Consider the following 57,671-nt stretch of genomic DNA (forward strand, 5'->3'; position numbering starts at 1 on the left):
TGCTAGTATGAAGCATGAGAGTTACCTCTTATTGTCTTTGATTACAGATTCAGCACCTTTAATCAAAGTGGGTAACTCTCTTCTTTTCAAATTGAAGTGTCAGATCTAGTCGGAACTAATACACTTAATCATAGCTAAACTCAATTTAACATAATATACATAATACGCACTTTTTATGGGTAATTTTGGCATATTAATCAGTCATTTACTGTGTTAATCCATATCGTCGATTGCATCAAGCTGCCTAGCGTGGTGACTCAAGAAGTCCTCTTTATCGACATACAACCGAGCTTCGAACGTGCAGACTCTTCTCACATGACTTTCCTCAACCTCGAACTTATATGAGATTTCGCGATAAGTTAACCCTAGTTCTGACAGCTGGCGTATCAACTCAACATCATCATTTAAGAGTTTCACTACAGGTGAAGTCTCTGCAACTTTTCTGTATGAGACGCCTAACTTACCAGCTCTAACTTTTACTGAGTCTCTGCTACGGCCAAGAACGTGACCAACTTGCTCGAACGACATTTTATCTTGGCATGCAATGATGAACGCATCTTCTTTAGCACTGTAATGAGATTTTCTCCAACGTTGGTCGTTTACGATAAGCCCATCTCGAATGAGTTTCTTGGAACGAACATATATTGAATGAGCTGAGCGCCCCAGAGTTTTTGCCATATGAGTAAATGGGATTTTTTGATAGTGCTTAATTAAGTTCGCTCGGCATCACATTCTATGCCAAACTCACTCAAATCAGTTCTCCGCTACTTAAAGAAATTCGGTGTTCGTCGCCCTATAAGCCGGCATTTCATTTATTGGTGACAGTGTCACCATCACTATAGTTCGTCTTAAGTTTAAGCACTACTAAATTCCTTTTAAACTTAATCCTGGCAACACATTGACTTAGGGTGTGTTTGGTGACTTGGGCAATTAACATCATCACAAAGTTCGCAAGCTCCATAAACACAAGAAGCTCAAAGCTGTTCCACTCAAATTACGTTACCACGTCACCGCATTATACCTAACATCCCTGCTCTACCAAAGCCTAACTCGAGCACCCTAATAGCTATCAAGAGGTTGAAAATGAAACAAAGCCGCTTTTTTTAACTAGCCCGTCCATCCTCATTTCTCAGATCCATAAACCGAGTTGCGGCAATCAACCAACCTTACTCCAAATGTGGGTTGGTGCTTACTGTTGCTAACACCGCCTTCCGGTAAAGGGAAAATGAGATTGAGCTAACGTTACGTTGTATCAAATCCAGCCATTTAGCATTTTCTGCTGCCCGAATAACGATTAGATTGCTGATGTGTAATTTAATTACATAGCATGTCATAGCAAATAAAGGTTAAGCACTTTAAACTATGGTAAATCCTTGTTTATATTGCATTTGTTCCTAAAATCAATTCAATTAACAGGAAAGCCTGCATCCGCAGCACAGGCGTAAATGTGAATTAGTAAAATTTTACTAATCACCTTGTGGGAATTTGCAGTTACATTGACGTGACACGGTCACGCAATCATGGAAGAACGGGATAGGAAATTAGGGATGTGTGGCAGGCATAAAAAAAGCAGGAGACTTCCCCTGCTCTGTTCAATTTACTGTTATTGGATTATCCAGATTGTGCTAGCGCTTTTTGGCATACTCAGCACGAATCTGGTCAGCGACTATCTTTATCGCTTCTGCGGTGCTGGTACCTTGTTCCATAAGTTGCTGAATACGCTCAACAGCTTTCTGCTGTTCTTCGTGCGACAGAGGTGGTAGATCATCAAACATAAAAAAGCTCCTCTTTTAGAGGAGCTGACTATAGCGATTCACTTAGTATGTCGCAAGGAAATTAATTGACGCTCCCATCGCGTTCTCATTGGTGTATTGAACCGCGAGATCCAGTTCAATGAGGTTAAGCGGCGATAAGCCAATACCTGCCGTGATTGTTCCTTCATCATCACTGCGTGCGATATTGGTCATATAACCTCCTCGCAAAGCCATCTGACGCAGAATATCAACTTCAAAACCAGCGCGGAGCATTTGTGTATTATCATCAAACGAAGAAAAGCGCTTCTCTTCATTTAAGTCGTAATCGACACTAAAGGTAAAGTAGTCAGCAACGATCCCCGCTCCCAACGTATACAGTGGTCGCATACTATATTCATACGACTGGATTGTGTCAGTACCAAAGGTAAATGATTTTGTTTTAACATCACGCCCAATAAGGTTTTTTGCCGTCAGACCAACCCGGAATGGACCGTAAAACCAGAGCGCGCCGGCATCCAAGTTGAATATGGTCTCTGCGGTTTCATTGTCGCGTAAATCACTGGTATCGAAGCCGTTAAAACTTGTGGCATAAGAGTAGGTATACATGCGTTGCAACTTAGGTGTTATACCCAAAGCAATGTGTTGATGCATGAATGTAGTGTATTTGGCAAGGGATATCCCGGCTTCAGCAACGCCGATGGTTACGCCTTGTACATAGCTGTTACTAAGATCAGGAGAAGTTTCGTCAATGTTTGGGCTGACAAATGACTCTGTGTAGAGCTTGCCGTAGGCAGTCGCTGATAAGAATTGGTTTGGAATACCAAAGGCAACTACACCGCCGAGGTTAAAATCCATTTTTTTATTGTTAACCGCGTTCAAAGCCTCCGCAATTTCCAGTGGATCACCCAACCCTCCAATCCGTTCGATCTCGTCGATCAACTGATCCGGATCGTTATAGCTAATCCCAAAACTGGGGACTATCATGCCAGCATCATCGTTACGACGATAGATAGCCGTGAGTGCGGGGTTAAAAAACGGAGCGGTCAGATAAGAGGCAGAAACGGTACCTACTCCACCCATCGCGTCACTGCGTGCCTCTATTGCATACGTTGCCGCAGTCGCGGAGCCAGAAATTGCCGCAGCGGTTATTGCTGCCAATAATTTAATTTGTGTCTTCATGCTACACTTATGTTTTGGTTGTTCCTAAGCTTATATCGGCCTAAATACTAAGACTTTAACTTATTCTTCCCTGGAAACATCATAAGTACGGCTAATAGTTTGAGCTTGCTCCACAATTAAGTCACCCTGCCAACGGCGGCTATTGATGCTAACAGCAAGAACATAACGATCATTTGCAATATCATCAATCTCAAGTGCGTTTGGATAATCAGACTCATACGTCTTTTCCCATACGTGTTTATACTGACCGTCGATATTGTCATATAACACTACTTTCAATAGCGGCAAAGGACAATGGGGATTGCGCAATGCACTTTTCTCTACTTTCCAGTTCTCTTTTGATGTCCAGCGAACATATTGTGAAGAATTTGAGTTCGCAAGAATAACCCAGGTCTGGTATACCTGGCCATCTTTACTGGTAACGGTGAGATGATAAAGTCCCGGCTCAAGATTACCAGTCAGGTTATAACGCTTAAGGTATTCTTGCTCATTGAGTAGTGACGTGACAGTGTCACTGACAGTTTTCCCAAATGAACTATCAGAAGATATAGAACTACCAGCCCAACGACGAAATGTAATATTGTCAATCTCGCTTGTGGCTCTGAGTTTTACCATTAAACGAAAAGTGTCACGACCAGGACTTTGAATTGTCTGGCGAATTACGTTGACACCGGTAATCCATTCAGGAAGAGTGACACCAGTCAAAGATTTCCCACAATCTCGAGAAAGTGACTGACGCAATAGATCATTTAAATGCTGGGTAAGGTTATTAGCAGATTCTGATTGCCATAGCTCAACAAGTGTGTTGAACATTCTACCCATATCATCTTCAAGTAAATACTGGTGGGCCCGGGTTAAAGGCGTATTAGATTGAAACCAGTCCATGGCCTGAACTGGTTTCAACGACATCAATGTCAAAATGAAAAGTAGTCTGATTTTCATCAATTACGCTTTCATCTTATATCCAACACCACGTAAGGTTTCTATCTCTAAACCAGGTAATTTCTGGCGAAGTTGTAGTACGTGCGTATCAACAGTACGTGTGGTTGGAAAATGATTGTAGCCCCAAACATGATCCAAAAGCTCATCACGAGTAAATACCCGGCCTAAGTTTGATGCCAAGAACAACAGCAGATCGAATTCAGTTCGAGTTAGCGTAATCATTTCCCCTTTAAAGAGAACCTCGCGTGTCGCACGGTTGATCTCTAGCTCTTCTGTTATTACTTTATCATTACTGCTTTGCTCACCAGCATCCGGCGCTCGCAATTGAGCACGAATACGGGCAAATAGCTCCGCTTCAGCAAATGGCTTGGTTAAATAATCGTTCGCACCAGAATCCAGACCTGCAACTTTATCTTTCACCGTCACCAGTGCCGTCAGCAAAATCACTGGAACATCTTTAATCTGTTTCCATTCCGGCAATACGTCCACTGAATCACCATCAGGAAGCTGTCGGTCCAGAATAACCAGATCAGCTTTTTTCCATTGCGGCGCAACGTCCGAAATACGCTCAACATGTAAACACTCGTATCCTGCTTGTTCCAGGCTCACTAACAGGCCATCAGCCAAGTTTTTATCGTCCTCAACGAGAAGCAGTGTCTGTTTCACAAGGTATCTCCAATATAAAAGTAGTGGGTGGTCCTACTAAGGACATCTTTCCGCCCATGCGACCCACCATTGATTCAACAATTGTTAATCCAAGTCCTAAACCGCTTTTACTTACAAACGGTTTTTTAAGATGTGCCCAGTCTTTCGCAGTTAAGCTGCCAGCATCTTTTACTTGGATGAGTAATCTCTCCGCGCTGGTATCAACACGAAGCTCTACCGGCGCTTGACCATATTTCAGTGCATTACGCAATAAGTTGTCGATACAGGTGCCAAGCCAGTATACATTAACTTTAGCCGCCACATCTTGATTTAAATTGAACCGTACTGCACCGTCAAATTCTTCTTCAATTTTATATTCCAGCCACTCTGAGACAGATGGAACCCAGTCGGTAGCGAGTTGCTGGTTGTCAGATTGCAAATAGTCTTTACTCGCTTCTGCTAACTGACGAAGACGCCGAGTATCTTCACACAGACGTCTGAACTCATCGTAAACACTTTCCGGTAAATTTTCGAACTCTCTTCTAAACCCTTCCACTGTCATAGACAATGATGCAATTGGTGTTCTGAGCTCATGCGTCAGGATCTGCAGAACCAGCATACGGCTCCTCATCTCCTGCCGTTTACTATTCCAACGATACACTGACCAGCCGATCACCAACATAATATTTGCTATGACCAGAACAATCATACTGATCTGTAACACTTGAGAGTGATCTTCAACGTCCCAGCAAATATTGCCACGCTTAACAAAACAGCTCTGACTTGTCGTTGCCAGACTATAGGTTAAACCCGCATTAGTTACATTTTCTTGCCAGATTTTTTTCGGGAATACGAAGTAATGATCACCCCGTCTTAACCACAGCTCGTCACCATCGATAAACATGCTGGAACCTGCAATAAGAGCACTGATTGCGTCATCATTCATCTGCTGCAGGTGGGTTAATAGCTCATCCCCCTCCTCATTGCTGCGCTCTTTGATATGCATATATTGCGCAAGCTCAGATTTAAGCTCCGGGTAAATTTCAGCGTAACGGGCCGCATAACTCCCACCTCCGGGGTGAATAAGGCCACTACGAGAAAACCATCGCCAACTTAAACGCGTTCCTTTACACACGGCTCTGGTAAACACCAGTGGTTCAGTAATCAACGGACTTAACGGCAACTTACCTCTGCATGTATTCGCTAACCGATACAATTGTTGTATATCTTTCAATGGATAATCAGCGGTTTGTGGCAACATCGACTCCGGCGAAATTAATTTCGTCGGATAGTTCGACTGTATAATGCGTATATCATACCCTTTATTGGCAAACTCGTAATCGAATAGCTCAGTAAAGGTGTCTATTCGTTCAGGTAATGAATCTGCTACTACTGGGGCTGATATCACCGAAAATACCAACGCAGAAATTTGCAAAAACTGTTTGATCAAACTGTTACCATCATTCTCAGCACTAAATCGGACTATACCTCAATTGATCGCCAAATAATATTCGCCAGCCGGAGGATTTGCATTTCTATAACATTGAGCAGACATAAAAAAGGCCAGCGAATGCTGGCCTTGATTGATTTTTGTCCGATAGAGATTACAGCGCTTTGAAAATCGCCTCTACACTCTCTTTTGCATCACCGAACAACATTGATGTGTTCTCTTTAAAGAACAATGGGTTTTGTACACCAGCGTAACCCGTATTCATTGAACGTTTGAATACAACTACATTTTTGGCGTTCCAAACTTCCAGCACTGGCATACCAGCGATTGGGCTGTTCGGATCTTCCAGTGCAGCCGGGTTAACTGTATCGTTCGCACCAATAACCAGAACAGTATCGGTATCGGAGAAGTCATCGTTGATCTCGTCCATTTCCAGAACGATATCGTACGGTACTTTTGCTTCTGCCAGCAATACGTTCATGTGACCAGGCAAGCGCCCCGCTACTGGGTGGATACCAAAGCGTACTTCAATACCTTGGGCACGAAGTGTATCTGAGATCTCATGCACTGGGTACTGAGCTTGTGCAACAGCCATGCCGTATCCCGGAGTGATGATCACAGATTTTGAGTTCTTCAGCATCTCTGCCACTTCTTCTGCCGTTGTTTCGCGGTGTTCACCGTGATCTTCATCGCCAGAAATAACCACTTCCTGGCCAAAGCCACCAGCGATAACACTGACAAACGAGCGGTTCATCGCTTTACACATAATGTAAGATAGAATCGCACCCGATGAACCAACCAACGCACCGGTCACAATCAGTAGATCGTTTGCCAGCATGAAACCTGCCGCAGCTGCAGCCCAGCCGGAGTATGAGTTCAACATTGAAACGACCACTGGCATGTCAGCACCGCCAATCGATGCAACCAGGTGGTAACCAAAGGCAAATGCAATCAATGTCATCACAATAAGTGCGAACATGCTGCCGTCAGCCTTAACAAAGTAGATCATTAGCAGCGTAGAAACTACGATCGCAGCCAGGTTCATTTTGTGTTTATGCGGAAGGTTCAGTGGTGAAGAAGAAATCACACCACGTAGCTTACCAAACGCGACGATAGAACCTGTGAAAGTTACTGCACCAATAAACACGCCAAGGAATACTTCCACCATGTGAATCACATGTTCTGCGTGAATACCAGCCAGATCAGTTGATACTGGCTCAGGTGGCGCAAGAAAACTGTTGTAGCCTACCAACACCGCTGCCATACCAACAAAGCTGTGTAGGATTGCAACCAGTTCAGGCATTTCAGTCATTTCCACTTTTTTCGCATAGTGGATACCAATACCGCCACCGATCACCATCGCGATGATGATCCAGGCAAAGCCTTCGGCACTTGGACTGAAGATCGTCGCGATCAACGCGATCGTCATACCTGCAATACCGTAATAGTTACCGTTTCTTGCCGATTCTTGTTTAGAAAGTCCCGCGAGACTTAAGATGAAAAATAGCGCAGCAACGATGTATGCCGCTTGTACTAATCCTGCAGACATTGGTTACTCCCTATTATTTATCTTTGCGGAACATTTCAAGCATACGTTTGGTGACAGTAAAACCACCAAAGATGTTGATGCTCGCAATGAGGACGGCGATGAAAGACAAGAAGGTAACCACACCGTTACCCTGACCAATTTGCAGCAACGCACCCACCACGATAATGCCAGATATAGCATTAGTAACCGACATGAGTGGTGTATGCAGCGCGTGAGTAACATTCCATACCACGTAATAACCAACCACACACGCCAACACGAATACGGTAAAGTGAGATAGGAATGCGGCAGGAGCAACAGAAGCAACCCAGGCAAATGCTCCGACACCAACTGCTAGTGCGGCAAATTTTTTCACCGGAGAAGTTGGCTCTTCTACTTTAGGCTCTGGCTTAACTGGTTGTTCGACTTTTGCCTGAGGCTGGGCAGAAACCTGAATCGGTGGCGCAGGCCAAGTGACTTCGCCTTCTTTTACAACGGTCACACCACGAAGCACTACATCTTCAAAATCGATGTTAATGTTGCCGTCTTTCTCTTTACACAACAGTTTCAGAAGGTTGACAAGGTTGGTGGCATAAAGCTGAGAAGACTGAGTCGGCAGTCGGCCAACCATATCGGTATAACCAACAACTTTCACGCCGTTGTCCGTCGTGATGACCTGATCTTTTACCGTGTACTCACAGTTACCACCGTTGGCCGCCGCCAAATCAACAATCACGCTGCCTGCTTTCATGCTGTCGACCATTTCTTTAGTGATCAGCGTTGGTGCAGGTTTACCTGGGATCAGAGCGGTAGTGATGATGATATCAACATCTTTGGCTTGTGCCGCGTAAAGCTCGGCGGCTTTTTTGTTGAATTCATCAGACATTTCTTTGGCATAGCCGTCACCGGAGCCTGAGTCTTCCTGGTAGTCAACCGTTAAGAACTCCGCCCCCATTGATTCAACTTGCTCTTTTACTTCAGGACGAACGTCAAAAGAACGAACAATCGCACCCAGGCTGCCTGCTGCACCGATTGCAGCCAAACCGGCAACACCGGCACCAGCTACCAACACCTTCGCAGGTGGCACTTTACCAGCGGCTGTAATCTGACCGGTAAAAAAGCGGCCAAACTCGTGCGCCGCCTCAACTACAGCACGGTAACCGGCAATGTTTGCCATTGAAGAAAGTGCATCCAGAGCTTGCGCACGAGAGATACGTGGTACAGAGTCCATCGCAAGTACATTGATGTTCTTACTGGAAAGCTGCTCCATCAGTTCCTGATTTTGTGCTGGCCAGATAAAGCTGATAAGTGTCGCGCCATCTTGCAAGAGTGCGATTTCATCGATGTTTTTCTCTTCATCAACAATAGGTGCATTAACCTTGAGGATAAGACCTGACTTCCACACTTCTTCGCTAGATACGATTTTTGCTCCAGCCGCTTCATACGCCGCATCATCAAAACTCGCCAGCACCCCTGCCTGAGATTCGATAGCGACATCGAAACCCAGTTTCATCAACTGCTCTACCGAGTTAGGCGAGGCAGCCACCCGCGATTCACCAGCGAGTATTTCTTTAGGTACACCGATTTGCAAAACGCATACTCCTTGTATACATAACTATAAAATGGTCCAAAAACTTGAGCGTGAGCCCGAGTTTGATTCTGTTTTATTTCTTTCTGTTTACTACTCAAATTTGTCAAATGAATGATGGTGTTGTGGTCATTCACTTAACATCCACGGTCTTGACTAACAGTCCTGTTAATATTCTGTTTGTATCGAACGTCTATCCTGACTTCAAGTGTTTTGTAACAAAAAAACAAAATTTCATTACATATAACGCTAGGTAATCGTTGATTGTCTACGTGTCAGTGAAAAATAACAACAAGTTACTACACTAGACAGAGGTCAGACCAGAATGAAATAAAAACTTACATAACAAGTACATAAACGCTAAAAAAAATAAAAAGAGCCACTAGCATATACACTAACAGCTCTTGCTATGATGATTGGAATCAAGTTGACAACAATTCTTAATCGAAGATGCTCTCACCCATTTGATCAATGAACATTTGCGATTTTTTCAGCATTAACTCGTTGGCGTCTTGCTCTGAGCCTAGCAAGTCTGAACGGATAAAGCGGTGATTTTTCACTTCACCATCGATCTCTTTAGTTATTCGCCCGGCAACCCGATACTGTCCACCCTCAGCAATACTCTCTTGATAAATCAAAAAACCTTTATACTCTATCGGTTCTACAGCCTTTGGTTGTTCAGGCTCTTTGCGGCCGCCGAACAATCGTGAAAACAGTCCCACTGTACCTCCCGGGTAATACTTTATTTAGTGCTCTCACAACTAAATGTTTTGCTCTACTTCAGGTTAATATTGAGAATAGGTTTTTCAAACCAATCCAGTTCACAGTCTTCATCATAACGGGTATGGGAGAAAATGACAGGAACATCACTTTCACGATTCTTGCGCCGATCTTCGATAACCATCTGGGCCGCATTGGTTACTGCAACCTCAACGCTCTGTTTAAACTGTTCAAGCTTATTTTCAGGGAGGGCGGAAAGGAAATCGATATCGTGTCTGATGTAGACGGGCTTAAGCTGAACCAGAGCCAAACATGCAATATCAGCCAATTGCTCATGGTTGAACTGCTCCGTGTACTGCGTTGCTGCGAGTTCCTGCCCGACTAGCGTTTCCATGTAATTGTGTACGTCTGAACTTATCTGCATACCGGACTCCTTTGATTAGACACAACTACATTATAGCAAGGTTAATATTACAACAACTCATTGATTGTGTTTAATTTAACCAACTTCTCTGTTTTTGTCGCAAACAGAGTCAAAAGGCTTGGAAATTTCATAAATACACGTATTCTTAGTTTTTTTAAAATAATTGCGCGTGTAGTTTATTCATGTGGTGTTGGGTCAATCTGTCATGCAACTCTTAAGCTATACTCAACTATTTGCAGGTAATTTATAATAGATGTCTTCATCTTTAGTGACCTCTAAAGGGGTTAGATTTCTCTTCCCTATCGTGCTATTGGCTTTTGTTAGCCAAGGTATGGACAGTATTATTCAGTTGACCAAAAACAATTGGGGAGTTGCGGAGAATTTACCCTATGTTTTGCTGAGCAGTGCACTATTGATGTGTTACTCGTTTAGGCAGGGGCGTGCGTGCAAAGTGTGTATCGCTATGTTGCTGTCGTATTTCATCATCCAGTACCGCCTGCAGGTCCCTCTTAGCTCAGGAACGACATTACTTGAACTAACACTACTAACTACTCTGTTACCGGTGTCTCTCTTCGCGGTGTTTTTGTTTGATGAGGATGGTTTCGACTCTAAAGCAATCCTAATCTACATTTTACTGCTGGCCATGTTTGTATTTTGGTCTTACATCACGTTAAGTTACTACGTAGAAGGCGGTTTTGAGGACTGGACTAACGGCATCCTGTTCATTGTACCAAGCATATCTAAACTGCCATTGGTACTTGTGCTCTACTGCGTGGGAATTATCCTTTTCCTAGCAATTCTGTTGCTCAGAAAGAATGAAATCATCCATGCAATTTTGTACTCTGCTATTGTCTTAGCGTCCGCCACATTCATATTCTTCGACGTGCAGTACATCTCCAGCACAATGTATACCTTAATGGGGTTGCTGATTATTGTTTACTCTACATCAGCCAGCTACCAACTCGCTTTTACTGACAGCCTGACCCAAGTACCCAGCCGACGAGCACTGGATCTCGACCTTAAGCATTTGGGCCGTAAATATACCATTGCCATGCTGGATATTGACCACTTTAAAAAGTTCAACGACACCTATGGCCACGACGTCGGTGATGATGTGTTAAAAATGGTCGCATCACGCTTGAGTAAAACCAGCGGCGGCGCTATCGCCTACCGCTTCGGCGGCGAAGAATTTACTTTGGTATTTAAGGGAAAGTATGCGGAACAATGTAAAACTTACATTGAAGACGCGCGAATGCAAATCGAACAGTACGGGGTGGTTGTGCGCAATGAAATGTTGCGTCCGGATGATCACGAACAAGGCATACAAAAACGTGGTAAAGGTGATGCTGAACATAAAACGGTATTTGTTACCGCAAGCTTTGGTGTCGCTGACAGCCGGGTAGAACGTGACCCGGAAGAGGTCATCAAACTCGCCGATGATGCCTTATACAAGGCGAAAAAAGCTGGTCGGAACTGCATTAAATTCTCCTAGCGTCAGCGCATTTTGGCAGTGATTATAGCGTAGTGATCATCGTATGGGTGTTTCGCCCCATAGACTTTGCCGAATACAAAGCATTATCAGCCTGGTCATATACATCTGAAATCGCTTCATGTCCGGTAGGTTGGAAGACATACGCCCCTTGTGACACCGTCACGTAACTAGCAACACTGGAAAATGCATGGGGATAAGCCAGTAATTGTACTGCTTCTTCAATCCTTGCTACCGCCTGCTCTGCCGCTTCTGCATCTGTAGTACTCAACAATACGACAAACTCCTCCCCACCATAGCGACCCACATACTCACCCGAACGGCAAAAGGTAACTTTCAACTGCTTCGCCAGAGCTTGCAGGCATCTATCTCCCTCAATATGACCGTAATTGTCATTGAATGGTTTAAAAAAATCGACATCAAGCAAGATGAGAGTCATGGCCAGTTTATGCCGACCATGCCAGCCAATCATGGTTTCAAGTGTATGGTCAATATACCTACGGTTATACAACTTAGTCAGCCCGTCTTCATTCGCTTGCTGCTGCAGTTTCTGGTTCATTTCTTCAAGCTGGGCGGTCGCTTGTTTAAGCTCACGGCGCATTTGAGCGATACGCTGCATCGCGATCAACTTAGAATTAAGTACAAGCTTATCCACTGGTTTGATTAAATAGTCGTCTCCCCCGGCGTCAATCGCACGGGCGATCATTTCAGGTTCTTCATGACTACTTAAGAAGATGATAGGAACCCAGTCAGGAAATGAATCACGGATCCGCCGAGACACCTCAAAACCATCCATGTCCGGCATCGAAATATCCAGTAATACCAGCTCAGGATCAAAGCTTTTATATACTGCCAAAGCCTCTTTTCCATTGCTTACTGCCTTTACTATGTGACCTTGCTGCTTCAAACGAATCGCCAACTGCATCCTGTCCAGTTGAACATCGTCGACCAGAACAATACGCATCGAGGTCGCTGACTGCTGCATATCCTGCTTCCAAATCGCTATTATTATTAAACGTATATCATAGTAACTGATACATTGCCCAAAAAGACGCATTTGAGCTGCTAAATTTTGTTTGCGCATCACGGATTCAAACTTCACTTATGGTAGCTATTTGACTCATTTGATATTAATATTCCGGCCTTTTGTAATGTAAGAGACGTACCATGTCAGAAGCAACGAACAGTGAAAGCAAAAAAATCGATCTAGAGAGCATTTCTCCTGAACTACGTAAAGTGATTGAGTTCGATCAGGTTCCTGAGGGAATGTTCGAAATGGTCACTTCTATCCATGAAGTGTCAGAAGAGTCTGTTCGCGAAGCCTGGGATCAACTGCCAGCCAGCGCGCAAAACATTCTGGATAACTTTGAACAGTTCCACGCTTTGGTTTCTGTTGGTCAGGCCTTTGCTGGCATCAATGTTATGGAAGAGTTCCCAACGCTCAACCTGCCTGAAGGTATGACAGAGGAAGATAAAGATCAGTATCGCGCACAAATGCTCGATTCTGTACTATATAACTGTGTTAAAGACATGGTGAAACAGCTTAAAAAAGCACGCCGTGACCCACTGCTTAAACGCGAGTTTAAAGAAGTTTTTGCCAAGTAATTTTAGGTAAGCGTTTAAAAAGGCCGCAATTGCGGCCTTTTTTATTGTAAATAAAAGACATGGCCTAGTCTGACTGGTGAGCCATGGCAACATCCCGCTGAGTCACACTCACCCCTTTAATTTGTGCATACACCTGGTCACCCGACTGAAGGTTAAGGTCATCTAACGCCCAGGGAGTGATCGTAGCCCAAAGCACACAATCCGATGCCAGTCGCAAAGAAACACTAATGCTTTGTTTGTCTTCGCCTACATGATCAGGTTCAACAGAAAGGACCGTAGCGCTTAATACATTTCGAATCGACGTCGATACCGGCTTTTCCAATGCAATTGAGACATCATTCGCACGTACCTGCAGGCGTACTGGTGCTTGAGGCTCGGCATTGATCTTCTGCACCCAAAGGTCCGCATTATCAGCCAGACTCACGCAGGTGAGTGCGTATCTATCATGATGACATTTAATCCGGCCTTCAAACAAACTGCTATGCTCCGAAAATGACTGCCATGGCCGCATTGCACGAGAAGCCCAAACCTCTTCTAACTTACCTGAGGTTAAAACCTTCCCTTTGTCTAATATTGTCAGGTGGTGAGCAAGGCGCAAGATTTCCTGCAAACTGTGAGAAACATAAATGATCGGGATCTGCACCTGTTCGGACAGTTCTTCTAAAAACGGCATCACTTCACGTTTGCGTGGCATATCTAGCGAAGCTAATGGTTCATCCATTAACAACAAATCAGGCTTAGACAACAATGCCCTGGCTATCGCAACGCGCTGCTTTTCTCCTCCGGACAACGAGATAGGAAAACGTGCCAGTAAAGGCTTAATCGCCAGCAGTGATGTTACAGTCTCAAAATACGCATCATCGTGTTTTTTAACCCCATACAACAGATTACCTTGGACCGAATAATGCGGAAACAAGCGGGCGTCCTGAAACACATAACCTATATTTCGCTGGTATACAGGCAGGTTGATGCCTTTATCGCTGTCGAACAATACATGCTGACCAACTTGAACTTTTCCCTGTTCAGGCGTTACCAAGCCACTAATAACATTAATTAGTGTCGTCTTGCCTGCACCAGAGCGACCCAAAAGGGCACTAATTCCGTTACCCGGTAACTCCAACTCTATATCGAAATAAGTATCAGCCAGCGACTGTGTAAACTGAATCTGTATCGTCATGAAGTCGCTCCCAATCTTTTCGCCGCACGACGACGTAACCACTCAGACACCATAAGCGTAGAAAGCGCCAGAACAATAGAAATGACGCACAGGCGAGCAGCCGACATTTCAGCTCCCGGCGTTTCAATAAAGTTGTACATCGCCAACGGTAAAGTTTGAGTTTCACCCGGAATATTGGAAACAAAACTGATGGTGGCACCAAACTCACCCAGACTACGGGCGAAAGACAACATGGTTCCGGTAATAAGCCCTGGTAACGTAAGCGGTAAGGTAATGGTAAGAAAAACCCGTAAAGGAGATGCGCCAAGCGTAGCAGCCGCATGTTCAAGCCGTGGGTCGATACTCTCTAAGCTCAGCCTGACAGATCGCACCATCAAGGGCAGAGCCACCACCACACATGCCACAACCGCCCCCTTCCAGTTAAAACTAAACACTACACCAAATTGTTCGTACAGCCAAAAGCCAACCGGGCTTTGCCTGCCAAGCGATATCAAGAGCAGATAGCCAATCACCACGGGGGGTAAAACCAGTGGTAAATGGATCAGACTGTCCAGTACAGATTTGCCGATAAATTGTTTGCGAGACAACAGCCACGCGATAAAGGTACCCAAGGGTATAAGCCAAACCACGGCATGAAACCCGACCTTCAAACTGAGAATGAGAGCTTGATATTCTAGTTCAGTCACACCACATCCTATTCTCTGAAACCAAAGCGCGTAAATACCGACTTAGCCTTAGCCGAGTGCAGATAATCAACAAACTGGTTTGCCAACGGCGAGTCATTGATCACAGCAGCAGGATAAACAATCTTACTGTGAGCATCAACCGGCAGTTCAGCAACAACCGTCACTTTATCAGACAAACGGGCATCGGTTTTATACACTATACCCAAACGGGTTTCCCCGCGTTCAACAAATGTTAATGCCTGCCGGACATTCTTAGCCGGGGCAATCTGACGCTGGACGTCCGGCCACACGCCAATGTGTTGAAGAGCTTGTTTGGCGTACATCCCTGCCGGCACCGACATAGGCTCCCCTAATGCTAAACGTTGCTCTTGCAGGGCTTCCACCCAGGCCTGGCCGTGGTAAAGCTCAAAGTTACGCGGTAACATAAAGCTGGGTGCAATCACCACCAAAGAGTTCTGCGTAACATTTGTGACACCGTCATTCCTCAAGAGCCCGGCATTTACCAGATACTTCATCCATTTGGTATTTGCCGAAATAAACACATCAGCAGGTGCTCCATTAATGATCTGACGTGCTATGGAAGAGGAACCACCATAGACAGTGGTGACTTTCACACCATGCTGATGAGAAAAGTCGTCAGCAATTTGATCAATGGCATTAGTCAGGGACGAGGCCGCATAAACTTTTAACTCTGCGCTGGCATTTGCTGTAAATGACGCCAACAAAAACCCTAACGAACAAAGTTGTACACACCATTTTTTCATAACTGAAGATCCCGTAAACTCACCCTTTGTCAGAAGGCAAGACATACTTGAGTGATATCGCTTTAGCGTAATCATTGAAATAAAAAGTCCAAGTTCATATGTTGTTCTATTGCATCAGCAATGCGTTCAATTCCCTGCTCTTTCAGCTGTTCAAAATCCTGTTGTTTGACTTGAGAGCCATTCACCCATTCGGCAATATGAGCCAGCCCTTGGGCCTCATCAAACAATCCGTGTAAGTAAGTGCCAAGCACTTGGCCACATTCGCTCATCGCACCTTCGCGGCTTCCGCCATCCAGCAGCAACGGCTGACAGCCACGCACCTTGCTTTCACCAACATGGATCTCATAGCCTTTTACTCTGACTGGCTTACTATGCAAACACAGGCTTGCTTCGGTATGAGTCAGCCGTTTATATTCGGTAAGCACCGTTTCCACATCCAATAACCCCAGTCCCTGGCTGGTACCGGCTTGGCCTTCGACCCCCAACGGATCAGATATGGATTTCCCCAACATTTGATAACCACCACATATACCTAACACTCTGCCACCTAACCGCAAATGCCGCTGGATATCCTGATCCCAACCTTGTCGGCGTAAATACTCCAGATCGGCACGTACCGATTTGGAACCCGGCAGCACGATCAGATCTGCTCGTTCCAGTTTTTCACCCTGGCCAACGAAACGTAAATTTATATCGGGATTAAGTCTCAGCGCATCAAAATCGGTATGATTGCTGATCCGTGGAAGAATCGGCACCACCACATTCAGCTTTACCTCATCAGATATCACTTGTTGCTCGGTAATGGCATCTTCGGCTTCTAAATTCAAACCATGCAGATAAGGCAGAACACCCAGCACCGGCTTACCGGTTTTTTCTTCCAGCCAGTCCAGGGCGGACTGTAACAGGCTGATATCCCCACGAAACCGATTGATGACAAATCCCTGAATACGAGCCTGTTCCGATGCTGATAACAACGCTAATGTGCCATAAAGATGTGCAAACACCCCACCCCGATCGATATCAGCAATAATGATCACCGGCACATCAGCGGCCTCGGCGAAACCCATGTTCGCAATATCATTCTCGCGCAGATTGATTTCAGCCGGACTGCCAGCCCCTTCAACCAATACCGTGTCATACGCTGCTGTCAGACGTGAAAATGAGTCCAGCACTGTACTCATGGCCACTTTTTTATAGTCATGGAATCCTACTGCATCCATATCTGTCAGCGCTTTACCCTGCAGAATGATCTGTGCCCCGGTATCGCTATTGGGCTTTATCAACACCGGGTTCATGTCGACGCTGGGCTTCAGGAAACAAGCCTGAGCTTGTACAGCCTGAGCTCGGCCAATTTCTCCTCCCTCTTTGGTTACGGCACTATTAAGTGCCATATTCTGCGGCTTAAAAGGGGCAATTTTTACCCCTCGGCGAGCCAATACCCGGCATAAGCCTGCCACTAAGACACTTTTTCCGGCATCTGATGTCGTGCCCTGAACCATTAAAGAAGGTATGACTGATTTCATTTATATCACTTAGGAATAATGGGATGGGCAATCTTACCGTTTTCTGACCGCTTTGCTCAAGGAAATGAACTAAATACGGCTAATAGACGCGCTGTGAATGTGCAAGGTCGCGTTATCATGACTTCATACGTTATTAGTGAAGAGACAGCTCTAAATATTGGCCCAATCACAAATATTGGCCTGTTTTTTGCTGTATTATCCGTTATTATCGGTTTTTCATTTTTGCCCGGAGACGTCATGCTAGGTAAAGCTCTAAAGGTTGCAACCTTGGGGATGTGCGCACTACTGCCACTTTCTGCTCATGCGAATAACTTCAACTACAACATGCTCGAGTTCAGAATGGGCACCAGTCCGGGAACGTTCGGCACTGAGTTCACCACCTATTTCACCGAGAACACTCATTTAATTGGCCGTTTTGATAGTGAGTTCAGTGGTGACTGGGACGCTGCAGGCGGAATTGGCTTTAACGGTCCTGCCGGCCAATTTGCCGATATCTATGGCCAAATGCTTGTGCACAATATTAAAGACAGTGGTGGAGACAAGATCGGTGATGAATGGAAATCAGAAGTGAACATCGGCACCCGGATCTGGTTCATGCAGAACGTTGAGTTACATGGCCGGATTGGCCAAATTTTTTCTGACGATACATCCAACACGATTTTCAATGTCGGCGGCCGTTTCCATTCGACGCAACAGCTATCACTAGGCGTTGAGTTCAAAAACAACGGTGTATATAAACATCAGCTCGTCATGTCAGCACGTTTTGCTTACTAAGACGAAACCGACACATTCTTACAAATTAAAAAGCCTCTCATTTGAGAGGCTTTTTAATATCTATTTCTTCACTTTAGCCGGGCGATTTTGCACGTATTTTCTGGAAACATCGACAACAGCTACATCACGGAAAAAACTTCGTCCAAGTAATATCGGAAACGTCATATGGCCGCGCTCCGCCAGGGTAAACTCCGTTTTTTCTTTTAAATCCCCCACCTGAATGTAAGTTTCTACCACGGCACGTTTTTGCGTTTCTTCAGTCGAAGATTGACGTACTTTCGCCCAGCGAACCACTGGCAGCTTAAACTCACGGCTGACCTTGCCATTAAGATCAACCTTAAACTGGACCCAATCTTTACCGTCGCGCTCAAACGGTACCACTTCAGTGGCACTGATCGACGATGTCGTCGCACCGGTATCTACCCGGGATTTAAAAGTTTGATCAATTCCGGGAATATAAACCCACTCTTCCGCACCAAGAATCAATTTACCATCTGCGGTTTTTTGAGCTTTGACTGGTTTTGATGCTTTCGGCTTGGACTGGACGTCCTGCTCTGGTTTCACCTCAGGTTCTGGCTGTTCAGAAACCACTTCTGAGTCAGGCTTCACCTCTTCGACTACCTTGATCGGTTGCTGCGCAACTGGCTCAGCAGGCTCAACCGGCGGCTCTGGTGTTTCAGGTGTTGATGTACAAGCGATAAGGCTGCCGCTGATAAAAAGCGGCAGAATTCGTTTCCAACTGCTCATCGAGTCTCCCGATTAACGTTGAGATACTGTATGAATAGCGTCTGCGACATAAGGAATGTGAGTTTCTGTCAGGCCCGCAATATTGATGCGGCCATCACCTACGCCATAAATTCCATAATCTTCACGAAGCTGTATCATTTGATTTTCACTAAAGCCTAGCACAGTAAACATTCCCTTGTGATGTTCAATGAAATCAAATTGATCTGTGTGATGGTTATCTCTCAATTCATTACACAGCGACTGACGCAGATTCACCAATCGTTGCTGCATTTGGTGCAATTCCTGTTTCCAGACACGGGTTAAGTTACCATCCTGAAGGATTGTTTTGACCAAAGCGGCTCCGTGATCTGGCGGCATGGTGTAAGTTGCGCGCGCGAGAGTCAGCAACTTGCCTTTTGCATTGCTGACATCTTGCGCGTTTTTACCAATCACAATCGCGGCACCGGTACGTTCACGGTAGAGGCCAAAATTCTTCGAACATGACGTGGTGACCATCATCTCTTCCACGTTGTCAGCCATATATCGAAGGCCTTTCGCATCCTCTTCCAGGCCATCACCGAAACCTTGGTAAGCGATATCAACAAATGGTGTAAATCCATTCTTCTGCGCCAGCTCCGTAATCGCTTGCCAGGCGCTGAAATCAATATCCGCTCCGGTCGGGTTGTGGCAGCAGCCATGCAGCAAAACCACATCCGAAGGTCCAGCCTTAGATAAGTCCTGCAGCATTCTTACTGAATCAACCTGTTTAGTCTCAGGCGAAAAATAGTGATAGAACTTAACCTTTAAACCAGCGGCTTCCATTACCGGCCTATGGTTGACGTAACTCGGATTGGAGATCCAGACTGTTGTATCAGGCTGGGCAACTTTCATCAGATCACCCAACATTCTCAGTGCCCCACTAGCTCCAGGCGTTTGAATCGCGGCAACACGTTCCATTGCAGAGGTACCGGAAAGCAGCAAGTTGATCATGCCCTGGTTGAACTCTTCGCAACCGGCAAGCCCGACATAAGCTTTTGTCACTTGAGTGTCCGCCACTACTTTTTGTGCCATTTGTACAGCTTTCATGATCGGTGTTTCACCGGCACTGTTCTTATAAACGCCAATACCGAGATCAACCTTGTTGGCACGTGGATCGTTACGGTAAGCAACAGAAAGAGAAAGAATGGGATCTAATACGGGAGTTGGTAAATTAGCAAACATGAAAGTCATAACCCTTTGAAATTCAAGTATCGAACTTCAAGTTAACACTTTAACGAGAAATGACGAAACGATTTTTATGCAATTTCATCAATTAGAGAGAAAAATGCTGGCGGGTAAATAAAATCCAGCGCTTACCTGATAAAAAAGAGAACTACTCTTTATTCGGTTCGCTCAATGCCGTCTCCCCAGGCCTGCTTACGAAATGCTCTTGGCGTCATACCTGACCACGCTTTGAATCGTGTACTGAAATTGGCACTGAACGGATAACCGACAACCTCACCAATCTGCTGAATCGGCCATTCGGTGGAACGCAACAATCGCCCGGCATATTGCATGCGTAGTTGGGTTAAATGTGCCATCGGACTGCGACCAAAATACTGTAAGGTTAAGCGGTGCAAGTGTGGTTCTGAACAAGGAAACAGCTCAGCAAGTTGTTCTACTTTCCAATCACGGTGCAACTGCCTTTGTACCAAATCGTAGACACGCTTGAGTTTAAGATGATTACGCGACGGTGTCATTGATTCCGGAATATTGAGCAAGTGTTCAATCTGCTTAACGCAAAGTTGTGCTACTGCACTGCCGTAATCGATCGGCAAGTTCATACTTCTCAATAAGGTTTGAATACATGCATACATGACTTCCGACGAAGGCGTCATTTGACAGCGAATGGTATCACCGACCATATCCCAAGTTCTGAAAGGCGACAAAAATAACCAGGCAATCTGCCAGGTTTGCTCCAACATACCGAAGCCATTCTCTGTTCCGGCCGGGACAATTATCAATGAACCGGGCTCAAGGTCGAACCGGCAGGTGCCACTTTCCAGCCACCCCTTACCTTTCACGGTATACAGCAACATGTGTTTTTGCTGATTTTTCCGGTAGACAGAGAAAAAATCCCGGCAAGTCGCTACACCGCATTGGACAATTCCCTGCTCTTCAAGATCTGACACACGGGAATGGTCGATAAATTCTTGATATGTCTGCTCGGATATCAGGTAGCGTTCTTGTTTATCGTTGGTCATAGAAGTGCCGTTTTGTATCTGACTGCGCAGATTGGATAGCCTGACAAAAGTTCTTGATTAATTGGAAAAATACAGGGGCTGACAAAGCAGATAAACTAGCTTCGTTAATCCTGTGAGAGAATTGCGATGCTGTTAACAAGTCAGTACTTAGACAAATTGTTCTGGAAAAAACTGGTGGCGATAGGCTTACCGGTCTCATTGCAGTCGATGTTGTTTTCCCTGCTGGGCGCGATCGATATTTTTATGGTCAGCCAACTGGGTGAATCCGCAACCGCCGCCGTAGGCGTTGGCAGCCGGATCTTTTTCTTTAATCTGCTGACTATTTTTGGCCTGTGCGGCGCAGTCGCAGTTTTAGCCGCACAGTATTCTGGTGCCGGGAACACATCGGGGATCAGAACCACGCTTGCCCAATCATGGGGGATTGCCATCACTACAACCCTGCCTTTCATCACAATCTACCTGCTGTTTAGTGAAGAAGTGGTAGCTTTTGTCTCTGACAGTAGCGAATACCAGCAATATGCCATCGAGTACCTTGAAGTAACGGCGCTCAGTCTGCTGTGTACTGCGATTGTGGTACCAATGGAAAGCGTATTACGCGCGGTAGGCGAAGCAAAACTGCCAACCCAGGTGAGCATTATCGCCATCATAGTTAACGTGATATTAAACGCCGTATTGATCTTTGGCTGGTTTGGTTTTCCGCAATGGGGCGTATTTGGCGCCGCGGTCGGCACGCTGTTATCACGGATAGTTCAAACTGTACTGCTCAGCTACTTTTTCTTGTGCAGATACCGGCACTTAATACCGACAAAGCACGACTGGCAACAGGCAAAACTACCACACCAGCGCCAGCGCTACCTGAAAATCACACTGCCGATGCTGATCCACGACTCTACCTGGGCGGCTGGCTTGCTGGTTTACAGCGTGATCTATGGTCAACTTGGCGTTGCAGAACTCGCTACCATGGCATTCTTATCGCCGTTTGAAGGAATGCTTATTTCCTGTTTTATGGGCTTCGCGGTCGCAGCATCGGTGCTGCTCGGCAATGATATCGGTGCTCACAATTATCAGCGAGCAGAAAACACGGCCTGGTGGTATGTGATCATCAGTACCGGCTTAGCCACACTGCTGTTTTTGTTGGTTTGGGCCAGCTCTTCCTGGCTGGTGAAACTGCTTACGCACAGCCCGCTGTCCAACCCCCAGCTCGCACTGAATGTTTGTTTGGTCATGGTGTTCGGGATGATTTTGCGCGTGTTTAACATGGTCGGGATCGGCGGGGTACTCAAAAGCGGTGCGGACATTCGCTACAGCATCTTCATTGATCTGTTGGGGCAATGGGGAGTCAGTATACCGCTGACCTATTACACCGGTATCGTATTAGGGTTGCCGCTGTACTGGGTACTGATGTCATTACTTGCGGAAGAGTTGGTAAAAATGATCCTGACCAGTCGCAGAATCCAGTCCAGGCGCTGGCTCAATAATGTCATCGACGACAATGGTTCACACAGCGTGACCGCGTAACCCATCTCTTTCTGATCCGGCTCACACCTAAAAAGGGCATTTTCAATCTCAGTTGATCATGCCCTTTCTTCGCGTGACGCGTCATAACAATTTAAAAGCGACTAAAACGGTGAATGACCTGGTTTGAGCTGCCTCGCCACTCAAGGTTAAGATCTTTTTTGTCCTGCTCAAATTTACCATCAATCAGAACGTCGATGTATTGTGTCACTTCACGCTGGGCATCATCCAGCTCAGCCAGCGTGTATCCCGTCCAGACCCAAATGTCTTTACCCGGGCACTCTTCTCTTACCCTTTTAACCAGCTGCAGAATGTGCGGAACGTTTGCAGGGTGAAGCGGATCCCCGCCAGATAATGACAAACCACGCCGCTTAATACGTGTATCGTTCAAATCGGCGATGATTTTGTCTTCCGCTTCCTGCGTAAACAACACACCAGAATCCAGCCGTTGCGTAGACTGGTTATAACAACCACGGCACTGATGGACACAACCCGATACAAACAGGGTACAACGCGTCCCCGGACCGTTTACAACATCAATCGGATAATACTGGTGGTAGTTCATAGTAGCGTCTCTTTCTCATTCGCCAGAAACGAAAATCAACCCGTTATCAGGTTGATTTTCTGAGGTTTTATTCACCAAAAAGTGAGATTACAGATGTTTAACCCGACGTTTAACTTCTTCCTGCTTACCAAAGTTAAACGGGCGCGCATCTGGACTGCCCAGGTAACCACACACGCGGCGGGTTACCGACACTTTGGTTGAGTCATGATTACCACAGCTTGGACAGGTGAAACCTTTACTGGTACATTCAAACTCCCCGGTATAACCACACTCGTAACACTCATCGATTGGCGTATTGGTACCGTAGTAAGGCACGCGAGTATAACTGTAATCCCAGACGTTCTCTAACGCTTCAACGTTGCGTTGCATGTTCGGGAACTCACCGTAACAGATAAAGCCACCGCTTGAGATCTCCGGATAAGGCATTTCAAAGTCGATCTTGTCGTATGGGTTTACCTTCTTCTCCACATCCAGGTGGAAACTGTTGGTGTAATAGCCTTTGTCTGTTACTCCCTCGATAAGACCAAATTCTTTGGTATCAATTCGGCAGAAACGGCTACACAGGTTTTCACTTGGCGTACCGTACAGGCTGAACCCATAACCGGTTTCATCTGCCCACTGATTTACCGCGTCCTTCAGGTGAGTAATGATAGCAACGGCTTTCTCACGCAATACCGCGTCATCATAGACATGCGCTTCAGTACCAAACAGAGCATTAATGGTCTCATGGACGCCAATGTAACCAAGTGAGATAGATGCACGGCCGTTTTTAAAGATCTCAGCGATTGAATCGTCAGCTTTCAGACGAACCCCACACGCCCCTTCCATATACAGGATTGGCGCAACACGAGCTTTGACATTTTCCAGGCGAGAGATGCGCGTTTCCAGAGCTTTACGGGCAAGACGCAGACGATCATCCAACAGTTCGTAGAACTTCGCTTCACTACCCTTGGCCCGAATCGCAATACGTGGCAGGTTCAGGCTCACAACACCAAGGTTGTTACGGCCTTCGTGGATAAGCTCACCGTTTTCTTCGTAAGTGCCAAGGAAGCTACGGCAGCCCATTGGAGTTTTGAACGACCCGGTGATTTCCACAACTTTGTCGTAGTTGAGGATATCTGGGTACATACGCTTAGATGCACACTCAAGCGCAAGTTGCTTGATATCGTAGTTCGGATCTTCAGCTTTGTGGTTCAGACCATCTTTGATGCCGAATACCAGTTTAGGGAAGACCGCTGTTTTACGGTTTTTACCCAGACCGGCAATACGGTTCTTCAGGATCGATTTCTGGATCAAGCGAGAAGCCCAGCTGGTCCCCAAACCAAAACCAAATGTCACAAAAGGTGTCTGTCCGTTCGCCGTGTGTAGCGTGTTTACTTCGTACTCCAGTGATTGGAATGCATCGTAACATTCTTTCTCGGTACGCGCTTTGGCAAACTCTTCAGGCTCAGCAATATCCCAGTCGTTGGCGATTTTCAGGTGCTTCTCGTAGCTGGTCATTACGTACGGCTCCAGCACCTCATCAATACGGTTGATGGTGGTTCCGCCATAAATATGGCTGGCTACCTGAGCAATGATTTGTGCTGTAACTGCTGTCGCGGTTGAAATTGATTTCGGGGTATCAATTTCCGCATTACCCATTTTAAAGCCGTGTGTCAGCATGCCTTTCAAGTCGATAAGCATACAGTTAAACATTGGGAAGAAAGGTGCGTAATCAAGATCATGGTAGTGAATGTCACCGACATCATGAGCCTGAACTACATCACGAGGCAGAATGTGAGTTTTCGCATAGTGCTTGGCCACAATACCAGCCAGCAAATCGCGTTGCGTCGGGATTACTTTACCGTCTTTGTTGGCGTTCTCGTTGATCAGATCGAGGTTACTTTCTTCAATCAGGCCTTCGATCTCTTTGGTTAACGCACTTTGCTTTTCACGTGCGATATCACGATCATGGCGATATTCAATGTAAGAACGAGCCAACGACTTGTACGGGCCCTGCATCAGTTCGTCTTCTACCAAGTCCTGAATCTCATGGATATGAACCTCATCGTAATCCTTCAACTGCAGTTCGACAGCAAGTGCAACATTTAACGCATAAATAGCGACATCTTTATCTTTGTTTTCCGCTGCAGCTTCCACGGCAGATTGGATGCGATCCCTGTTGAACGGAGCTCTTGAGCCGTCACGCTTGATTACGATTGGTTTCACCTTTTCTCCTTACCCAGTATGTTCACAGAGTTATCCACAGACACACTATATAGGGTTAGTTTTTATTCTAATGACACAATATATTGTGGCGTATTAAACGAAAAGCACCAACCCAAAGTATTGATTTAGATCAAGAAAAAACAGCTACAGGACAAGATCAAATCGATCTTGTTGGAGAGACTCTCAGAAGCGAAGAAATCTATGAAAATTACAAAATTGCTATCAATACTACTTGCAATTTCTGAATGTCTTATAGAATAAAGGTTGGAAAAGAATACGTTAAAAATAAACGGAGAAAACCGTGAAAATGCGATCACTTTTTGTTGCTATACTCTTGCTTTTCAGCGCTTTCTCGTTTGGTCAAAAACCACTCACCCTGACCAGTTGGAATATCGAATGGCTATCTGTAAATGGTGGGAAAGTATCAAGAACCCTCCACGACTTTGACAAGCTGGCAATGATATTTGATCAAACCCAAGCAGATGTGCTCGCTTTTCAGGAAGTCGACTCGGTTGAGGCAATACAGAAGTTGGTAGGCGATAATTATCATGTTCTTCTGTCGGATCGGGCTGCCAGCCACAACAAACAGCGCCAGTTTCGCGATATCAACCAATATACAGGCTTTGCTATACGCAAAGGTCTCCCCCATAAAGACAAAGCTGATATCCCATTAACTGACAGACGGGATAAACTGCGCTTTGCCAGTTATCTGATCTTGTACCCCGACACCCGTGATGAACTGCACCTGCTCGCTGTACATCTGAAAGCGGGCTGCAGTGGCCAATACCGCGCCAGCCAGAACTGCCGCATTCTCAAAACCCAAGGAAAGGCACTCGCAGCCTGGATACAACAGCGGCAAGCCAACGATGACAACTATCTCATTCTGGGCGACTTTAACCACAATCTCGCCTATCCGGGAGACTGGCTGTGGAAAACGCTGGCTGACAATAATACTGGCGTAAAACTGGCGACGCGCCATACATCAGCCAAGTGCAAAGTACGCTCAAAGCGCAATCCGGATAAAACCCACCAATTTCGCTCTCTGATCGACCACATCATCGTCAGTCAGGGAATTAACCACTTCCCGGCCTCACAAACCCTGTATGATCCTCAGGAGGTTTTACGCTACCAACTTAGCGATCACTGCCCGGTTACCATCAGCATTTATTAAGCCTAGGTGAAACCGGGCAGGTCATAATCTGAACCTTACCGCTCAATCAACCGGATTGAGGACCACCACCTCCCCTGGTGCCAAACCAGCGCGGACTCTGCCTTCTTCTCCTAACTGCACCAGTCTTGTGACAATGTCACCTTGTTGACTGACCACCTTAACATAATCCAATTGCCCCACCTGGTATACTGCCTCACTTGGTACTCTCAACACCTGGTTCTCTGTTAAGTCAAGCTCAATCTTGGCATAGCTACCAGGATAGATGATTTTATCCGTTTCAAAGCTCAGCCTGACTGAGTAGCTTCTCGAGTTCACATCTGCAGATGGGGTGACCTCCTTAACTTGCGCCGGTAATGAAAGCTGATAAGAAGGAAGCTCGGCCATGACTTGCTTACCGTAATCGACAAATGGCATCACCGATTCGGCAAAGTTAACCGCAATTTCCAGCGAGTCCGGATTATATAAAGACAGCAGCAACGCCCCGGGTGTCGCCACATCGCCTCTGTTGACCGGTTTTTGCGTGATCACCCCGTCAAACGGCGCGCGAATGATGCTGAAACCAAATGTCGTCTCAGCCTCAGAGACCGCTGCCTGAGCTTGATTGAATGCAGCCCGGGCACTCTTCAGCCGGCTCTCGCCCTGGTCAAACTGCGACTGGGGAATGAGTTTCTTATCCAGTAACGCTTTCAGCCGGACAAACTCCTTTCGCGCTGCATTAAGCTGGGCCTGGGCAGATGAAAGTGCCTGCTCTGTCTGACGGACTCGGGCGTCGAGATCGTCGCTCTCAAGCCGGGCAAGGACATCGCCTTGCTTCACCTCATCACCGACATTTACCAACACTTCAACCACGGATGCGGTCAGTCTCGCCGCGATATCGGCCTGTTGCTGCGCGACGATCACGCCGGGGAATGCCCGCTTGACCGGCTCACTGGTTAACTCCAGTTGATAGGTTGTAAGATCAGAAACGGAGGTTTGGCTATCCCGCACCTTCAGTTCCGTTGGTAGTTTCTGGGTAAAAAAGCCCGCCATAAACAGGAAGAGTAATACCAATACCGCAAATAAGAATACCCCGAGTAGCTTATTGTTAATTCTCATACCTCTTCCTCCTTGTGTGGAAGCCCATGTCCTTGGGTGTTTTGATAAGCAAGGTTATACACCACCGGAACAACCAATAACGTGAAAACAGTTGACGCGGAAATACCAAAGATGATCGCCCAGGCCAGCCCGTTGAAAATCGGGTCAAGGGTGATCACAACGTTACCCAGTAAGGTGGTTCCCGCGGTTAATAGAATTGGCCGCATACGTACAACACCGGACTCAATCAGTGCATCATGTAAACTGCTGCCTCTAGCTAATGACTGCTGAATAAACTCTATCAGCACCAGAGAGTTACGCACTACGATACCGGCAAGCGCGATCATGCCAATCATGGCCGTAGCCGTAAACAACGATGGATTTGGGTATGCACCAATGTCATTCCCTAAACCATTAAGCAACCAGAATCCCGGCATAATACCAATCACGGTCAGCGGAATAGCCAACATAATAATCCCCGAGACCGCCGGCAGCCCTGTCTGCACCAACATCACCACAAATACACCAAGCAAAGCTGCACCATAGGCAATCCCCAGATCACGGAACACATCAACGGTGATCTTCCATTCGCCTTCGCCACTCCAAACCACATCTATGTTTGGTGCGACACTCCAGCCAAGCCCGGCGCCGTTGCTAAAATAAGAGCGTTCATACCACGCTCGCCCGTCTTGGTTACCCGCTGGCTGATTTTGATCCGCGAGTACGTCGGCGATGATCTCCCCGGGAACGCGCCCTACTACCTCGGCATATACATACACTACCGGCTTAAGGTTTTTATGATAAATCGGCTTATCCGCCGGGCGCTTAATAAACTGCCCCAGTTCAGATAACTGAACCAATGGCTGAGGCGCATCCACTACCGCACCGTTGATTTCGGTTTTTGCAATGCCAGGACGGCCTCTGACGTAGAGCTGCTCGAGTTTACTCAGATCATCTCTGTCCTGACGCCGCAACTGAACTTCAATCGGTAATGGTTCTACATCACGTGACGTAGAAAGGTGCCCCAACACGCTCGCATTTGCCGCCGTGATCAGGGTTTTGTTTATGTCAGCGACCGAAACCCCTGACAACGCAGCTTTTTCCTGATCAACGACAAACTGCCAGGTCTCGAGATCGCCTTGAATACTGGTATCAACCTCCGTGACAAACTGCTCCTGGCGCAGACGTGCTGCAACCAGCTCCGCCTGTTGCATCAGTTGCGGATAACTTGTGGTGTCGTCACCATAGACTTCCGCCGTAATGGTGCTGATAACCGGCGGGCCGGGTGGGACTTCGACCAGTTGGATGTTGGCGTCAAACTTCCGGGCAATCGCCTCCAGATCGTCTCTCAGCCGGATAACGATTTCATGCGACTGCATCGAGCGGCGGTTTTTCTCCGCAAGCACGATCCTAAGCTCCCCCTGATAAGGCTGATTGCGCATGAAGTAGTGTCTGACCATCCCGTTAAAATCCATCGGTGATGCTACGCCTGCAAAACCGGACACATTCTCCACTTCGGGCACTGTTACCAGGAAGTCGGTAAACTCCCGCAGTGCATTTGAAGTCTCAACGAAGCTCGACGTCTCCGGCATGTTAAGCACCAACTGAAATTCATTTTTATTGTCGTAGGGCAGCAGTTTCAGAGGCACCAATCGCAGTGCCGGTAACATCGCCGCCAGCACAAACAGCAAGGCCACCACACCAAGGAATGCCCACGCCTTTTTCCTGCTTTCGAGTAACGGCGTCAGTACGCGGCGATAAATCCGGTACAAAGGCGAGGTCTGAATATCATAGTGTCCCTGTTGTTGGGCACCCTTTAGTATTTTCTTAGCCAGCCACGGCGTGATCATAAACGCAACAACGGTACTGAACACCACACTCACCGGCACGTTAAACGCCAGCGGTGCCATGTACGGCCCCATCATACCAGTGATAAAGAACATGGGAGTGAAGACGATCACCACCGCTACGGTAGACATTAACAGCGCACTGCGGATCTCTGCCATCGCCATGACAATCGCCTTGCCACGGGGGAGATCTTTACGTTTTAAGTACCGTTCAATATTATCAATACTGGCAATAGGGTCATCAACGATCAAACCCAGCGCCAGGATCAGCGCGAACAGGGTTACACGGTTAATTGAGTAGCCAAAAAGTAAGTCCATACCCAACGCCGCCCCGTAGCTGATCGGAATTGCGATCCCGACCACCAGTGCACTGCGCCAGTTAAGAAACAACCCGACAAACACCACAACAGTTAGAATTGATATGCCTAAACTTGAGACCAGATTTGATACTTTATCATTGGCGGTTTGGCCATAATCGCGGATGACCTGATACTCCACCTCGGCGGGAAATTGCTCTTGTTTGAGCAAAGCCAGCTTATCCCGGACTGCTTGTGCAACCTGAACCGCATTGGTACCTTTCTGCTTCGCGACGGAAATAAACACCGCAGGGTACTCAAGGTTACTGACGCTGTCGCGGTACCAGGTATCCGAGTTCGCTTCACCTGCACCGTCGCGAATCTCAGCCACATCACGCAGATACACCGGCTTGCCATTCATTACAGCAATAACCAAATCACCCACTTCTTGTGCAGTAGCTAAATACTGGCCGGACTCTAAAGTGTAGTTCTGGCCATGGACGACAATACTCCCCCCCTGGCTACGTAAATTGCTCAGCTGAAGTGCCTGTTGCAGATCATCTATCGTGACACTGAAGTTCGCCATTGCAACCGAATCGAGTGCCACTTCTATTTTTCTCGGCTCACCGCCGATGACCTCAACCGTATTGGTATCATCTATCGACTTGATGCCAAGCGTGGCCTGATCAGCAATACGTCTGAGTTGGTGCCTGTCTAAACGATCAGGATCAGTTGAATAAAGCGCGGCAACCACAATGGAAACATCATCAATCTCTACCGGCTTAACCAGCCAACCTGCAACAGAAGCAGGAACTTTGTCCTGGTTGGAATAAAGCTTGTTGTACAGTTTGACCAATGCATCTTCTCGGTTTTGCCCGACAAAAAAACGAACGATAACTTGTGCTGTGCCCTCCATTGAAGAAGAGTACACATATTCTACGCCATCAATTTGGCTGAGCAGTTTTTCCAGCGGCTCGGTTATTTGATTTTCGATTTGACCAGCACTAAGTCCGGGGGCGGAAATCAATACATCAGCCATTGGTACAACAATTTGCGGATCTTCTTCCTTCGGCGTCAACCACAACGACGCAGCGCCAATAAGCAGAGCCATCAGGATCATTATCGGAGGGAAAAAGCTGTTCATTACCGCTTTAACAAAACTTCGCTGATCTTGGTTGGGCATCACTTCCCCTCCTTTATTGAGTTATTGAGCCTCAGCAGGCTGCATCTCGTTAGAACTTCTTTTATCCATTACAAACTTGGTCAACAGCGAACCGACCAACATCGCGACAAAAAACATCACAATATTTGTACTACCTAACGCTAAACTGGCAACGACCGGGCCGGGACAGATCCCTACCAGGCCCCAACCCAGGCCAAAAACTGCAGCACCAGAGATGAGCTTACGATCTATCCGGTTTTTGGCCGGCATACAAAAATCTTGCCCGCTAAGCGTACGTTTGCGCGGTTTGATAAACACAAGATAACTCGGCATAAAGACCGCTAATGCGCCCCCCATCACAAACGCTAAACTTGGATCCCAATTACCAAAAACATCTAAGAAACCAATTACTTTTGTTGGGTTGATCATTTCAGAAACTGACATTCCAATGCCAAATAAAACACCGCTAAACAGAGCCGATAAACGGAAAAACATTGACTGCATTTTTATCTCACTAGATCAGATGAAGACGAACAAAAACGGTTAGGCCCGCAACCAACATAAACACGCAGGTTGCAGCGATAGAACGTTTGGATAAACGCCCGATACCACAAATACCATGGCCACTGGTACAACCGTTGCCTAACCTTGTACCGATCCCGACTAACAGACCAGCGATAAGAACCATTACCGTCGGCAACTTTTCTGTATTTGGCAGTGGCACATCAAACAACAACACACCAAGCAATCCGCCGGTAATCATGCCGAGAGTAAAAAACAACCGCCATGAATAATCGCCTTTCTTAGGAGACATCAAACCGTTAATAACACCACTAATACCGGCGATTTTTCCATTCATCAATAACAACACAGTGGCAGAAATACCTAATAACACACCACCTGACAGTGATTCCCATGGAACAACGTCGAACATTTTTTACCTCAATTAGAATGATTACAAAACACACTGTGAAGCGCCTGAATCAACGCCTCAACTCTCGGTTCTGCCAGCGAGTAAAATACTTGCTGGGATGACTTTCTTGCACTTATCAGATTGTGCTTGCGCAATAGTGTTAAGTGTTGGGAAAGAGCAGACTGACTCAACTTGGAGTTTTTCTGTAATTCGCCCACCCCGACCTCTCCACGAGTCAGTTGGCACAGAACCATTAACCGTTCTGGGTGCGCCATCACTTTCAACAGATCTGTGGCTTCATTCGCGTTTTTCTGCATATCTGCAATATTCACTTCTATCTCACTCATAGCTCACCTCGCACCCAAAATTTAATTTGATATTACTAAAGTTACTACATTAGTCAAGGCTAATTTAGCAATGGTAAATTTAGCCCAATTAACATTAGACAAAGCTAATTTAGTTAGTTATAGTGATGAACATCAAAGGATCAGATACTCAAGTTGAGTGTGCTAAGGAGAAGAGTTATGACATTAGAAAACGCGGTTCGTGTGTTTGCAGGCAGTATGATCTTACTATCTGTTCTGTTGACAGTTTTTATTCATAGCGGCTTTGTCTGGTTCACCGTATTCATCGGTGCCAATCTCATTCAAAGCGCATTTACCGGGATTTGTCCGGCTGCTGCTATGCTGAAAAAGCTTGGCTTTAAATAATCGGGCACAAAGCACATAACTCAGGTTCGTATTATGGGATAGTTGCGCCATTAAGCGTTACCCATAGTACGTTCTTGTCGTCTCAAACCATTCGCTGAACCTAAGTTGTTTATGCATGAACCATTTATGTCGCTAGAGAAGTAGATAACCTCCTCTTTTCATCAATTTTATCTATTTATTTCTCTCTTGATTGGAGTTAAGAATGACCAAAATCGTAATTATCGGTGGTGTGGCCGGCGGTGCATCCGCTGCAGCGCGTGCTCGTCGTCTAAGTGAAGATGCTGAAATCATAATGTTTGAGCGAGGGCCTTTCGTTTCATTTGCAAACTGTGGTTTGCCTTATCACATCGGCGGTGATATTAAAGAACGCAGCAAGCTCCTACTCCAGACTCCGGAGAGTTTTTTAGCGCGTTTCAACGTCGACGTGCGTGTGATGAATGAAGTTGTCTCAATCGACCGCCAGGAAAAAACAGTCATTGTCAAAAACTTAATTGATGGCTCGCAATACAGTGAAAGCTACGATTTCTTGCTGTTAAGCCCAGGGGCTGGCCCGGTAGTACCACCAATTCCGGGAATTGATAATCCGCTGACGCACTCTTTGCGTAATATTCCGGATATGGACCACATCATCAAAACCATTCAAATGAATAAGCCTGAGCATGCAACCGTTGTAGGTGGCGGCTTCATTGGCCTGGAAATGATGGAAGCATTCCACCAGCTTGGGATTAAAACCACGTTAATTGAGATGGCCGATCAGGTCATGACACCGGTTGACCGTGAAATGGCGGGGTTTGCTCACGCTGAAATCCGTGAACAAGGCATTGACCTGCGTCTCGGTGTCGCTTTGGAATCGGTTGAATACGTTGCCAATGAACATGTGGCAAGTTTTGAATCCGGCGAAAGCGAAGATCACCAACACCTGCAAGGTGAGCTGAATCTCAAGCTTAATAACGGTGAATCACTGACTACCGACATTCTGATCATGGCCATCGGCGTTCGCCCTGAAACTAAGCTTGCTCAGGAAGCGGGCTTACAACTTGGTGAACTGGGCGGTATTTACACCAACGAACAAATGCAAACCAGTGATCCATTTATCTATGCTGTCGGCGACGCGGTGGAAGAAAAAGACTTCGTCACCGGTAAAGCCACTTTGGTTCCACTAGCCGGCCCGGCGAACCGTCAAGGCCGTATGGCTGCAGATAATATGCTCGGCCGCAACGAAACTTACCAAGGGACGCAAGGTACAGCAATATGTAAGATCTTTGACCTGGCGGTGGCTTCTACTGGTAAGAACGAGAAACAACTAAAACGTGATGGCGTTGAATACGAGAAAGTCTATGTCCACACAGCAAGCCATGCCAGCTACTACCCTGGTGCGGAGATCGTATCGTTTAAAATGCTGTTTGATCCAAAAACCGGCAAAATCTTCGGTGCACAAGCCGTGGGTAAAGATGGCGTGGATAAACGCATCGATGTAATGGCGGTTGCCCAGCGTGCCGGCATGACAGTAGAGCAGTTGCAACACCTTGAGCTGACTTACGCGCCACCTTACGGCAGCGCCAAAGATGTGATCAACCAAGCGGCATTTGTTGCCAGCAATATAATCAAGGGTGATGCAACGCCGATTCACTTCGATGAAATTGACCACCTTACTGAAGACCAACTTCTGGTGGATGTGCGTAACCCTAGTGAACTGGAAACGGTCGGCTACCTAGAAGGCGCACTAAACATCCCGGTTGATCAGCTTCGCCAACGTATGCATGAGCTGCCAAAAGACAAGGAAATTGTGATCTACTGTCAAGTAGGGTTACGTGGTAACGTTGCCTATCGCCAGCTGGTGAACAATGGCTATAAAGCCCGTAACATGCTTGGCGGCTATCGCACCTACAAGTTTGCTAAAGCTTAATAGCTTAATTAACAAAACAGCCCTTATCAGGGCTGTTCTTGTTTTTAAACAGACATAACCGGAATAACGGAAGAACTTACCAGATAAATCAAATAACTAAATAGCAATCGGGTGATTTATAGGTTGATTTAACTAAATGGACAGGCACAATAACCTTAGTAACAACAATAATTACAGAGCCTTATGTCTACATTCCATCTACTAAAACAAAGACACCGCAGTGAGAGAAGCTGTTACTCTGCTGCGCTATCAACCCGAGTACACCGCGCGCTCAGTTGGCTAAACAAAGCTGAAAACTGTGAAGATGACGATTCCACATTCATCTTCCTCTGGATTGCATTCAACTCTGCCTACGCCCAGGATTTTGAACAAAGAAACAACTATGGCGAAAAAGGCCTTTATCAGGAGTTTCTTGCAAAATTAGTCGAGATAGACGGCAATGAACGACTCTCTAAGCTGGTTTGGGATCATTATTCCAGCGCTATTCGACTCACTCTGGATAACGAATACATCTTGCAGGCATTCTGGGATTTTCATTCCGGTCGAATGACTGAAGCTCAGTGGAAAGAAGCGAGATCCAAAGCAAAAGCCGCCGCCAACTATGCGCTGGCAAACAACGATACCGCATCAGTATTAGCGATTGTATTTGCCCGCCTTTACACACTGCGCAACCAGATCATTCATGGTGGTGCCACCTGCGGCAGCTCTGCCAATCGCAAGCAACTCAGAGACTGCACCGTGCTGCTGGAGAAAATTGTTCCGGTTATCATTGAGTTAATGATGGATGGTAAAGATCAGCTCTGGGGAGAGCCGGTTTATCCTCTGATTGAGGGTTGAAGCATCCTAAAAGTAGTACAAGGGCATTTGCGCCCTTGTACTGTCTTTGTTACTCAGTCCTGCAACGGATAGTTAAAGAAGCACAACGGCTGATTTTATGCTCTTGTTGGTTTTATTGTTAAAATAACCGGGCAGCAGAACTTGCTTGATCTTACCACTCATGTTGAGACTGCTATTGTGCTTGATATGTAATTGAGTATCAAAGCTTTCGCCAACACCTGGTTGCTGTAACTCAAACATCGGATAAGCCAGTTTGAAACGGTCAAACAGTAGTACAAACAGATTTACAAGCCTGTCCAGATCCTCATTGTGCCCATGCACAACTTCGTTCTTTGTGTAGTCCCATAAATTTGAAATATTTTTTTCTTGAATACCACAGGAGATCAGGCCTTTTACACTGGTATCTTTGAATATTCCAGATAACGATGTACGAGTTTGTTCCGAAAGACCGTTATAACTTTCGAGTATTTTAAGATCATCGAAAAAGTTATCTCTGTAGTACTCCAACTTCTCTGTTTGCTCTCGGCACTCTCGTGTTAAAACCTGGTTCTGGGTAAGAATGTCGTTGTTCTCACAACGGAGCCTGGTAAGCTCACTTTCCATTTCAAGCAACTGAGTTTCTAACGAAGCGATTCGGTCCGTTGCGTTTTGATTCAACTCGATCTCTTTGCCAAGCCTATCCTGCAACTCCTCACGAGACTTCTTTAACTCTTCATTTTCACTGTCGAGTGTAATGGTACTGCTATGAATGGCCTCGGCCGAAGTGTCATCACTTACCTGTTTATCGTTGCCCTTGCTCAAACCAAGAGAAGATCGTTCATCTACAATGGCGCAAACTTTCAGGCGTACCGCTTCATCATCAAGAGCTATCAACAAAGCATCAATATCCATAATTTATCACCTGCGTTTGTAGTCTCTGGTCTTTTTTCGATAAAAAGCCTGAAGGCTTTTAACCTCTGAGCACTCTTCTGGACTAAAGAGATCCATTTCCTCTTCAAGCAAGTCCTCAGTCGGCTGCTCTTCAGCTACCACTGTAGATTGAACATTTAGTTCAATATTGGGATAACAGTAGATATTCGATTGTGCATAGTTTGCTTCACCAACCAGCCACGCTAAATCCTCGTTACTGTGGCTGAAATGCTCAGCCACTGTAATATCCGGATCAATGTCCAGTTGCTGTTGATCGGTTACTACCAAAAAAGCAAGCTGCTCTCCTGACACGTACTCAATCTTACGCTTGAACTTGTCCCAAAAACTTTCTAAAGAAGTGTAATTTTCACCAGAAAAGCGAATCAGCTCAATCTCACCATCAATAATTCGGCTGACCTGAACCATTTTGTTGCGTATTTGGATCAAAAAATCTGACATTTATGCTTTTAGCTCCATTACTTTGTCTTCTATTTGCGCAATAGTAAGCTCCGGTTCCAGCTTTTGGTAAGCCTCAACCAGGGCACTACCATGCTTGTAAGTTTCATCAATACTTAACTCTCTATTAAGGAATAAACTATAGTCACTGGTATTGAGATTATTTTCTTTATACGCTTTGATCGTACCGATAATTGCTTTTGACGCTAACTCTTGAGCCGCAACTGTAGCCATAAATTCTGGGGTAACAACTGTACCAAGCTTTTCATTGATGCCTTCTAAAGTAATGGACGCACCAATCGCAGACCGTGCCAGCAAATCTTTATCATCAAGACTATTGAATTTTTCCCGATCAAGAGGAACGTCATTTCTTAAGTGATCGATATACTCACTCATAGAGTTAAAATCACTTGGCGTTTTCTCGCTCATCATGGCTTTTTCACCCAGCTCTTCTAACTTCTCTTCTGGCTGAATAATTCCTAAGGAGATAGCCACTACTTTAATGGCCTCTCCTACTCTTGCAGCAAGTCCCATACCCAAGCTTGCTATTGAAGTGGCGGTACCAACAAGTGAGTCGGTTAACTTTGATGCCATACTACCAATTGTACTGCACGCACTACTTATAAAGCTTCCAACACTACTCAAAAATCCCATAATCTATTCCCTATCCCATTACTTTTATATTTGCCTGAAATATCGCCTGAGTGAACATATCAATACAAACTTGGCTATCTTTTTCTAAATCTGAAAGAAAAGTAGCCAGCTTACTTTTTCTTGTATTATTGTCATGAACAGTACTTTCTTTATAACAGTACTTATTGATGTAGTTAACCATAAACTCATGGCCAAATTCACCCAGATAGCTTAGAAACTTAGCATTTGCATTTTTTTTGCAAGCAACCTCATACCAAGATTCCTTGACTGTGCCTTGCAGTAAATTGAAAACCAAATTGGCTGACGGTTTCTTGCTAAATAATTCTAAACCTTGAATTAGTCCTGACTGATAATTTTCAGCGTAATACTCAAATGCTAATTCTGAGATTTTTGATGGTTCAACATCCGATTCATTGGTTGTACTAACCAGCTCCTTAATCTGAACCTGCAAAGGCTTACTCATCCCTGAACTCGACAGAATTACCCTGCCCGGCTCCAGGTTTGACAGGAAATCTTTCTGCTCATCAGACAGTGCCATTGTGTTACCCACGGCTTCTTTATCGTCTTTGGCGAACAGTTTGTGGATAATTTTAGTATTGGTGTTTTTCAATACTTCCGGTGTTAACTTGTTCGGAATTTGGTCAACGATAATCAGTGATTCACCATACTTACGCACTTCAGCCAACATGTCAGCAAAGGTTTCAACGCCTTGCTTTTTATTTTGACTATCTCCCGGCTCAAATTTTGATAATAACCGATGCGCTTCTTCAATTAAGGTTATGTGACGGAACTTCTCACCCCGCTTTCGGTACTCTTCATAATTAGCTTTAATAGCTTCGTTAAGGTTGGCTAAAACGAAACCCATTACGAGAGACTTCTCACTCGGGTTTCGAATCTCTTCTAACTCCAGAATGACGCTTCTTTGCGCGAGATCCTTAAAGTTAATCGATCGCGGCGTATCAAGCATTTGTCCTTTTGAACCAATAAGCAGCCCCTGGAGACGCGCTTTGATTGAGCCTATATAGTCCTGTTTAAGTCGATCATCAAAACCCTGCTCTGCAACCACCACTTCTGTCATACGAACTAAATCGCTCAAAGTTGGGAATGCATACACACCAGCAGCAAAAGGGTCTTCATATTGGCTATTTTTAGACGTTGCTATGTTCCAGCCTTTGTCTTCATAGCATCGGTAGATAGCGGCTTCAATTAGCTGTGGTATCGCCGCTTCCATATCAAATGCCGACTCAATACTGGCCTTAATCATATCCACCCGGGAGGTGATATTTTCATGCGGGAAAAACTCAAATGGATTTAGCCTGAACGGAGCAACGTTATCATTACCTAACGTAAAGATCAGGATATCCTTGTTCTTTTTGGTTAAGACACGATACTCCGTTTTAGCGGGCTCTATCACAAGAAACGGCATCTGCGCCGACTCCAACAGACGGTGACAGGTGGTTGTCTTACCGCTACCGGTAACCCCGGCGATGAAGGTATGTTTATCCAGGTCACGTTTGTCGATGTGAACATCAATATTTTGATTCAGACCACTTTTAACCAGGTTACCAAGGTAGAGTTTATTGCTGTTTTCCAGCGCTGAATTTACATTTAATCCAAACTCGACTTCTTCTTTTAATGTCAGTCCGACCACTTCTTTTTGCGGAAGACCGGCAACAACACTCAGTTCGTTGGTTGAAAGCCAGTTGCATGAATACTTGTTAAACGGATTTTTCGATAGAAGCAGAGCAAGTTGCTTTTCACTGTCCTCAGTAACCGTCTTATTACTCTGATTCGGCTTCAGCGCAGGAAACTGAAAGTTTTTAATCGCCATCACTTCGTTTTGATTCGTCACCTTCTTAAACGTTAATGGTGATTTATTGGTTTCTTCACCAGAGAAGATCGAACGAGCGGTATTACCTAGTTTTAATACGCTGGCAATTGAATCTGATAACAAATAGATGTTGGATAGGTATAAGCCCTTATTCTTGCCAACCTGTACCCTTTTAAGCAGTACCTCATCAATATACGTCAGCCACTCCTGAACGGCCTTGTCTGAAAACTCTCGTGACTCACTTGAGGAACTGCCGGTCTGCTTAGAAAAATTACTGCCAACATTGTTGGCAACAGAATCTGACGTCGAGGTTCCCTTTGTGTTCGCTTCCGAGCCACTTTTATGCTTATTGTGGTCAGTTTCTTGCGAACTCTTCGAGGTTTGCTTTCCATTACCCGAATCAGAAGTTCCCGAGGTTATTGCCACTGACTTACCGGTATTAGTGGTAATGCTCAGGCCATCATTAGTACCTGTGGTCTTGGTTGTGGTGGAGCCTTCCGTTGTACCGGTTGTCTTAGAGTGGCTATCCCCACTCTGAATACTCTTCTTCGACAAGGGCAGCAACTTGTCATAAATTTTGTATAGTTCTGCTTCTATTTTATTAATTTCTAGTAGCGATAGTGGATCCGCTAAGACCGCAAGACAGAACTTGTCGCCACTCATAATGTCCACCAGGCGGTCGATCCCCTGAAACTGCTCGTTTTCTTCATGGACACTTGGAACCCCATCCAACTTGGCCACATGGCTGAAAGTATCGATGATCCCTTTCACGGCACGTCTTTCAGATTTATCCAGCCTTTCAACAACACTACCTCTGAAGTTACCCTCAAGTGACGGTTTTAAGATCGTTTCACCTATTTCATCGACATCTAATAGCAGGCCTTCTTGATATCGCTTATCTTTTGCGATACCAAATAAAAAGTGCACCTTTTTACCATCTCCCAGCAATAGGTAGGTAAAGATGATCCCATCAACACTGAGTGAGTTTAATACGTTTTCAAAGGCTTCTTTTCGGGGCGAATCCTCGTCAAACGTCACTTCTTGTATGTGGTACAGCGAGAAATCATGATCGAGCATACTCAGAGGCTTCTCAAGAGACTCCCTTCTTTCTACACCATCACCCATATTTTTTAATAGTTCGATTAGTGGTTTCTTACTCATTAGGAATGCCTTAATTAAATTAACGTAAGCTCATAACAGCATCTTCTGCTTGCTCTGCATCTATTGAAGGATCTGAAGCCAGGAAAGCATTCTTAAGTGCAACACCATGTTTGTACGTATCTTCAATACTCAAAGTACGACCTAAGAACTTTTCAACATCGTCCGCATTTAAACCGCTTTCGGCATAAGACTTGACGATGGCAACCACCACCTTGGGATCAAGATCCAAACCACTAACCGTATTCAGGAAAGGTAACGTGACGTCTGTTCCGATTTTCTCACTCACGCCTTTGACGGCTATTGCACTACCTATGGCCTGGCGAGTCATCACGTCAACTGTATCGTCGCTTAACTTATCCTTATCTATCTCGACACCATTGCGCAAATAGTCGATGTATTCATTCATTTTCTCAAAATCTTCGGGCTTTTTATCGGCGGCCATGGCTTTAGCCCCAAGATCTTCGGCACGCTCATTCGGACGTAGCACATCAGCGACCAGGCTGACTGCCTCTATTGTATTGATCACCTTGGGTAAATTTTTTCCAATGGTTTCAATTACAATTGGAGCATATTTGGCAATCATGGGGCCAATAGAAGACGCTATTTTAGTAATGGCCGAAATAATTGAAGGTATTGTTGTTGGAGGTATCGCGATCATAATCTATCTCTTAGAGTTCAATGCTTTGAATATCATTCAGGTATACGTTGTTAACAATGCCATCTTCATTGGCGACAACGTACTCAATCCTGGTCGGGGAAACGGCTCTGATATACACCAGCGCCTCATCATCGGTTGTGTCTAACTTGATTGCTTTCTTCTTAATACTGCTATCTGCAATTGACACTTGCCCGGTGCTTGAGCTTGGCTGATCAGTAAAGAATATCTCGAACTTTTTGTAGTAGGCATCGGTAAACTCAATCCACTGATCAAACGCTACCTCGCGATCCACTAACGGCTTAAACTTGTTCTTGCGGTTTTCACCGAGGTAGAACTTAAAGCGAATATCTTCTTTACCAACGTTGTGATCAATAACCTTAATCCGTCCGCCTTCCCGGGATTCAATCAAACCAAACGCAACCCCTGTCTTACCCGTTGGTTTTTCAACATCATTCTTGTCAGCCCCGAGTGGTGCAAAAAGTTCAAAGCGGCCGGCTCCTTCGGTCAGGCCCATTTCTTCGTGTTGCAAGGCGATATGCTTTTCAAACAGCTCCTGAACAAATCGAGACTGGCTGGAGTTACCCGCTAAGAAAATCTTCACACTGTCAATATCCGCCAGCATCTGATGACTTTGGCTAAACGCCAGACGCAATGCATCAAAGAAGTTTTCTACGCCCCGTTCAATACGATCGGATAAAATTTCATTCAGTTCTTGCTCATCGATATCGAGTGCAAATGCCGAATGCTGCACACCATGAACATCCGTCAAGGTCACGGACAGCTCCCCTGAAGCATCAAAAGCGAACTCTTCGTGCTCTTCCCAAAATGGGCGTAGGGCAATACATAATTGCTTGGTATTGGTTCTCGCTTCCTGAGAGTTACTTAATAGTTGTTCGCTGCCGGCAAACGCATCTTTCTCCGGATGCTTTTCAAACTGGATACCTTTTTCAAGCAGGGCACTTTTGTTCTTCTTGAAGACTTCAAAGGCAAGTAACTCAAGCAAATTTTCTCCGCCCAGGAACTTGTCGCCACCAGCACCAAAGTGCTCAATTGCGTAATCAAAGCGTCTTTCTTTGCGCCCGGTGGCTTCTCTGAATATGCCGAAATCAAAGTCCGTTGTACCGCCACCAAAATCGAACACGCTATAAAAAACCCGTTCATTATCTTCCGGGTCAAACGCATGGGCTTTCAGCGCTGTCAGTGCGTAAGCCGCAGGTTCGCTGGCACCTTTAGTGACCGTTAATTGGGCAATGGTGTCTTCTCCCAGTTCTGCTGGCAGAGACTTGGTTAATCCTTTGTGGAAACTCTCAATGATTTTGTCCCGGATCGGAACCTCATATGTGACCGGGAACGACAAGATATAATCCATGAAAATGCCGTTATTTAGGTTATTGATGTACAACCCTAAGTAGTAAGCGTAAATTTCAATCGGGTTAAAATCCTCATCAGACAACTCAAGGAAAGGAGGCAAATCAATAATTCGCCCTTTTTGCCCGACGATTTTGAGCTTCCTGCTTTTATCGCCTGCCCATTGCTTAATTTCATCAAGGAAGGTATTAAACTTGTGTGACTCACTTCCCTGCATTGAGTTATGCGCGGTATGTGAAATGGTTAAATCTTGCCAGCGGGTATAGGGCTTGTTGGCTTTCGCATCGTAAGCCGTGATAAACGATTCAAGATCTTTAAACTCCATGATCGTCGGGTTTTCATAGTGATAAGCGTCAATTTCTTTACTTAAGTCACCGGTTCCGATTCGCATGGGGTGAATATTAACGTTATCCTTCTGGTACACCACTACTGTGCTTTTGGTACCAAAATCAATCGCTACAACGCCATCGTTAATGCTTGACTTAGGGTCTCGGGCCACGAATTTTGTCGGGATGTGAATGGTTTCAAGTTCAGTTGTATCCAGTTCATCCTGCCATAATGCCCAGTGACCTAACTGTGTATCTTGTAAGACTTTTTCGTGATACGGCGAGATGTCGGCGCGAATTTTATCTTCCGCCAGAATACTTGTAGCAATTATGTTTTTGATTAAATCGCCTAATAACCGGTTTGCCTCAGCATTCATATCATTATACGAATGTTCACTATTGCGGTGAAAAACAGAAAAAAGCAGTTGATATTCGGGGTTGTCACTCGCTACCTTGGGAACAAAGCCTCGGGTTAGAATATCAATAAACAGTGACCTGGCTGAGATATCATTAGTATCAAGCGGTAAGAAAGGAATCACAGAGCCAGAATTTGCATCATCCAAATAATCTTGATCAGTATCAAAAGCCTGAACCTGATCTTTCAAGTCATAAAGGTAATAACATGTCGCGATTGGGCGTTTATTAAAAGTTTTAAACGGAGCACCACTCAAATTAGTTAGACACAACAGCTCGGACTTATTCGGTATCGACCACTCATTAAGCTTGTCACCAATCTTATTGTTCAGGTCCTCTTCAACGTAGCTTAATTCTTCACCGGAATCATAATGCCCATAAAGGCGCTCCTGATCTTTTATTAACCAGTAACCTTTGGCTTTTTTATCAAAGTAGATATCGCCGGCAAGTTGCACCCATCGTTGCGTGTTAAGGTGACTCAGTAAAGAAGTAAAGCAAGTATTAAGAAGGCTTAACAAGTCACTGTTATAGGCACTCTGATTAACATCATGTAGAAACAGTTCAATATCTTGTTGTATCAGTTGTTCAATAGTTTCTTCCTGATTCGCCGACATGCCCATTGTGTGCATGTAATCGCTCGGCACCTTCCATTCGGACGTTAATTTTGTACTCATTGTTATCTCATTATCGTTCTTTTAAATTCTTAAATTTTCATTTTTTGGGAATGCTAAACCAGTTCAACATTCCAGATTTGCTCACCAAATCCATCTAACCATCGTTCAAGGTGTCTGGTTCTTACAATAGGTGTCGTAACGCGATAGTGATCCGGACAGTTCTCGATTTTCTGCTCCTTTGAAAGCGGAGTTTCATAAAGATGAAAACCTGCAGCTTTTGAAATACAAAAGCTCAACTGACACTTCTCCCCTTCACCGAAGCCAAAGCGGCCGTCGGCATCGTATTGGCTCAGCTTAAATTCCTTTGGCCGGTCGAAACTGAAGGTGGACACGTAGGCTTTGCTGATCCGGTGAATGGCGACACTTCTTTCGTTATCGTAGCCATCAAAACGACACACCAGATAGAGGCGCTGTCCCTGCTGCGCGAGGCCGAGCGGCATCACCAGCGCGGATTTTTGCTCTTGTTTTGCGTTGTGGTAATCAATGTTCAGAAACCGGTCGTTAAACAGGGCTTCACTCACCGCCCCAAATACGTCGGTGGAAATTTTCGGAGACAACAGAGGCTGGGTTTCACTGACCACCCGGACTTTTTTCAGCCATTCACGCTCTTTGTTATTTTGACTGCACGGGTTTAGTTTGTGCTTGGCTTCCTGGAAAAAACTGCTTAACGACGAGGTCAAATTAGCGGGCAGGAGGTTGATCAAATACTCTTCGGCGAGGTTAAGCAATAATGCTTCCTGAGCAGAGAGTTTTGGCAGTGCAATCCCCTCACTATTTTTGTTCCAACGGTAGCCATACGGCTTACTGCGATCATCTTTAATGATGTCAAAGTGCTCACATAACATTTCAAGATTACGCTGAATACTTCTCAGATCGCGCTCGATGCCAATCTGATGTAACTGTTGATGCAACTCCCTGGCGGTCACTTGGTGAGACTTGGGGATCCGTTTTAACAACTCAAAGGCAAGAGCAAGGGACTCTTGGGTACTGGACTTCTTCGCCATGTTCGCTTCACTGTGTAGAAATTCTATAAACCGCGCAAAGGGCTTCAGCAGACAAGGAAAATTCAGATCTCTGGTTTGCAAAACTCTCATACAGAGAACGAAATAAATGCAAAATGAGACAAATTGACCATCATAAATGCTTTACCAACAACGATTTATCAGGACAATGTATAAGCAACAACATACAATGCATTTGAATGATAAACTATGCTTTCTATTAGTAAGTTAACTATAACGTGAGATATGACACTTTATGTCGCACCCAAGCGGTTATTAAATGAACGATGCATAAAAAAATGCCGACCAATGAGTCATTGGTCGGCATCATTCAGAATGGCATGTTAAGCGCTAAGTTAGCTGCAGTTAGCCTCTGATAAGATGCTTTCCGAGATCCCGCACTCTTTTTTGTGTGTGCCATTCTGATAGTTGATCAGTCGCTCCCACTTGCCATCACTGGTATGGGTGGTCATCACCTGGGCCGGGTTGTCACCAAACTCATTTTTGGTTCTCAACCAGAAATCGGCACCATGTCCTGCTTCGCTGTAAAAATCGGTGTCAATCACACTTCTTACCGGGATCAAATCATCCTGAGTAATGGTATTGGTGATCCCAATTAAATGGCGGAAGCCACTGTCATTACCCGGCTGGTATGTATGTTCACTATAGCTGAGCAGTTCCATGCCATCGTAATCTTTCGTCACCAGTGCCTGTGTGGTCTCACCTGATACATTCAAACACTCAGACCAATCCTGTGCTCTGCCATATACGGTATTTCTCACCCCGGAAGACTGTTGCAATGTGGTTTCCAGCCATTCACTGAGCGCGCAATAATACCCGGTATCAGCCTCTTCCAGACTGACCGTTTGTTCAATATTGACACCGCTGCGCTGAGTTGTGGTCATCTGGCGTTTCTCAAACAGCTTCAGCTTAGTCGTCAAATCATCAGCCATGATGTGGGTTTCTGATTTGAAGTTTCCGTTAGAGTTCTGAACAAACTCAGTTCGGTACCATTTGTCATCATAAATATCACTGGTACTGTCCCACTTACCGAGAAAGTGCTCAACCCATGCAATATCCGCATCCGGATTAGCTTTTAGCAGTTGCTGGGTTTCTTGATACGATTTTTGTAATCCAGGCACCAACTCTTGGGCAATCTGATGGAGGGTAGTATTACCCGTTTCAACGTAATCGCCGTACAGTTCATCTACTGTGACATTGTAACGGTTAGCTACCCGCCACTCTTGCTCAGTCAGTCGACGGGAAATATCTTCCCGCAACGCCTGCTCTGCCAGGATAGATTTACATGAAAGCTCCGAAGATTGGGACAAGCGAAGTTCCTGCTCGACCTGCTGCCACACCACTGATGTTAACGGGGTAAGGTTCAGTAAGTCCTGATCATTGCTCAAAGCAAATTGCGGCGGAAAGACCATAGAGTATGCTTCTTCTATCGGTGTATCCGGTAAGTCCGTATCAAACGCGCCGACCGGTACATCAACCACGACTGGTACATATTGGGCACATTGTTGGTACTGAGACGGGATCGCCAGATCGAAGTTGCCCTCCTCTTGTGTCACCACGTTCGGCTCATTCGAGTCCATTACCCCGTTAAAATTCAGATCCAGATAAACCGTTGCACCTACGATGTAGCCATCAATCGCCTTACCCTGTACAGAAACCGATGGTCCGGCGCTGCCATTACCGCCGCCACCGCCACATCCGGCTAACGCCATGACGATACTACTGGCTAACAAACGCTTAGTAATTTTCATACTTGTTCCTTTTTATTATTGTTCAGATAACTGTTTAAGATCAGACAACTTTTTTATTCCGACAGTTCTTGCAAAGTCTGAGTTAACTTAAAATCTTGAAAGCAACAGAATTCCGCCGGAGGCTGGTAGGCTTTATGAGCCCACCCTCCGCTTTGTTGAAGCTTTTCAACGATGTGTTTTGGTAATCGCCGGCCAAAGGTCTGCAACAATGTTGCGTGCGAAAAATCGCGGAAATTCGGATCCGCGCCGGCTGTCAGCAATTGCTCGATAAACACCTGATTTGGCTTTTTGGCCGCCAGGGCCGCAAACAATGGAGAAAACCCGTTACCATCGCGTAGGTTAGGCAAGGCACCCGCTTGCAACAGAGCGTTTAGTGCCCATTCATTGCTATGCCTTCCGGCGGCTTCGACTAAAGGCAACATACCGTTGGAGGCTTTTTGATTAACATCGACGAACTGTGCCACACACTGTTGCAACAGTGTCACATCCTCGGTCAATACAGCGAACAGTAACCAATCTGCCGTAAGAGGATGCTCTTCGGCCTGGTAGATCAAAACACTCAACCGAAACTCCGCTAACGCGCGAAGTGCGCTATGTTCCCACCAACCATAACCTGCCGTCAAATAGCGTTTGGCCTTGCCGCTATAATTAGCGGGATGCTTGCAATCACGAAGTGCATTTTTTAACCGTTCATCAAGCCAAAGGGCTATCAGTTCCGGTTCGGCAAACTTCATCACCAAATCAAAGTTAGTATGAAAGGGTTTAACATCCCCGAGCATCGGTTCATCAACCTTTGCCCCAAGCTCAAACAGTTGCAGCAGTAACGCTCGTGCAAACGCAAAACGCAAACAAAACAACCGGGTAAGTTTACTTTTGGCATAAGGGGTTAATCCGCTGAATTTTTCCGGTTCAAAGTGTTGCTCAAATACCTCAAATTCGTTTCGCTGGATGAAAACCTGCATCAGTTTTTGCCAGACCTCCGACGGCAGTTTGGCAACAAGTTCCGGATTAAACACACAGCTAAACAGCGCGGAATGTTGTTTGAGCTTTAACTTGCTCAATACCAGATCAAACCCCTGCTCGGTTGCCAAAGCCAATGACTGCAATTTTTGAACATTTTTCCTCGACGCCAGCAGATGAATGTAGAGTTCTAATGACTGCATGAGTTCAAACTACTCCATACCTAAGGCTAACTTAATTTCACTGACCTTCTTCTCGGCGCGGATTTCTGCCTCCATCAGGTCTTTATGCTTGCGCTCTTGAACATAACTTAACTGCTCTAATTCTTGAGTTCGGCGCTGATAATTCTCTAACCGTGAGTCAGTCATATAAAACCAGGTCGACGGGCCATTGTCGGCATGTTCACGAAGCAATTTGCTGTAAGCTTTGATATCACTCCAAAGCTTATCGTTTTGCTCCCGCAATCGTTGATGTTCTTGTTGAGCATCCAGTAAATCTTGCTCGGTATACTGGCTTTTAGGTGATGTATAAGCACAGACTTGTGGATTGGCCCATACTAACCACCCATCAGCTCCGAGTGACTCTTTGGCCAGTTCTTTAACCATCCACAAAAAAGAGTGCGCGTTGTCCAGTTCACCAACCATGCAGGCCGCCGTAAACATGTGGCAGTTGTCAAACAGCAGGTGATAATCTTTACTGCTCACCTCTTTTTCATACTGTATCGCGCGCTCAGCGATCAGACTCGAACCGACCGGGTGCTTTCCCTGCGCGCTTACATAGATGTTAATGCCGGTGCCACCATCAACAAACTCTTCCGGTGTGACTTCGACAATCCGGCCCTGGCTGTTTAGCTCGATGATCTTGCCATTACCAATATAAATGCCGGTGTGTTCCATCGCATCTGCCAATAAACCGGTATAAAGCACACTACCCACTTTCGGCTCGTCAATGGTGTCTTTTAAAGTTTTATCTACAAAATGTCGGACTACGCTACCACCGAAGGCGGAAGTAATAATTTTTGCAAGCATAAGTAATTCCGTTGATTAGACTACTGAGAGAACTATAACTGTCCAAGTGACAGCTTGTGTCGCAACAAACCCACACGAAAACATTACCTATGCCAAGGTGATTAAATTCAAATTTCCGTCACCCACAACTTAACCATTTAAACCGCAAACCAAAATCATATTGTTCGATACTGGGATTTTGTCACATTTAGCCAACGTACTATTTGCTCGCCATTAAAAAAACTCACGCCACCGTGCGACACATAATGCCGCAGCCATGAGTACGCTTTGTATTAAACGGCCTTCATCCCATATTATTCGATGGGTCATGGGTGAGATAAGAATGGTAATAAAAGAAAGCGATCTTAAGATTTGGCAGAAACAACAAGCCGAAATTAATTGTCAGGCGCCATTACAGCACCCCGACGTTTACCCAATTGCTGATAATGACGAAATTATCCGTAGACTGAAACTGGAAAATCAAAGATTGCGGGAGAGAGTTCAGCAGCTTGAGCAACGAGCTAATCGTGACTACTTAACCGGACTGCATAATCGTGCTCACTGCATCGAAACGTTGAATCAATTGCTTATGGATGCAAGTCTTAAGTCAATAGCGGTTGTATTTCTGGATTTAGATAACCTTAAGCAAATCAATGATCACGCCGGACATGCTATGGGAGATAAGGCGCTTTGCCACCTCGCCCATACGCTCAGAAAGCAGCAAAAAGAAAATTGTCTTATAGCGCGATTCGGTGGTGACGAGTTTGTTGCGCTGCTACCCAACCATTCAGTCGCTCAAGCTCAGCGATGGTGTGATGAACTGGTAGAGCGACTTGCACACTTGCCTTATACATCACAAGAGGACGCCGCTTGCCATCTTTCTGTCTCTCCCGGTATTTATGTCTATCATCGCAGGGACAAAACGGAGGAAGAGGCTCCCGTCAGTGCGCATAAGCTGATTCAGTTGGCCGATCAATCGATGTATCAGGTAAAAAGGGCGAAGAAGCCCACCACCGGCAACTAGTACTGGCGTGCCGGTGCCGGCCGAGAATCAGGCGTTGATCGCATCCATCTCTGTCTCAACTAAATACCGCTCAAACTCATCAAGTGGCACCGGTTTACTGTACAAATACCCCTGATATGACATACAGCGATGCTCATACAAATAAGCCTGTTGCTCTGCCGTTTCCACGCCCTCAGCGATAACATCGATATCCAGTGCATTTGCCATCACTATAATAGTTTTGACGATAGACTGATCATTAGAATTCGACTCCAGTTCAGTCACGAAAGAACGATCTATTTTTAACTGGCTTAATGGTAATTGTTTCAGGTGCTGAAGCGATGAGTATCCTGTACCAAAATCATCCAGTGAAATTTTAATCCCCAGTTCTTTTAATGTTTCCATGTGGGATATGGTCAACTCAATATCATCGACCAACATGGTCTCTGTTAACTCAATTTTGAGTTTGCCCTTGGAAACACCATATTTATTCACTAACTGGATAACCTTTGATACAAAATCAGGCTGACAGAACTGCTTATAACTGACATTGATGGCTAAGGTAAGATTTCGGGTTTTTCTGTCACTTTTCCATCGCTTCAGTTGCTGACAAGCAGTTTCCAGAACCCAGTCACCAATAGGTATAATTAGTCCGGAGTCTTCCGCCAACGGAATAAATTCATCCGGACTAATTAATCCATCCACGGGATGCATCCAGCGAATAAGAGCTTCAGCGCCAACCACATTTTTATAATTATCAACTTGCGGCTGATAATATAGTTTAAACTGCTGTTTATCTATCGCTTTACGAAGTCTTCGTTCAAGCTTAACTCGTTCTGATATTTTCTTTTGCATCCATGCTTCATAAAAACACGTACTATTTTTGCCAAGGTGCTTAGCCTGATACATCGCAATATCAGCGAACTTCATTAAATTAGAGCATGGTATCGAAGTATCATTAAAAAGCACCATGCCGATGCTGCCACTACTGTTGAACTGGTGATTATTTATCGTGTAGGGCATGGCAATCGAATGCAAAATGGTATCTGCAATTAGTTGAGTTTTAGTGACCGATTCTCGCTGATCTTCACTTAAATCAGACAAAATTACCACAAACTCATCTCCCCCGACTCTGGCTAATGTATCCCCTTGACGAAGACTCTGCTGAACCCGGCAGGCCACCTGCTTAAGAAAAACATCGCCATAATCGTGCCCATGGCTGTCATTGATCGTTTTGAAGTTATCAATATCAATGAACAGCAACGCATTATAACTGTTACTGTATTTGCTAAGGGCAAGTAACTTATTTAACCGCTCTAAGAGTAAACGGCGATTAGGTAATGAGGTTAATAAGTCATAGTAAGCATATCTTTTAATTTTATCCTCATTGGCTTTACGCGTGGTGATATCCTGAATAAAACCGGAAATTAAATGTGGCGTGCCATCTGCCCGGTATACCACTTTTCCACGCGACTCAAACCAACGCAATTCACCATCACTTGGACGGGTAACCTGATACTCAATAAAATGCTCTTCTCCTGTATCAAAGCTTCGCTGAATAGAATTTACAAACGGCAGCTTAAATTCTTCATGCATAATAGAAAAAAGTGACTCTATACCCGGAGTTGCCTCTTGAGGAAGGCCAAACATGGTGAATATTTGTGGGGACCAGTCGGCAATATTTTTGTGATAGCACTGTGACCAACGTCCGATTTGGGCATAATTCATGGCTTCATGTAGAAAGCGTTTATTCTCCGTTAGCTTATTGAGAGTCTGATTACCTGTTTTAATTTCGCGCATCAGGCGGATAGTGTTATCAGAAAGAGTTTTGTATAAAGAAAGAAGCACTTCCACTGACTCTCTATACTTCTCACACATTTCCTTGTCAGCCCAAATAGCCGCTTCATCTAAAGCTTTACCAGCTTGAGTTGCCTCAACCAGTAAAGCCATATATTTATCGCCCTCAAGGATATGATGGGCAAACAGAGGCAATAACTCCTCAAGCCACTCTTTTTCTAAGGTATTTTCTACGTCTTTCTTGAGTTCATTAACAAGCCATAAAAATTGCTTGTGATGCTCTCTATGCTCATCTAACCAATGACCTTCTGGTAACGCATTAAGCCAAAACTGTTCTTCGGCTTCAAAATGATAAGCAGCATAGTCGAGCAACTCATTAATCAGAGTATAACTTTCACTACTGGAGGGTTGTTGAATAGCAAAACTGGCAAATTTGTTAAAATGCCTAACCAGTTTTTTATGCTGCCTGTCAATTTCATGTATGCCAATGTTAAAACTGTTAATCCATGGAAAAATATCTACATGATTATGTAGCATTACATAGCCACCTTTTTATGAACATTTAATAGCCAACTAAGTTTAATTGTTTTTATGAGCTTGTAATTACTATACTCTCGCCGCATTTTTATGAGCTTTACAAAAGCTTTATTACTTATAGAATTTTTTCATTTTAATGACTGAGGCTAGTAACACGTATTTACTTGCACAAGAAGGTGACATTCGCCCGGCAAATACCCGGAAAAAAGAAAACGTTTTCCTCAGATGATAAAACTTTAACTAAGGGCAAGATAGAGAAAACACTTGTGTGTAATGGAATATATGTTTTCAAATTTGCTGTGATATTAAGCTCTTTTCCAAATCAGGTATCTGAATGTCAAGCCACGCTGCTCATGCATACTGCCATACCTAACCAGACAACTTTTTTGACAAATAATATGCCCAAGCAAAAAAGACCGTGAATAAAAGCCTAACCGGACTGGATAACAACTTTGTCTTTTATCACTGGCTCATTAATCGAACTTAAATGTGACGTTTTTCACGCTTTTGATGCCCCTTCACCGCTTCTAGGAATTTTTCCTAGGCGATCTAAGCCCTCCTCTCATGTGCACTACATGCGCGCTCTCTAGAATCGCAGTCAGTCAAATTTAGCAAGAGCGCATAACGGACTCGTTATGTTCCCTGAATAATTACTAGAGAGTTGATAATGTTAAAATTCCTTGAGCAAGTGCGAAAGCCTACGCTCGACCTTCCGGTCGAAGTTAGAAGAAAAATGTGGTTCAAGCCGTTTCTTCAGTCTTACCTGGTTGTCTTCATCGGTTACCTAACCATGTATTTGATCCGTAAGAACTTCAATGTCGCGCAAAACGACATGATCTCGACTTACGGACTATCAATGACTGACCTTGGTTTAATTGGTCTGGGCTTCTCGATCACTTACGGTATCGGTAAAACCGTTGTGTCTTACTATGCCGATGGCAAAAACACCAAGCAGTTCTTACCTTTCATGTTGATCCTTTCTGGCTTAGCCATGCTTGGTTTCAGTTTCAGTATGGGCGGTGGCAGTGCCAGCCTGTTCCTAATGGTTGCTTTCTATGCTTTAAGTGGTTTCTTCCAGAGTACTGGTGGACCATCAAGCTACTCAACCATCACCAAGTGGACCCCACGTAACAAACGCGGATCTTACCTTGGTCTGTGGAACATGTCGCACAATGTCGGCGGTGCCGGTGCGGCGGGTGTCGCTCTGTTTGGTGCCAATTATCTTTTTGACGGCCATGTAATTGGTATGTTTGTCTTCCCTTCGATCATTGCGATTGTGGTTGGCTTCATCGGCATGCGTTTCGGTAGCGATTCACCGGAAGCTTACGGTCTGGGTAAAGTCGAAGAACTGTTTGATGAGGCGATCAGCGAAGAAGACACTGCCGCTGAAGAAAACCAGATGACCAAGAAAGAGATCTTTGTTGAATACGTACTTAAAAACAAAGTGATCTGGTTACTGTGTTTTGCCAACATCTTCCTATACATCGTGCGTATCGGTATCGACCAGTGGTCAACTGTTTACGCATACCAAGAGCTGGGCCTGTCTAAAGAAACCGCCATCTCTGGTTTCACCCTGTTCGAGGTCGGCGCACTTGTAGGTACATTAATGTGGGGTTACCTGTCAGATCTGGCCAATGGCCGCCGCGCGTTAGTTGCCTGCGTATCTCTGGGTTTGATTATTGTCTCGCTTGAGTTCTACCAGCACGCTACCAGTGAATTCATGTACTTAGCATCACTATTTGTGCTTGGCTTTTTAGTGTTTGGTCCTCAACTGCTTATCGGTGTTGCTGCCGTTGGCTTTGTACCTAAAAAAGCCATCAGTGTTGCCGACGGCGTGAAAGGTACTTTCGCTTACCTAATCGGTGACAGTTTCGCGAAACTCGGCCTTGGTATGATCGCCGATGGTACACCAATCTTTGGCTTAACCGGCTGGAAAGGCACCTTTGCCGCGCTGGATACCTCAGCAGCAGTTTGTATTGTCTTACTTGCTTTTGTCGCTATCGCGGAAGAGAAAAAGATTCGCCAGGCTAAAAAGCTAACTTTAGCAACAAACCAAGCTTAATTACTTCGCGCGCTTTACTCCGGTAAAGCGCGCGAGATCATTATCATTCACTGCTTAGTTAAGTATCATTAGAAGTTTTTGTGTTGGCTCCTGACGGGGTTTTTGTTGTTTTCCTGCTGTCATATTTTAGGTTGTTGTGATGATTAACGTTGCTCTGGTTGATGACCATGTCATCGTGCGTTCTGGTTTTGCTCAATTGTTAAATCTGGAGCCGGATATTACCGTTGTGGGTCAGTTCAGTTCGGTGGCAGAGGCTCGGACCGGCCTGCCTGCATCCAAGCCCCAGGTGGTGATTCTGGATATCTCCATGCCAGACGAAAGCGGCTTAAACCTGCTCAGTGACGTCCCCCAAAGCATCGCCTGTATCATGCTCAGTGTCCATGACTCCCCGGCGATGGTTGAAAAATCGCTCAAACTAGGGGCAAAAGGCTATCTGAGTAAACGCTGCAGTCCCGATGAGCTCATTCAAGCGGTACGAACCAGTGCCTCCGGAGGGTGTTACCTCACCCCGGACATTGCCATCAAACTTGCTACCCCCAGCAATAAAGCCGCTTCACTGAGCCAGCTCACGCGACGCGAGAACGAAGTATGCCAGCTGTTAGCAACCGGCTTAGATGTAAAATCGATCGCGGGTGAACTGGGGCTAAGCCATAAAACGGTGCATGTCCACCGTGCAAATGCCATGGATAAGCTCGGCGTTAAAAACAACGTCGAACTGGCCAAACTATTTTCTCAAGAGTCATTTTAATGCGTTCTTATGCTGTCACGGCCATTTGCGGCGTTTTCATGACTGCTTGCGCTTGGTTTTGCTTATGGGTGATCGCCTATTACTTTGTCAACGATCCGGAAGTGGCGATTCTGCTGTTCCCGTTCGCACTGCGACTCGGGATCACGCTGCACACACGCCTGCTTTATTGGCCGGCAATCTATCTCGCTGAATGGAGCCTTGCGATTGCCCTGGCCATTCTGCTGGATCAGCCCCAGTGGCTGACAGTCCTGGTTGCCAGTGCAGCCAGCATGCCCATAACCCTGATAGCAAAAAAATATTATTACGGCGATCACAATCGGCACCTTGTCGTGATGGGCATCGTGATCCTGATTAACGCCTTCGTCAATGTTATGGCAGTCGGGTTTCATGTACCGTCGGTATACATGGTTTGGCTGGCGAGTATTTCTGGCGGGCTGATGCTGGTGCCAATGTGCTATCTGCTATGGAACTACCTTTTCCAGAATCAGTGGTCACCACTTACATCCCATTTAATCAGCAACACCGTCACCTTTAAAGTTCGTCACATCCTGATGTACTCGCTACTGCTGATTAGCAACATTGTCATTCAAACCAGCTTACCGGAAGAGCTAAAGCGATTTGCACCGTTTTGCATGGCCATACCAATCATCATTCTTGCCTTGCGTTACGGTTGGCAGGGAGCACTGCTCGCGACCATGATCAACAGTGTCGCACTCATCGCAGCACGCAGTGGGGTGACCAACCTGGAAATCACAGATTTACTGTTGTCACTTTCCGCACAAACCATCACCGGGATCATGCTCGGCATGGCGGTGCAAAAACAAAATGACCTTAACCAACAATTACGTAGCGAGTTATCCAGAAACCAGAATCTGTCTCGCCAGCTAATCAAAGCCGAAGAGTCTGTCAGGCGTGATGTTGCCCGCGAGCTGCATGATGAAATAGGCCAGAACATCACCGCAATCCGCACCCAAGCCAGCATCATCAAACGGATTGACAGCGCCGAAATGAGCACCCGTTGTGCCGATACTATTGAAGGCCTTTCGCTGAATGTCTATGACACTACCAAGCGATTATTGAGCAAGCTAAGGCCCAAAATGCTCGATGATCTGGATCTGAAAGAATCAGTTGAGCAATTAACCAGAGAGATGGAGTTTGCCAACCATGGCACCGTGGTCGAGCTGAACTGGCAAGGCGACTACACCCAGTTAAGTGACACTCTTAAAGTTACGCTCTTCCGGTTATGCCAGGAGTCACTCAACAATGCGGCCAAATACGCTCAGGCGCGTTTGATCGAGATAGAGTTAACAATAGAAGACTCAGTATCACTACTAATCAGTGATGACGGCGTTGGCTTTAAGGCCCAGGACAGCATGAAAGGTATGGGAGTACGCGGCATGCAAGAACGTGTCCATGCCCTCGGCGGCAAAATGGTCATTGACTCGCTCAATGAACACATTTGCGGTACTCAAATCAGCATTACATTACCAAAGGTGTAACGACAGCATGTTTGGATTTTTACGCTCACCGAAGCAAAGTCACACCACCCTTAGCAAGGCGCAGATCGATCAACGTTATCGTTACTGGCGACTGCACATTATGTTAGGCATGTATGTTGGCTATGCCGGTTTTTACTTTACCCGTAAAACCTTCAACTATGCCGCCCCGGCGATGATTTCTGAACTGGGGTTGGATAAAGGTGATCTTGGGCTGATTGGTACGCTTTTTTACCTGACCTACGGCTGCTCTAAATTTATCTCCGGCACCATATCGGATCGCTCCAACCCTCGTTACTTTATGGGCTTTGGTCTGATCGCCACCGGTTTAATCAATATTGCCTTTGGCTTTTCCAACTCACTGATGGCATTCATCATGCTATGGATGTTAAACGCCTGGTTCCAGGGCTGGGGTTGGCCCTCTTGTTCTAAACTGCTGACAACCTGGTATTCGCGTTCAGAACGAGGTTCCCGCTGGGCGATCTGGAACACTGCGCACAATATTGGTGGTGCGCTGATCCCGATCCTTGTCGGCTATCTCACCCTGCACTACAGCTGGCGTGAAGGCTTTATTCTGCCCGGGTGCATTGGCGTATTGCTCGGCGTACTGGTTTGCTGGCGTTTACGTGACAAACCAACCTCCCTTGGCCTGCCAAGCGTCGGCCAGTGGCGCAATGACCCACTGGAACTAGCACAGGAGAACCACGACCGGGGGCTCAGTTATCGGCAAATCCTGACGTCATATGTGTTCAACAACAAATACATCTGGCTGCTGGCTTTTAGCTACGTGCTGGTTTACATCGTACGCACCGCCATCAATGATTGGGGCAACCTGTATTTGACCGAACAGCACCACTACAGCCTGATCAATGCTAATGCCGCACTGTCGATGTTTGAAATTGGCGGTTTTGTCGGCTCACTGGTTGCCGGTTGGGGCTCCGACAAACTGTTCGGGGGTAACCGAGGCCCGATGAACCTGCTGTTTGCCAGTGGTATTTTCTTATCTGTCTCCGCACTATGGCTGATGCCGCTGACTAATTTCGCCTTCCAGGCCGCCGGGCTGTTTTCTGTCGGCTTCTTTGTATTTGGTCCACAGATGCTGATTGGTATGGCGGCGGCAGAGTGCTCGCACAAAGATTCTCCCGGAGCGGCGACCGGATTTGTCGGCCTGTTTGCCTATATGGGGGCAGCGCTGTCCGGGTATCCACTCGCCCTCATTGTTGAAGCGTATCAATGGCGGGGATTTTTCATCACCATCTCAGTTTGTGCAGCGGTAATTGGCTTATTGCTATTACCATTTTTGCAAGCGCAATCACCGAAAAAACCTCTTGAGCCGAAGCCGCGTTTATAGACCGGCTCCACTCACCGACTCTGGTTAGCAGGCAAGTGGTGTAATACCACTCGCCTCTGCTCAAT

Annotated in this window: 48 protein-coding genes; 13 read left to right on the top strand and 35 right to left on the bottom strand. The window is 45.7% G+C overall.

Going from position 1 to position 57,671, the window contains the following annotated elements:
• Positions 1 to 1,625: 1,625 nt before the first annotated feature.
• From P2G85_RS12370 to P2G85_RS12410, 9 genes are all read right to left on the bottom strand, one after another.
• The gene (locus P2G85_RS12370) at positions 1,626 to 1,775 is read right to left on the bottom strand and encodes a YoaH family protein (RefSeq protein ID WP_275864389.1); all 150 of its coding nucleotides are present in this window, start codon (positions 1,773 to 1,775) and stop codon (positions 1,626 to 1,628) included.
• Positions 1,776 to 1,817: 42 nt separating this feature from the next.
• Complete coding sequence (locus P2G85_RS12375) at positions 1,818 to 2,933, bottom strand: conjugal transfer protein TraF (RefSeq protein ID WP_275864390.1); 1,116 nt, start codon at positions 2,931 to 2,933, stop codon at positions 1,818 to 1,820.
• A 60-nt stretch (positions 2,934 to 2,993) separates the two neighbouring features.
• Complete coding sequence (locus P2G85_RS12380; RefSeq protein WP_275864391.1) at positions 2,994 to 3,875, bottom strand: DUF2861 family protein; 882 nt, start codon at positions 3,873 to 3,875, stop codon at positions 2,994 to 2,996.
• Between the two features lie 3 nt (positions 3,876 to 3,878).
• Positions 3,879 to 4,541, bottom strand: coding sequence for a response regulator transcription factor VxrB (gene vxrB / locus P2G85_RS12385; RefSeq protein ID WP_275864392.1), 663 nt, complete (start codon positions 4,539 to 4,541; stop codon positions 3,879 to 3,881).
• Positions 4,516 to 5,970: a sensor histidine kinase VxrA gene (gene vxrA, locus P2G85_RS12390; protein ID WP_275864393.1), complete on the bottom strand. Its 1,455-nt coding sequence runs from the start codon at positions 5,968 to 5,970 to the stop codon at positions 4,516 to 4,518. The genes vxrB and vxrA overlap by 26 nt, the downstream gene beginning before the upstream one ends.
• A 154-nt stretch (positions 5,971 to 6,124) precedes the next feature.
• Positions 6,125 to 7,519, bottom strand: a complete 1,395-nt coding sequence (gene pntB, locus P2G85_RS12395) for a Re/Si-specific NAD(P)(+) transhydrogenase subunit beta (protein WP_275864394.1) — start codon at positions 7,517 to 7,519, stop codon at positions 6,125 to 6,127.
• A gap of 13 nt (positions 7,520 to 7,532) precedes the next feature.
• Complete coding sequence (locus P2G85_RS12400) at positions 7,533 to 9,089, bottom strand: Re/Si-specific NAD(P)(+) transhydrogenase subunit alpha (RefSeq protein ID WP_275864395.1); 1,557 nt, start codon at positions 9,087 to 9,089, stop codon at positions 7,533 to 7,535.
• Between the two features lie 437 nt (positions 9,090 to 9,526).
• Entirely contained in the window at positions 9,527 to 9,808 is a 282-nt protein-coding gene (locus P2G85_RS12405; RefSeq protein WP_275864396.1) for an HlyU family transcriptional regulator, read from the bottom strand.
• A gap of 53 nt (positions 9,809 to 9,861) precedes the next feature.
• Positions 9,862 to 10,230, bottom strand: coding sequence for a late competence development ComFB family protein (locus P2G85_RS12410; RefSeq protein ID WP_275864397.1), 369 nt, complete (start codon positions 10,228 to 10,230; stop codon positions 9,862 to 9,864).
• Between the two features lie 253 nt (positions 10,231 to 10,483).
• Between P2G85_RS12410 and P2G85_RS12415 the strand changes: the two genes are divergently transcribed.
• On the top strand, positions 10,484 to 11,722 hold the full coding sequence (locus P2G85_RS12415; protein ID WP_275864398.1) for a GGDEF domain-containing protein: 1,239 nt from the start codon (positions 10,484 to 10,486) through the stop codon (positions 11,720 to 11,722).
• Between the two features lie 22 nt (positions 11,723 to 11,744).
• On the opposite strand, the gene P2G85_RS12420 is transcribed toward P2G85_RS12415, so the two are convergent.
• Positions 11,745 to 12,704: a diguanylate cyclase gene (locus P2G85_RS12420; RefSeq protein ID WP_275864399.1), complete on the bottom strand. Its 960-nt coding sequence runs from the start codon at positions 12,702 to 12,704 to the stop codon at positions 11,745 to 11,747.
• 182 nt (positions 12,705 to 12,886) lie between these two features.
• On the opposite strand from P2G85_RS12420, the gene P2G85_RS12425 reads away from it, so the two are divergent.
• Positions 12,887 to 13,324 (top strand): DUF3069 domain-containing protein, encoded by a 438-nt coding sequence (locus P2G85_RS12425; protein ID WP_275864400.1) that lies wholly within the window; start codon positions 12,887 to 12,889, stop codon positions 13,322 to 13,324.
• 64 nt (positions 13,325 to 13,388) lie between these two features.
• Here the strand turns inward: P2G85_RS12425 and modC are convergent, their stop codons facing one another.
• The 4 genes from modC to P2G85_RS12445 all read right to left on the bottom strand — a co-directional run bounded on the left by modC (position 13,389) and on the right by P2G85_RS12445 (position 17,474).
• Positions 13,389 to 14,501, bottom strand: a complete 1,113-nt coding sequence (gene modC / locus P2G85_RS12430) for a molybdenum ABC transporter ATP-binding protein ModC (RefSeq protein ID WP_275864401.1) — start codon at positions 14,499 to 14,501, stop codon at positions 13,389 to 13,391.
• Positions 14,498 to 15,187 (bottom strand): molybdate ABC transporter permease subunit, encoded by a 690-nt coding sequence (gene modB / locus P2G85_RS12435; RefSeq protein WP_275864402.1) that lies wholly within the window; start codon positions 15,185 to 15,187, stop codon positions 14,498 to 14,500. The genes modC and modB overlap by 4 nt, the downstream gene beginning before the upstream one ends.
• Before the next feature lie 8 nt (positions 15,188 to 15,195).
• Positions 15,196 to 15,951: a molybdate ABC transporter substrate-binding protein gene (modA, locus tag P2G85_RS12440; protein WP_275864403.1), complete on the bottom strand. Its 756-nt coding sequence runs from the start codon at positions 15,949 to 15,951 to the stop codon at positions 15,196 to 15,198.
• Between the two features lie 71 nt (positions 15,952 to 16,022).
• Complete coding sequence (locus tag P2G85_RS12445; RefSeq protein ID WP_275864404.1) at positions 16,023 to 17,474, bottom strand: cobyric acid synthase; 1,452 nt, start codon at positions 17,472 to 17,474, stop codon at positions 16,023 to 16,025.
• Between the two features lie 237 nt (positions 17,475 to 17,711).
• Between P2G85_RS12445 and P2G85_RS12450 the strand changes: the two genes are divergently transcribed.
• Positions 17,712 to 18,248: a hypothetical protein gene (locus P2G85_RS12450; protein ID WP_275864405.1), complete on the top strand. Its 537-nt coding sequence runs from the start codon at positions 17,712 to 17,714 to the stop codon at positions 18,246 to 18,248.
• A gap of 60 nt (positions 18,249 to 18,308) precedes the next feature.
• Here the strand turns inward: P2G85_RS12450 and P2G85_RS12455 are convergent, their stop codons facing one another.
• From P2G85_RS12455 to P2G85_RS12465, 3 genes are all read right to left on the bottom strand, one after another.
• Positions 18,309 to 18,995, bottom strand: coding sequence for an ATP-dependent zinc protease (locus P2G85_RS12455; protein ID WP_275864406.1), 687 nt, complete (start codon positions 18,993 to 18,995; stop codon positions 18,309 to 18,311).
• A gap of 12 nt (positions 18,996 to 19,007) precedes the next feature.
• A complete protein-coding gene (locus tag P2G85_RS12460; protein WP_275864407.1) occupies positions 19,008 to 20,195 on the bottom strand; it encodes an amino acid aminotransferase in 1,188 nt (395 codons plus the stop codon).
• Between the two features lie 158 nt (positions 20,196 to 20,353).
• On the bottom strand, positions 20,354 to 21,217 hold the full coding sequence (locus tag P2G85_RS12465) for an AraC family transcriptional regulator (protein WP_275864408.1): 864 nt from the start codon (positions 21,215 to 21,217) through the stop codon (positions 20,354 to 20,356).
• A 126-nt stretch (positions 21,218 to 21,343) separates the two neighbouring features.
• On the opposite strand from P2G85_RS12465, the gene P2G85_RS12470 reads away from it, so the two are divergent.
• A complete protein-coding gene (locus P2G85_RS12470; RefSeq protein WP_275864409.1) occupies positions 21,344 to 22,735 on the top strand; it encodes an MATE family efflux transporter in 1,392 nt (463 codons plus the stop codon).
• 91 nt (positions 22,736 to 22,826) lie between these two features.
• Here the strand turns inward: P2G85_RS12470 and nrdG are convergent, their stop codons facing one another.
• Together nrdG and nrdD are read right to left on the bottom strand one after the other, a co-directional pair.
• A complete protein-coding gene (nrdG, locus tag P2G85_RS12475; RefSeq protein ID WP_275864410.1) occupies positions 22,827 to 23,297 on the bottom strand; it encodes an anaerobic ribonucleoside-triphosphate reductase-activating protein in 471 nt (156 codons plus the stop codon).
• Positions 23,298 to 23,384: 87 nt separating this feature from the next.
• Entirely contained in the window at positions 23,385 to 25,505 is a 2,121-nt protein-coding gene (gene nrdD, locus P2G85_RS12480) for an anaerobic ribonucleoside-triphosphate reductase (RefSeq protein ID WP_275864411.1), read from the bottom strand.
• Between the two features lie 307 nt (positions 25,506 to 25,812).
• Between nrdD and P2G85_RS12485 the strand changes: the two genes are divergently transcribed.
• Positions 25,813 to 26,676, top strand: coding sequence for an endonuclease/exonuclease/phosphatase family protein (locus P2G85_RS12485; RefSeq protein WP_275864479.1), 864 nt, complete (start codon positions 25,813 to 25,815; stop codon positions 26,674 to 26,676).
• A gap of 42 nt (positions 26,677 to 26,718) precedes the next feature.
• On the opposite strand, the gene P2G85_RS12490 is transcribed toward P2G85_RS12485, so the two are convergent.
• The 5 genes from P2G85_RS12490 to P2G85_RS12510 are packed head-to-tail and all read right to left on the bottom strand — an operon-like array spanning position 26,719 to position 32,315.
• On the bottom strand, positions 26,719 to 27,771 hold the full coding sequence (locus tag P2G85_RS12490) for an efflux RND transporter periplasmic adaptor subunit (RefSeq protein WP_275864412.1): 1,053 nt from the start codon (positions 27,769 to 27,771) through the stop codon (positions 26,719 to 26,721).
• Positions 27,768 to 31,076, bottom strand: a complete 3,309-nt coding sequence (locus P2G85_RS12495; protein WP_275864413.1) for an efflux RND transporter permease subunit — start codon at positions 31,074 to 31,076, stop codon at positions 27,768 to 27,770. The genes P2G85_RS12490 and P2G85_RS12495 overlap by 4 nt, the downstream gene beginning before the upstream one ends.
• Before the next feature lie 21 nt (positions 31,077 to 31,097).
• Positions 31,098 to 31,559, bottom strand: coding sequence for a YeeE/YedE family protein (locus P2G85_RS12500; protein ID WP_275864414.1), 462 nt, complete (start codon positions 31,557 to 31,559; stop codon positions 31,098 to 31,100).
• A gap of 10 nt (positions 31,560 to 31,569) precedes the next feature.
• The gene (locus P2G85_RS12505; RefSeq protein WP_275864415.1) at positions 31,570 to 31,989 is read right to left on the bottom strand and encodes a YeeE/YedE family protein; all 420 of its coding nucleotides are present in this window, start codon (positions 31,987 to 31,989) and stop codon (positions 31,570 to 31,572) included.
• An 8-nt stretch (positions 31,990 to 31,997) separates the two neighbouring features.
• Entirely contained in the window at positions 31,998 to 32,315 is a 318-nt protein-coding gene (locus tag P2G85_RS12510) for a metalloregulator ArsR/SmtB family transcription factor (protein WP_275864416.1), read from the bottom strand.
• Between the two features lie 177 nt (positions 32,316 to 32,492).
• Here P2G85_RS12510 and P2G85_RS12515 point away from each other — a divergent pair, with 177 nt between their 5' ends.
• The 3 genes from P2G85_RS12515 to P2G85_RS12525 all read left to right on the top strand — a co-directional run bounded on the left by P2G85_RS12515 (position 32,493) and on the right by P2G85_RS12525 (position 35,421).
• The gene (locus tag P2G85_RS12515; protein WP_275864417.1) at positions 32,493 to 32,678 is read left to right on the top strand and encodes a DUF2892 domain-containing protein; all 186 of its coding nucleotides are present in this window, start codon (positions 32,493 to 32,495) and stop codon (positions 32,676 to 32,678) included.
• Positions 32,679 to 32,880: 202 nt separating this feature from the next.
• The gene (locus P2G85_RS12520; RefSeq protein WP_275864418.1) at positions 32,881 to 34,584 is read left to right on the top strand and encodes an FAD-dependent oxidoreductase; all 1,704 of its coding nucleotides are present in this window, start codon (positions 32,881 to 32,883) and stop codon (positions 34,582 to 34,584) included.
• Between the two features lie 183 nt (positions 34,585 to 34,767).
• Positions 34,768 to 35,421 (top strand): HEPN domain-containing protein, encoded by a 654-nt coding sequence (locus P2G85_RS12525; protein ID WP_275864419.1) that lies wholly within the window; start codon positions 34,768 to 34,770, stop codon positions 35,419 to 35,421.
• Between the two features lie 72 nt (positions 35,422 to 35,493).
• Here the strand turns inward: P2G85_RS12525 and P2G85_RS12530 are convergent, their stop codons facing one another.
• From P2G85_RS12530 to P2G85_RS12575, 10 genes are all read right to left on the bottom strand, one after another.
• Positions 35,494 to 36,312: a hypothetical protein gene (locus tag P2G85_RS12530; RefSeq protein WP_275864420.1), complete on the bottom strand. Its 819-nt coding sequence runs from the start codon at positions 36,310 to 36,312 to the stop codon at positions 35,494 to 35,496.
• Positions 36,313 to 36,318: 6 nt separating this feature from the next.
• A complete protein-coding gene (locus P2G85_RS12535) occupies positions 36,319 to 36,789 on the bottom strand; it encodes a hypothetical protein (RefSeq protein WP_275864421.1) in 471 nt (156 codons plus the stop codon).
• A complete protein-coding gene (locus tag P2G85_RS12540) occupies positions 36,790 to 37,440 on the bottom strand; it encodes a hypothetical protein (protein WP_275864422.1) in 651 nt (216 codons plus the stop codon).
• A 10-nt stretch (positions 37,441 to 37,450) separates the two neighbouring features.
• On the bottom strand, positions 37,451 to 40,432 hold the full coding sequence (locus tag P2G85_RS12545) for an ATP-binding protein (RefSeq protein ID WP_275864423.1): 2,982 nt from the start codon (positions 40,430 to 40,432) through the stop codon (positions 37,451 to 37,453).
• A 19-nt stretch (positions 40,433 to 40,451) separates the two neighbouring features.
• Positions 40,452 to 41,090, bottom strand: coding sequence for a hypothetical protein (locus tag P2G85_RS12550; RefSeq protein WP_275864424.1), 639 nt, complete (start codon positions 41,088 to 41,090; stop codon positions 40,452 to 40,454).
• Positions 41,091 to 41,100: 10 nt separating this feature from the next.
• Positions 41,101 to 43,872, bottom strand: coding sequence for a molecular chaperone DnaK (locus P2G85_RS12555; protein ID WP_275864425.1), 2,772 nt, complete (start codon positions 43,870 to 43,872; stop codon positions 41,101 to 41,103).
• Positions 43,873 to 43,925: 53 nt separating this feature from the next.
• A complete protein-coding gene (locus tag P2G85_RS12560; protein ID WP_275864426.1) occupies positions 43,926 to 44,876 on the bottom strand; it encodes a WYL domain-containing protein in 951 nt (316 codons plus the stop codon).
• A gap of 353 nt (positions 44,877 to 45,229) precedes the next feature.
• Positions 45,230 to 46,645, bottom strand: coding sequence for a hypothetical protein (locus P2G85_RS12565; RefSeq protein ID WP_275864427.1), 1,416 nt, complete (start codon positions 46,643 to 46,645; stop codon positions 45,230 to 45,232).
• Between the two features lie 53 nt (positions 46,646 to 46,698).
• Entirely contained in the window at positions 46,699 to 47,808 is a 1,110-nt protein-coding gene (locus P2G85_RS12570; RefSeq protein WP_275864428.1) for a hypothetical protein, read from the bottom strand.
• Positions 47,809 to 47,817: 9 nt separating this feature from the next.
• Positions 47,818 to 48,633 (bottom strand): hypothetical protein, encoded by an 816-nt coding sequence (locus P2G85_RS12575; protein WP_275864429.1) that lies wholly within the window; start codon positions 48,631 to 48,633, stop codon positions 47,818 to 47,820.
• Between the two features lie 322 nt (positions 48,634 to 48,955).
• Here P2G85_RS12575 and P2G85_RS12580 point away from each other — a divergent pair, with 322 nt between their 5' ends.
• Positions 48,956 to 49,636: a GGDEF domain-containing protein gene (locus P2G85_RS12580; RefSeq protein ID WP_275864430.1), complete on the top strand. Its 681-nt coding sequence runs from the start codon at positions 48,956 to 48,958 to the stop codon at positions 49,634 to 49,636.
• A 27-nt stretch (positions 49,637 to 49,663) separates the two neighbouring features.
• Here P2G85_RS12580 and P2G85_RS12585 read toward each other — a convergent pair whose 3' ends face one another.
• Complete coding sequence (locus tag P2G85_RS12585; RefSeq protein WP_275864431.1) at positions 49,664 to 51,949, bottom strand: EAL domain-containing protein; 2,286 nt, start codon at positions 51,947 to 51,949, stop codon at positions 49,664 to 49,666.
• A 667-nt stretch (positions 51,950 to 52,616) separates the two neighbouring features.
• Between P2G85_RS12585 and uhpT the strand changes: the two genes are divergently transcribed.
• The 4 genes from uhpT to P2G85_RS12605 all read left to right on the top strand — a co-directional run bounded on the left by uhpT (position 52,617) and on the right by P2G85_RS12605 (position 57,606).
• A complete protein-coding gene (uhpT, locus tag P2G85_RS12590; RefSeq protein ID WP_275864432.1) occupies positions 52,617 to 54,011 on the top strand; it encodes a hexose-6-phosphate:phosphate antiporter in 1,395 nt (464 codons plus the stop codon).
• Between the two features lie 139 nt (positions 54,012 to 54,150).
• Entirely contained in the window at positions 54,151 to 54,759 is a 609-nt protein-coding gene (gene uhpA, locus P2G85_RS12595; protein WP_275864433.1) for a transcriptional regulator UhpA, read from the top strand.
• Positions 54,759 to 56,258 (top strand): signal transduction histidine-protein kinase/phosphatase UhpB, encoded by a 1,500-nt coding sequence (gene uhpB, locus P2G85_RS12600; RefSeq protein WP_275864434.1) that lies wholly within the window; start codon positions 54,759 to 54,761, stop codon positions 56,256 to 56,258. Before uhpA ends, uhpB begins: the two co-directional genes overlap by 1 nt.
• Before the next feature lie 7 nt (positions 56,259 to 56,265).
• Positions 56,266 to 57,606, top strand: coding sequence for an MFS transporter (locus P2G85_RS12605; RefSeq protein ID WP_275864435.1), 1,341 nt, complete (start codon positions 56,266 to 56,268; stop codon positions 57,604 to 57,606).
• Positions 57,607 to 57,671: the final 65 nt, after the last annotated feature.

The organism is Vibrio sp. CAU 1672, assembly GCF_029223195.1.
Lineage (GTDB): Bacteria > Pseudomonadota > Gammaproteobacteria > Enterobacterales > Vibrionaceae > Vibrio.

Coding starts and splice junctions, on each gene's coding strand:
- P2G85_RS12370 (WP_275864389.1), bottom strand. CDS start 1,775: ATGTTTGATGATCTACCACCTCTGTCGCACGAAGAACAGCAGAAAGCT.
- P2G85_RS12375 (WP_275864390.1), bottom strand. CDS start 2,933: ATGAAGACACAAATTAAATTATTGGCAGCAATAACCGCTGCGGCAATT.
- P2G85_RS12380 (WP_275864391.1), bottom strand. CDS start 3,875: ATGAAAATCAGACTACTTTTCATTTTGACATTGATGTCGTTGAAACCA.
- pntB (WP_275864394.1), bottom strand. CDS start 7,519: ATGTCTGCAGGATTAGTACAAGCGGCATACATCGTTGCTGCGCTATTT.
- P2G85_RS12410 (WP_275864397.1), bottom strand. CDS start 10,230: ATGCAGATAAGTTCAGACGTACACAATTACATGGAAACGCTAGTCGGG.
- P2G85_RS12415 (WP_275864398.1), top strand. CDS start 10,484: ATGTCTTCATCTTTAGTGACCTCTAAAGGGGTTAGATTTCTCTTCCCT.
- P2G85_RS12420 (WP_275864399.1), bottom strand. CDS start 12,704: ATGCAGCAGTCAGCGACCTCGATGCGTATTGTTCTGGTCGACGATGTT.
- P2G85_RS12425 (WP_275864400.1), top strand. CDS start 12,887: ATGTCAGAAGCAACGAACAGTGAAAGCAAAAAAATCGATCTAGAGAGC.
- modC (WP_275864401.1), bottom strand. CDS start 14,501: ATGACGATACAGATTCAGTTTACACAGTCGCTGGCTGATACTTATTTC.
- modA (WP_275864403.1), bottom strand. CDS start 15,951: ATGAAAAAATGGTGTGTACAACTTTGTTCGTTAGGGTTTTTGTTGGCG.
- P2G85_RS12445 (WP_275864404.1), bottom strand. CDS start 17,474: ATGAAATCAGTCATACCTTCTTTAATGGTTCAGGGCACGACATCAGAT.
- P2G85_RS12450 (WP_275864405.1), top strand. CDS start 17,712: ATGCTAGGTAAAGCTCTAAAGGTTGCAACCTTGGGGATGTGCGCACTA.
- P2G85_RS12455 (WP_275864406.1), bottom strand. CDS start 18,995: ATGAGCAGTTGGAAACGAATTCTGCCGCTTTTTATCAGCGGCAGCCTT.
- P2G85_RS12460 (WP_275864407.1), bottom strand. CDS start 20,195: ATGTTTGCTAATTTACCAACTCCCGTATTAGATCCCATTCTTTCTCTT.
- P2G85_RS12465 (WP_275864408.1), bottom strand. CDS start 21,217: ATGACCAACGATAAACAAGAACGCTACCTGATATCCGAGCAGACATAT.
- P2G85_RS12470 (WP_275864409.1), top strand. CDS start 21,344: ATGCTGTTAACAAGTCAGTACTTAGACAAATTGTTCTGGAAAAAACTG.
- nrdG (WP_275864410.1), bottom strand. CDS start 23,297: ATGAACTACCACCAGTATTATCCGATTGATGTTGTAAACGGTCCGGGG.
- P2G85_RS12485 (WP_275864479.1), top strand. CDS start 25,813: ATGCGATCACTTTTTGTTGCTATACTCTTGCTTTTCAGCGCTTTCTCG.
- P2G85_RS12490 (WP_275864412.1), bottom strand. CDS start 27,771: ATGAGAATTAACAATAAGCTACTCGGGGTATTCTTATTTGCGGTATTG.
- P2G85_RS12495 (WP_275864413.1), bottom strand. CDS start 31,076: ATGCCCAACCAAGATCAGCGAAGTTTTGTTAAAGCGGTAATGAACAGC.
- P2G85_RS12500 (WP_275864414.1), bottom strand. CDS start 31,559: ATGCAGTCAATGTTTTTCCGTTTATCGGCTCTGTTTAGCGGTGTTTTA.
- P2G85_RS12505 (WP_275864415.1), bottom strand. CDS start 31,989: ATGTTCGACGTTGTTCCATGGGAATCACTGTCAGGTGGTGTGTTATTA.
- P2G85_RS12510 (WP_275864416.1), bottom strand. CDS start 32,315: ATGAGTGAGATAGAAGTGAATATTGCAGATATGCAGAAAAACGCGAAT.
- P2G85_RS12515 (WP_275864417.1), top strand. CDS start 32,493: ATGACATTAGAAAACGCGGTTCGTGTGTTTGCAGGCAGTATGATCTTA.
- P2G85_RS12520 (WP_275864418.1), top strand. CDS start 32,881: ATGACCAAAATCGTAATTATCGGTGGTGTGGCCGGCGGTGCATCCGCT.
- P2G85_RS12525 (WP_275864419.1), top strand. CDS start 34,768: ATGTCTACATTCCATCTACTAAAACAAAGACACCGCAGTGAGAGAAGC.
- P2G85_RS12530 (WP_275864420.1), bottom strand. CDS start 36,312: ATGGATATTGATGCTTTGTTGATAGCTCTTGATGATGAAGCGGTACGC.
- P2G85_RS12535 (WP_275864421.1), bottom strand. CDS start 36,789: ATGTCAGATTTTTTGATCCAAATACGCAACAAAATGGTTCAGGTCAGC.
- P2G85_RS12540 (WP_275864422.1), bottom strand. CDS start 37,440: ATGGGATTTTTGAGTAGTGTTGGAAGCTTTATAAGTAGTGCGTGCAGT.
- P2G85_RS12545 (WP_275864423.1), bottom strand. CDS start 40,432: ATGAGTAAGAAACCACTAATCGAACTATTAAAAAATATGGGTGATGGT.
- P2G85_RS12550 (WP_275864424.1), bottom strand. CDS start 41,090: ATGATCGCGATACCTCCAACAACAATACCTTCAATTATTTCGGCCATT.
- P2G85_RS12555 (WP_275864425.1), bottom strand. CDS start 43,872: ATGAGTACAAAATTAACGTCCGAATGGAAGGTGCCGAGCGATTACATG.
- P2G85_RS12560 (WP_275864426.1), bottom strand. CDS start 44,876: ATGGCGAAGAAGTCCAGTACCCAAGAGTCCCTTGCTCTTGCCTTTGAG.
- P2G85_RS12565 (WP_275864427.1), bottom strand. CDS start 46,645: ATGAAAATTACTAAGCGTTTGTTAGCCAGTAGTATCGTCATGGCGTTA.
- P2G85_RS12570 (WP_275864428.1), bottom strand. CDS start 47,808: ATGCAGTCATTAGAACTCTACATTCATCTGCTGGCGTCGAGGAAAAAT.
- P2G85_RS12575 (WP_275864429.1), bottom strand. CDS start 48,633: ATGCTTGCAAAAATTATTACTTCCGCCTTCGGTGGTAGCGTAGTCCGA.
- P2G85_RS12580 (WP_275864430.1), top strand. CDS start 48,956: ATGGTAATAAAAGAAAGCGATCTTAAGATTTGGCAGAAACAACAAGCC.
- P2G85_RS12585 (WP_275864431.1), bottom strand. CDS start 51,949: ATGCTACATAATCATGTAGATATTTTTCCATGGATTAACAGTTTTAAC.
- uhpT (WP_275864432.1), top strand. CDS start 52,617: ATGTTAAAATTCCTTGAGCAAGTGCGAAAGCCTACGCTCGACCTTCCG.
- uhpA (WP_275864433.1), top strand. CDS start 54,151: ATGATTAACGTTGCTCTGGTTGATGACCATGTCATCGTGCGTTCTGGT.
- uhpB (WP_275864434.1), top strand. CDS start 54,759: ATGCGTTCTTATGCTGTCACGGCCATTTGCGGCGTTTTCATGACTGCT.
- P2G85_RS12605 (WP_275864435.1), top strand. CDS start 56,266: ATGTTTGGATTTTTACGCTCACCGAAGCAAAGTCACACCACCCTTAGC.